The following is a 57,671-nucleotide window of genomic DNA, read 5'->3' as shown; positions in this document are numbered from 1 at the left end:
GCAGGCGCCCATTGCCAAAATATCGAAAACAACCCCATGCAAAGTAGCCGGAGGCTGCCCGGACGTCGCAAGGAAAGACGCGTGGCCGGTAGCCAGATGCAGTCGCCCTGCGGTAAGGACGGGAGGACGGTGTAGCGGAGGTCTCAATTACCTTTCTTCGCGTTCGCGCTCTGCTCATTCACCGTGCAGGTGATCAGCAGCGTGTAGCCGCGCGCATTCTTGGCAATCTCGGCGGTTTCCTTCTTCATCTCCTCGCGCCACTCGGCGGTCCGGTACGCCACCGCGCTGTTGTCGAGAAAGTCGCGCAGCGCGCCGGTCTTGATCGCGAAATTGATGTTCTCCGGGATGGTCCCCGTCGCCCGCGCCATCCTGACCGCGTCGAGCTTGGCAGCCACCACGCCGACCACCGCGCCGGTAAGATCGAACAGTGGACCGCCGCTGTTGCCGGGCTGCACCGCGGCGCTGATCTGCAGATGACGGGTATCGTTGAGGATGCCGCTCAACGAAGAGACAATGCCCGTGGTGACCGTGAAATCGGACGTCAGCAATCCGTGATAGGGATAGCCGATCGCCACCACGCCGTTGCCGACCAGGATGGGGTTTTGCCTGAGGCTGACGACATCCTTGAACGGGGTCGGCGCCTGCAGCAACGCGAGATCATTGGTCTCGTCATCGGACACCAGGCGCAGCTTGACCGGCGCCTCACCGCTCAGGTTGCCCGTAATCTCGCTGCAGCCCCCGACGACATGGTGATTGGTGACGACGTGGCCGCTGCTGCTGACCACAAAGCCCGTTCCCGTCCCCGATCTCGCCTGTTTCTGCGTGGGTCCCGGAGCCGCCTGCTGCGGCGGCGCAGCCGCGGGCTTTGTCGCGACGGCGAACTCACCGGCATTGGCAACGCCGTTCTTCTTCACCGAGACGACGCAGTTGAGCAGTGCCGGCAGCAGCTGCGCGGTCTGATTGAGGTTGAACTGAAACAACTGGCCCTGCGCGAAGGCCGTCATCTGGCGCGCCTTGCGGAACTGGCTGATCAGCGCCGAGTTCACCGGCATCTCGACATTCACGAGCTGCGTGCCGAGCGGCATGCCGTAGACGTTGAAGGCCGGCTGACCATCGAAGGTCAGCGCAAGCGGAAAGGCCTCGCCCGCCGTCAAGCGCCAGCTCTCATGGGCAAAACCAAGGCGCCAGCTGCCATTCTCGGCGATCGACACCATGAAGAAGATGCCGCTTTGATACGTGGTGCCCGCCGAGCAATGGGTGAAGGCGCCATTCTTGTCGTTGGTGAAGGCGCCACCCTTCCAGTTGCCGACGCTGATCGAACCGTAGGGACCGCGGGCGCTCGACGGAGTTGCAGACGCAAACAGCCATGCGGCCGCAACGACCGCCCAGATCGCAACTCTCATGACGCACACTCCCCCAGCCACAACCCCATCATAGGAGGCGGAGAAATTCATCCGCAAGTGGAGCGCGGCTTGGTCTTTGGTCCTGCAGCCACGCAAGCCCGCCGCGGATGAGGCAATCGCCACACCCTCAGGTTACAGAGCATATGTTCTTATTTTGTTCATGTGTCAATCGAGGTGCTGTCCGTATTTAAGCCCCCGTGTCCTGGAGTTGGATTTCGGAGTGTCCTAATTCGGATTAAGCAGAACAGAGGCGGCATCCGGGGTTCTCCGTGGGTGAACGGAGTTCCAGCCAGCCTGGGCGCCGCTATCGTCTCCCGTAGCATTCCACACGGAATACCCCGCCATCGCAGGGGTTGGAAGCTGAGGGAGGTCGAGCAAGCCATGGAAAGCGAAAGCACGCCTTCAAGGCCGGGTGAAGCCGCATGGGAAGCGTTGACATTCGATGAGCCGGTCAACGTCGCGCTAGCCATCTGGGCGGCGCTATTGGTGGCCCACGTCATCGCGGCGTCGGTGTATTATTGGCGGGAGCAGCGCAGCCCGGAATGGTTGGCCGCTCTTGCGGTTTTGGCATACTTGCCGATCTTGGTGCCGATCGTCTGTCTTGGCCTTGTCTTTAAATATCTGATCCGGCCGCTGATCGGAAAAATAAGACTGTTTCGGCGAAGGTCCGATATCAAAGGCGTCGTTGAGTAAGGCCGCCTCAGTCATGGCGTCCTATCTCCAGACAAATCGCTACAAAGGCGCTCGGGATCGCCACTTCCGCAGAAACACGGCCCCAGTGCCGGGGGACACTGAGGCTATGGCAAGGTCCCGCGTTTACGCGAACAGAAGCCACGCTATGCTGGCAAGAAGCCCGATGAACGACATTGCCAAAACGCTGGCGAAGGCAATCTCCACACCGTCTATCCGCTCAGAATGCAATCGCATCAAACCGCCCCTCCGGCGAAAAGGGATTGAAATTCTGTAACGGATTGCAGGCGTCCTGGTTCCTTGCAGCGAGTGTCCTAGCCAGGACAGCACCTCAACCCGGACACTTCCCGTTCGCCGCGAAGACGGGGGTACTGCGGCTCCTCAACCGAGGAGCGCCCAGCGAGGGAATGCCTACGGCGCCAGGCCGCGCTGAGCGCCCTCAGCCCATTTGGCCCTGTTGGCGATCACTGCGAGCCGCCTATTAATTCCGGCTTCGGTCCGGCGCATATGATCCGCTATCAGCCGATGATCCAGCCCAGCTTCATGCAACGCGACCAACAAGCGCTCCTCGATCTCAGTCCAACTCTTGAACCGGTTCGCACGCATTCGACAAGGCCCGCCTTGGAGCTCAAACAAACGGCCCCAGCACTCGGCAAGGAGGCTGAGGCCGAGGAGCGCCCGTGGGGTAGGGAAAGATTCTGGACACCCCCGCGTGAGCTAGAACCTCGATGGCACGGAAGGGCATTTGCATATGTGAATGAGTGTCCTGATTTCCCCAGGCAAGTGTCCTAACTAGAACAGCACCTCAACCCGGACATTTCCCGTTCGCCGCGAGGGCGGACGCTATTGTTGTTCCCCAACCGAGGAGCGCGCCGGCGGATTTGGTTCGCTGAACCAGTACCAGGATGCGAGGGCATGGACGCCGACGCCGATCAGGAAAATGCCTGCATAGAGCTCGACTGCATGATTCATCGCCAGCAGGCGGGCATGCGGCGCGGCACCCTGGCCCTGGTAGACCCAGCACCAGTGCCCCACGGCGACGATGCCAACGCCGAGCGCGGCGGCGGCTCGGCCGAATGCATTCATCCTCACGCGATGGTCTCCCAACTCGCCCGGCCCGGCAAAAATACCGGGCGAAGCTGACGCGGACCTGACGTGCGACGGGAGGCGTGTAGCCCGGATGCAGCGCAGCGAAATCCGGGATGATCCCCGAGCGGCACGAACCCCGGATTGCGCTTCGCTCCATCCGGGCTACGGTTCTTCTCCTTCCCCCTGAAAGGGGGAAGGTCGGGATGGGGGTCGGCCGCAGGCGACGCTGCAAGCGGAGAAAGCAGATCCCCACCCGCTTTGCTCTGGCGAGCAAAGCGACCTCCCCTTTTCAAGGGGAGGTGAGAATGCGTCGCCCGGATGGAGCGCGACGAAATCCGGGATAATCCCCGAACAGCACGGGCCCCGGATTACGCTTCGCTCCATCCGGGCTGCGGCTCTTCTCCTTCCCCCTGAAAGGGGGAAGGTCGGGATGGGGGTCGGCCGCAGGCGACGCTGCAAGGGGAGAAAGCAGATCCCCACCCGCTTTGCTCTGCGCGCAAAGCGACCTCCCCTTTTCAAGGGGAGGTGAGAATGCGTGGCCCGCCTCAGCCGTTCCTGAACGCGTAGGCGTAGCCGTTGAGCGCCGGCGCGCCGCCGAGATGGGCGTAGAGCACCTTCGATCCGGCCGGGAAATAGCCCTTCTGCACCAGGTCGATCATGCCCTGCATCGACTTCCCCTCATAGACGGGGTCGGTGATCATGCCTTCGAGCCGCGCGCTGAGGCGGATCGCCTCCTTGGTCTCCTCCGACGGCACGCCGTAAGCCGGATAGGCATAGTCCTCGATCAGCACGACATCGTCCTCGACGATGTCGCGGCCGAGCTCGACCAGCTTTGCGGTGTTCTGCGCGATCGACAGCACCTGTGCCTTGGTCTGCGCAGGCGTGAACGAACCGTCGACGCCGATCACGTTGCGCGCGCGCCCGTCGGCGGCGAAGCCGACCAGCATGCCGGCATGGGTCGAGCCGGTCACAGTGCAGACGACGATGTAGTCGAACTTGACGCCGAGCTGGCGCTCCTGCGCGCGCACCTCTTCGGCGAAGCCGACATAGCCGAGCCCGCCATATTTGTGCACGGAGGCGCCGGCCGGAATCGCGTAGGGCTTGCCGCCCGCCGCCTTCACTTCCTCGATCGCCTGCTCCCAGCTCTTGCGGATGCCGATGTCGAAGCCTTCGTCGACCAGCCGCACATCGGCGCCCATCACGCGCGAGAGCAGGATGTTGCCGACGCGATCATAGACCGCGTCCTCATGCGGCACCCAGCTTTCCTGCACCAGCCGGCACTTCATGCCGATCTTGGCCGCGACGGCCGCGACCATGCGGGTGTGGTTCGACTGCACGCCGCCGATCGAGACCAGCGTGTCGGCATTGGAGGCGATCGCGTCGGGGATGATGTATTCGAGCTTGCGCAGCTTGTTGCCGCCATAGGCGAGCCCGGAATTGCAATCCTCGCGCTTGGCATAGAGCTCGACCTTGCCGCCGAGATGCTTTGACAGCCGATCGAGCTTCTCGATGGCGGTCGGCCCGAATGTGAGCGGATAGCGCGCGAACTTCTCCAGCATGCTGGCATCCTCATTGGTGGTCTGGAACGGCGGCCACAGCTATCACCCCTGGCGCGAAAGGTGCTCTCTAACTCGGCTTGAGGAGTTACCGGAAATTGCTGGATTTGCCCCAGATGATATGTTTTCTCTCACAAAACTGCTCAACCGTGAGAGATTCTTCCATGCCCGCGCGACTCGACCGCATCGACCTCAAGATGTTGAGATTGCTGCAGAAGAACGGCCGGCTCAGCAATGCCGAGCTGGCCGATCAGGTCGGCGTCAGCCCCGCCACCTGCCATCGCCGGACGCAGGCGCTGTTCGACGAGGGGTATCTCAGCGGCGTCCGCGCCATGGTGGCGCCGCGCAAGCTCGGCAAGGGCACGCTGGTCATGGTCGGCGTCGTGCTCGACCGCTCGACGCCGGAAAGCTTTGCGAGCTTCGAGCAGGCGGTGGCGAAGCTCAAATGCGTGCTCGACTGCCACCTCGTCGCCGGCGATTTCGACTACTTCCTCAAGATCCGCGCCGGCGACGTCGACGACTTCAAGCGCATCCATGGCGATCAGCTGATCGCGCTGCCTGGCGTGCGGCAGACCCGCACCTTCTTCGTCATGAAGGAGGTGGTGGACAATGCGGCGCTGGAGTTCTGAACCTGACGTGATCCCGGCGCGGGCGAGCGCCGTGAGCCGCCAGGTCGGCGGGCCTGCCCGAGAGAAGTAATCCCTTCATCCGACTTGATGGCCGACGCAAACCGGCGCAGTCTGTTCTGGAATCCCCGCGGGGTGCGGGATCGCGCGCGCGGACGCGCGGGGGCATTGATCCGCGGATGACAATCATGAGCGCCACGGCGATTCGACTGGTCATTCCGTTGCTGGCACTTGCCGCCGGCGGCACGGCGGCGCTCGTCTTCGGCATCCGCCAGACCCAGCAAATCCTGGGCGGGAACACGCCTTTGACGGCGACGGCACCATCCGCACCGGCCGCTCCCGCGCGAAACCAAGACGCGCGAAACCAGGACAAGACTGCGCTGGCAAAGGCGCAAAGCGAGACCGCTGCCTTGGCCGAGGCGCTGGCGGGACCGCCGCCAGCACCAGGCGGCGACGCGGTGCCGGAGTTCGACGTCGTCAACATCGAGCCGACCGGCGAGACCGTTGTCGCCGGCCGGGCGCTCCCGGGCACGACGGTGGAACTGTTGCGCAATGGCGAGGTGCACGATCGCGCCGTGGCGGACAAGTCCGGCCAGTTCGTCATGGTCCCGCGCCCGCTTCCGCCGGGAAACTATGACCTGACCCTGCGCATGACGCGCGACGGCAAGCAGGTGACCTCCACGCAGAGCGTGGCGGTGGCGCTCGAGGCTGCGACAAGGGAGCGGCCGATGGTGGCGCTGATGGCGCCGGACAAACCGGTCCGCGTGCTGTCGCAACCTGCGGCCACGGCGCCGGCGGCCGGGAAAGTGGCCATCGAGGCCGTCGAGACCGAACCGGACGGCAAGCTCCATGTGAGCGGTCAGGCAGCTCCCGGCGCGACCGTCAGGCTCTATCTCAACGGCAGTTTGATCACGTCCGCGACAGCCGACGAGAAGGGGCACCTCTCGGTCACGATCAACAAGGGCGTGACCGCCGGCAACTATCAGGTGCGGCTTGACGACGTCGACCCCACCTCCGGCAAGGTCCGCGCACGTGCCGAGGTGCCGTTCAACGTTCCGGACACGATGACGACCGCATCGATCCCGGCATCGCCAACCTCGTCCGGCCGTGCGGATATGGCCAAACCGCAGCTCGCCGCGGCGGCAACCGCCACCGCATCTGATGTGAAGTCCCCCTCCGCCGTGATCGTGCCGAAGATCACGACGACCACCGTCGCCCGCGGCGACAGCCTGTGGCGGATCAGCCAGCGTGCATTCGGCGCCGGACAGCGCTACGCCGTGATCTATCGGGCCAACTCGCAGCAGATCCGCAATCCCAATTTGATCTATCCCGGCCAGGTCTTCGTCGTGCCGGCAAGGTGAGACCGGCCTTCCGCCAACGGTCACTTGCCGGGGGATTTCAGGAACGCCACGATCCTGGCGCGATCCTCCGCCGAGCGCACGCCGGTATACGGCTTCATACCGTTGCCCGACACCACGGCCTCGGGATCCTCGATAAAGCGCAGCAGCGTGCTCTCATCCCAGACGATGTCGGATGATTTCATCGCCTCCGAATAAGGAAAGCTCGCAACCGATCCGGCCTTGCGGCCGACGACATTGTGCAGGTTCGGGCCGGCGCGGTTGTCGCCGTCCTTGACCGTGTGGCAGGTGCGGCAGGAATTGTTGAACGCCTGCTCGCCGGACACGCCGGCATCCTGACCATGGGACGGCGACAGCGCCACCGACATCAACCCGCAAACGACGACGATGAATCCCGGCCGCATCGATCACTCCGTCGGCAATTGCGCCAGGCAAACAGGCGCGCGCAGCACCACGTCTCGGGTGCCATGCGGTCAACGCAGAGGCCGCGTGAAAGGTCCGCTCGCGGCAGGCCCCACATCTGGCGCAGGCGCGCGCACCGCACTAGATGTGCTGCCATGCAACACCCCGCCCTGCAGGATTTCGTCGCCGGCCACCAGCGCTTGTTTGTCCTGACCGGGGCCGGCTGCAGCACCAATTCCGGCATTCCCGATTACCGCGACAGCGACGGCAACTGGAAGCGGACCCGCCCGGTCACCATCCAGGCGTTTTTGGGCGAGGCGGCGACGCGGCAGCGCTATTGGGCGCGCAGCATGGTGGGCTGGCGACGGTTCGGCCGCGCCGCGCCGAACGGCGCGCATCGCGCACTGGCCAAGCTCGAACGGCAAGGGCGCTGCGAGCTGCTGCTGACCCAGAATGTCGACCGCCTGCACCAGGCCGCCGGCAGCCAGCGCGTGATCGACCTGCACGGCCGATTAGACGTGGTGCGCTGCCTCGGCTGCGGCGCGACGATGCCGCGCGAACAATTCCAGGACGAGCTCGCGCGGCTGAACCCCGCCTGGCTCACGCTCGATGCCGCCGACGCACCGGACGGCGATGCCGATCTCGAGCAGGATTTTTCGTCGTTCGTGGTGCCGGCCTGCGAGGCCTGCGGCGGCGTGCTGAAGCCCGATGTGGTGTTCTTCGGCGACAACGTGCCGCGCGATACGGTCGCGTCAGCGCAGGCGCATCTCGAGCAGGCCGACGCCGTGCTGGTGGTCGGCTCCTCGCTGATGGTCTATTCCGGCTTTCGCTTCGTCCGGATGGCGGAGCAGCGCGGCCTGCCGATTGCCGCCGTCAATCTCGGCCGCACCCGCGCCGACGAGTTGCTCACCCTCAAGATCGAGGATAGTTGCGAGACGGCGCTGGCGTTTTTGTTGTAAGCCGCTGCTCTCTCCACGTCATTGCGAGGAGCGATAGCGACGAAGCAATCCATCGTTCTGCGGAGGGATGGATTGCTTCGCGGAGCCTGTCATCCGGCGGCGCTTCGCGCCGACCGGGTGGCTCGCAATGACGACGGGAGAATTATCGCACTACGCGCGATGGCGCGGCGCCTTGGCCATCGGCATGTTGGCGTTCCAGTGCGTCCAGCTGACGCTGGCGAGGCTGCCGAGGTCCGTCGCCAACGGACGACGGGTGCGGCGCTCGTACTCCGCGATGCAGCGGCCCGACTCGCCGATCTTGCGCTGCAATTCGTCGATCGTCATCTGCGTCGCGCGGCCGCAATTGGCCTTCCCGAGCTGATCGGCCTCGATCGCCTTCAACGCCGCCCGCAGCTTCTTGAGCTGCGCGCGCTGCCAGGCAATGTGACTATCGCTGTCTGCCGTCATGTGGCCGCCACCATCTTTGATCGTTGCACGCCATTGGGAACCTCGATGTCGACCTCGAGCATCGAGACAAACTTGCCACGGTCCATCCGGACCACGACCTTGTCGGGGTCGACGTCGATATGCTTGGAAACCACGCTCAGGATTTCCGAGCGAAGTGTCTCCAGGAGATCGGGCGCGCCGGTCCGGCCACGCTCATGCGAAAGCAGGATCTGCAACCGCTCCCGCGCGACGGGCGCCGATGCGGCGCGGCCGCCGAACAGCCGCATTACGTTCATCATGCCGCCCTCCGTCGCAGTAGCCGATCCATCAGCCCCTTGCGTTGAACCGGCACGGTCATCTCCACCGCCTCGCCCATCAGGCGGCGTACCGCGTCGGTATAGGCCCGCGCCGGCGCGCTGCTTGCTGCGTTCAGCGTGACCGGGCAACCGACATTGGAGGCGCGCAGCACGTCCTGGCTTTCCGGGACGATGCCGAGCAAGGGGGTCGCAAGGATTTCCAGGATATCGTCGATCGAGAGCATCTCGCCGCGCGCCGCGCGGCCGGCATCATAGCGGGTGACCAGAAGATGCTTCTCGACGCGCTCGCCGCGCTCGGCGCGGACCGTCTTGGAATCGAGCATGCCGATGATGCGGTCGGAGTCGCGCACCGACGACACTTCCGGATTGGTGACGATGACGGCTTCGTCGGCGTAGCGCATCGCGAGCGTCGCGCCGCGCTCGATGCCGGCCGGGCTGTCGCACAGGATCCAGTCGAACTTGGTCTTGAGGTCGGCGATCACGCGCTTGACGCCCTCTTCGCTCAGCGCGTCCTTGTCGCGGGTCTGCGACGCCGGCAGCAGCCAGAGATTCTCCAGCCGCTTGTCGCGGATCAGCGCCTGCGGCAGCTTGGCGACGCCCTGCACCACGTTGATGAGGTCGAACACCACCCGACGCTCCGCGCCCATCACCAGATCGAGGTTGCGCAGGCCGACGTCGAAATCGATGACGACGACGTTCTGACCCATTTGCGCGAGCGCCGCGCCGAGCGCGGCGGTTGAGGTCGTTTTGCCGACCCCGCCCTTCCCAGACGTCACGACCAAAACCTTGGCCATTCTCTCTCTCCTTGTGGTCGGTCAGTTCAAAGGTGTGATGCGCAGCATTTCGCCCTCGAGCCACGCCTGGGCGGGCCGGTTGCGCAAGCTGTCGGCGATTTCGTCCGCGGTCTGGTAGTAGCCGTCGATCGCGAGCAGCTCAGCCTCGATCCTCTGGCAGAAGATGCGGGCCGCCGAATTGCCGTTGATGCCGGCCATCGCGCGGCCGCGCAGCGTGCCGTAGACATGGATCGAGCCGCCGGCGACGATCTCGGCGCCGGAGCCGACCGAGCCGAGCACCGTGACGTCGCCCTCGGCAAACACGATCGACTGGCCGGAACGGACCGGGCTCTCCAGCAGCAGCGATGGCAACTTGGTCTTGTCCTTGTCCTTGTTTTTTTCCTGCGCCTGCGGCTTCTGCGGCTCGACATGGGTGATCGCGCAGGCCCGGCCGCCGGTCAGAAGCGGCGGCATGTTGGCGCCGAGCTTCGCTTCGTCGACCCCCTCGATGCCGAGGATGCGGATGTTGCGTTCAGCGAGGCTGCCGATCAGATGCGCGATCGCGGTCTGGCTGAGATCGACCGCCGAAAGGTCGAGCACGATCGGCTTGCCGGTGAAGAAGCCCGGCGACTTCGCCAGCGTCGCGTCGATCTCGGCCAGCCAGGACACGACAGGCACGACCGGCGAGAAAACGAACGCGACGTAGGAACGGCCGCGCATGCGGACCTGCTGACGTGCGACCTGTTGAGTTGCGTCCATCGCCCCTGACTCAGTTGTCTTGTCGAATGGTTAACAATCGGACCGCATGGTTAATCAAAGGTTAACGCGGTCAGGGTTTTCACCGATTTGGACAGCACTCGCCCCGGGACCTCGAAACGCGCTTCGGCGTTTGAACAGGTGGGATTGGGGGAGATACGGCCGCGTTTTTGAGCTGGATCAATTTTCTTCGCGCCAGACGGGGCTATCATTCCGGCAAGCGCTTACAGACCACGTCATGACCCACTCCAGCTGGATTGAGATCCTGCGGTGCCCGAAATGCCGACGCACGGGCCACGCTGAGCTGTCCGAGGTCGCCCCGCTTCGCAACCGAATTGTCCGGGTCTCGGAGGAATTCGAAGTTCGCCCCGACGAGCGCGGCGACGATTTCCAGTGCCGGACTTGCAAGCTGCCAGCCCTGCCATGACAGATGCCTTGGCTCGCAGCTGCCCGTCACGTCAGAAAACGTCATCGAATCAAATAATTGCAGCTATTCCGCCTTGATATTCGCCGATTTAACGATCGGCCACCACTTCTCGACCTCGGCAGCCTGATGGCCGCGCAGCGCGTCGGGGCCCTGTCGGTCGGGCGGCGGGATCTCCTGGCCGAGCTCGGCGAAGCGTTGCCGGACGGCAGGCTCGGCAAGCGCCGATATCACCGCATTCGACAGGATCGACACGACGTCAGCGGGCGTGCCTTTCGGCGCCCAGATGCCGTGCCAATAGGCGATATAGAGACCCGGCAATCCGGCTTCATCGACCGTCGGAATCTCCGCTGCCGATGCAAGCCGCGACGACTGGGTCACCGCAAAAGCCTTCACGGTCCCGCTCTTCACCTGCGGCAGCGAGTTCGAGGCCTGATCGAACATGATGTCGATATGCCCGGCCATCAGATCGTTCAGCGCCGGACCGGCGCCGCGATACGGCACGAAGGAGAAGTTCGCGCCGGTCAACTGCTGGAAGAACACGCCGGCGACATGCGCCCCGGATCCCGGGCCCGCGGTGCCCGCCGTCGCCTTGCCGCCATTGGCCTTGAGCCAGCCGATCAGCTCCTTCAGATTCTGCGCCGGCAGGTCGGGCCGGCCGATGATGAGCTGCGGCCCGCTTGCGATCAGCGCAATCGGCGCGAATTCGCGCACGTCATATTGCAGCTGGTAGATCGCGCCGTTCAGGCAATGCGTGCCCCAATGACCGATCGTAATCGTGGTGCCGTCCGGTGTCGCGCGCGACGCCCGCAGCCCCGCAACGGTGCCGGAGGCGCCGGTGACATTCTCGATGATGACGGGATGGCCGAGCGTGCCGCGCATATATTCGGCGAGGATCCGCGCCAGCACATCGGTCGGCCCGCCCGCGGCGAACGGCACGATCATGGTGACCGGGCGCGCGATGGTTTCCGCGCCGACACCGATCGACGCAAGCGGCAGCGTCGCCGCGCCGAGTGCAAGCTGCAGGAATGGCCGGCGGGATATGTTGGGCATCTGCGTTCCCCCTCATCTGTCATAGAGCCGGCATCGTCGGGCGGTCCAGCCTGAAGACGCGACGTCCGCCATTCGCTCGCTAGAAGCTCCAGCCCTTCGACGTGGCCCAGTCCAGCATGAATTGCTCGGTCTCGCGCCCGGCATCGGCGAGCCATGCGGTGAAGTCGGCGATGGCCCCGGCGCTTTCATTGTCGGCGAGATAAAACGAGCGGTATTCGCGCTTGCGCAGGCCGAGGTCGCCGAACGGCAGGCAGAGCTGGCCGGCCATCAGCTCGTCGATCACGAGAAACAGCGGAAACAGCCCGATGCCGATGCGCTCGATTGTCGCCTGCAGCGCGAAGAACATCTGCTCGAACCGCAGCGTCTCCTGATCCGCGCTCATCTCGCCGCCGGCCTGGGCGAGCCAGCGCGGCCAGTCATAGGGCTCGGTCAAATAGGTGATGAGGGTGTGATGCCGCAGATCATCGGGGGTGGCGAGCCGCCCGCGGCTCAAGAGATCGACATGGCAGACCGGCGCGATCAGCTCGGTCATGAAGTGCTGCGACATCCACCCGACCGGCTCGCCGACATTGCCGCGGATCGCGACGTCGAACGAACGATCGTTGACGTTAAGCGGCCCGATCGAGGTCAATAGCCGCAATTCGACATCGGCGCGCATCCGCTGGAACGACGCGATACGGCGGATCAGCCAGCGCATCGCGAAGGTCGGCGGCGCGCTGACGCGCAGCACCGACGGCGAGCCGTACGCCTTCATGTCCATCGAGGCGAGCGCCAGCCGATCGAGAATGGCCGTGACCTCGCGATAGTAGATCTGCCCGGCGGCGGTCAGCGTCAGTTGCGAGGGGGCTCGGCGAAACAGCTTGACGCCGAACCAGTCCTCGAGAAGCGCGACCTGGCGGCTGACGGCGCCGTGGGTGACGAGCAGCTCTTCAGCGGCCTTGGTGAAGCTGACGTGGCGCGCGGCCGCCTCGAATGTTCGCACCGCATTGAGCGGTGGCAACTTTCTCATGGTCGTGTCGCGTCTCCGGATGCATCAGGAAGATAGCGTGGCGGCGTCCGGATTGTCGAGGGCGCGGACGAATTGGGTGCGGTCGAGGTCGCCTTCCCAGCGCGCCACCACCACGGTCGCCACCGCGGTGCCGATGAAGTTGGTCAGCGCACGCGCCTCCGACATGAAGCGATCGATGCCGAGCAGCAGCGCGATGCTTGCCACGGGAACATGGCCGATCGAGCCCAGCGTCGCGGCCAGCACGATGAAGCCGCTGCCCGGCACGGCAGCCGCGCCCTTCGACGTCAACAGGCAGACCACCACGAGGCCGATCTGCTGGACCAGCGACATCGGCGTGTCGGTGGCCTGGGCGAGGAACACGGCGGCCATGGTCAAATAGATGCAGGTGCCGTCGAGATTGAAGGTGTAGCCGGTCGGGATCACGAGGCCGACGGTCGATTCCGCGCAGCCGGCGGCCTTCATCTTGTCGATGAAGCGCGGCATCACCGATTCCGATCCGGACAGGCCGAGCACCAGCAGCAGCTCCTCGCGGAGATAGCGGATCAGCTTGAAGATGCTGAAGCCGGCAAGGCGCGACACGACGCCGAGCCCGACGATCACGAACAGCACGCAGGTGAGATAGAACACCAGCATGAAGTGCGACAGCGCGACGATCGAGCCGACGCCGTATTTGCCGATGGTGAAGGCCATGGCGCCGAATGCACCGATCGGCGCGATCCGCATGATCATGCCGATCAGGATGAAGAGGATCTTCGACAGCCTCTCGATCGCCTCCAGCACCGGCTTGCCGCCCTCGCCATAGCGTTGCAGGGCGATGCCGAACAGCACGGCGAAGAACAGCACCTGCAGCGTGTCGCCGCTGGTGAATGCGCCGCCCACGGTCGACGGGATCACGTTCATCAGGAAGCCGACGACGGACTGGTCGTGCGACTGCGTCACGTAGGAGGCGACCAGGCGGGAATCCAGCGTATCAGGCGAGACATGCATGCCGACGCCGGGGCGCGCCAGGTTGATGACAACAAGGCCGAGGATCAGCGCCGCGGTCGTGGCGATCTCGAAATAGACAAGGGTTTTGACGCCGATCCGTCCGGCCTTGCGCATGTCGCCGAGGCTCGCAATGCCGTGCACCACGGTGAGGAAGACGATCGGCGCGATCGCCATCTTGATCATCTTGATCAAGGCGTCGCCGAGCGGCTTCAGCGCCGCGCCGATATCGGGCCAGAGATAGCCGACGAGCACGCCGAGCGCGATGCCGATCAGCACCTGGACATAAAGACGCGCATGCCAGGGCGCAGCGACGGCGTCGAGACGGGCGGCACCGTCATTGGTGATCGTGGACATGGGCGTCGATCCTCGGGAGTCTCTGGTGTTGGCCGCGCGGGAGAGATCATCGGCAGACGCCGATGCGGCAGCACTGGAACGTTGGCGGGCGATTGGCCGAAGCGCAAACGAGTTAAGCTCAGGCAGCGTGACCTCAGCTCACAGGCCGACGGGCGTCTCGATCGGCGATGGCGGCGCGAGGCGCGCATGAACCCACCCCGCGTGAGCCCACCTCACGCTCCGTCAGCATTACTCGTTTGCGGGCGCCGCCGGCTTTGGCCGACAAAAGCGGAGAGGCCGGTCGTCAGCCGGCGCAAGCTGTGAGGAGCGACAATGAGCAGACTTTCGGTGGCGGTGATCGGCGCCGGCATGGGCGGGCTTGCCTCCGCCGCGGCGCTGACCCGCGCAGGGATTGATGTGACGGTGTACGAGCAGGCCCAGCGCTTCACCCGGCTCGGCGCCGGCATCCAGATCGGCTGCAACGCCATGAAGGTGATGCGGGCGTGGGACCTCGAGCCGCTGCTGCGCCGCGAGGCGTTCTATCCGCGGTCCTGGAACAACAAGGAGCACGACACCGGCGAGGTTCGCTTCGACATGGTGTTCGGCCCGGCCGCCGAGGAGCGCTATGGCGCACCTTATCTGCTCGGGCATCGCGGCGATCTGCACGCGGCACTCGCCAGCGCCGTGCCTGAGAAGCTGGTTCGTCTCGACCACAAGCTGACCGCGATCGAACAGCGCGCGGACCGCGCGGTGGCGCTGACCTTCGCCAACGGCCACAGCACGACGGTCGACGCCGTGGTGGCGGCGGATGGCGTGCATTCCCTGGTCAAGGAACGGCTGTTCGGCCGTGATGAACCGAACTTCACCGGCCGCATCGCCTATCGCACGGTGTTCCCGGCATCGCTGCTCAACGGTTATCCGATCGACGACTGCACCAAATGGTGGGGACCCGATCGCCACATCGTCATCTACTACGTCAAGCCCGATCGCAGCGAGGTCTACTTCGTGACCAGCCAGCCGGAGCCTGGATTTACCGTGGAATCCTGGTCGGCCACTGGTGACGTCAACGAATTGCGCAGGGCGTTCGAGGGCTTCCATCCGCAGGTCCGCAAGGTGCTGGAGGCCTGCCCGTCGGTGCACAAATGGGCGCTGGTCGACCGCGATCCGCTGCCGCGCTGGAGCGAGGGCAACATCACGCTGCTCGGCGACGCCTGCCATCCGATGACGCCGTATATGGCGCAGGGTGCGGCGATGGCGATCGAGGACGCCGCGGTGCTGTCGCGCTGCCTCAAGGGCGTGGATCGCGACGGCGTTGCCGACGCCTTCCGCCGCTTCGAGGCAACGCGCAAGCCGAGAACCTCGCGCGTGCAGGCGAGTTCGCGCACCAACACCTGGCTCAAGAACCCGACCGATCCGGACTGGGTCTACGGCCATGACGCCTGGACCACGCCGCTCGCCGAGCCGGCGCTGGCCTGATCACAATCAACAGGAGACAATAATGACCGACGCAAATCCCCGCGGCGAGAAGTTCGAGCGCGGGCTGCAAACCCGCCGCACCGTGCTCGGCGACGCCTATGTCGAGCGATCGCTGAAGGCGGCCGACGATTTCAACTGGCCGATCCAGAAGCTCGCGACCGAATATTGCTGGGACGAGATCTGGAATCGCCCCGACCTCGACAAGCGCAGCCGCAGCCTGCTCAACCTCGGCATGATCGCGGCGCTGAACCGGCCGCATGAGCTCAAGGTGCATATCCGCGGCGCGCTCAACAACGGACTGAGCAAGGCCGAGTTGCGCGAGGTGTTCCTGCAGATCGCGGTCTATTGCGGCATGCCCGCCGGGCTCGACAGCTTCCGCATTGCCAAGGACGTGTTCGCGGAGATGGGCCTTGTCGACTGAACCGGCCCCGATCGAGATTGCTGCGTGGCAGGGCTTTGTCCGGCACGAGGTGCAGGGCAAGGCCGGGCGGAGCAGCGTCCGCAGCGGCGGCCCCGAACGCGGGACGCCTGTGCTGCTCTGCCATTCGATCCTGACCAGCAGCGCGATCTGGCATCGCCAGGCACTCGCGCTGGCCGCCCGCGGCCATCGCGTGCTCGCACTCGACAGCAGGGGTCACGGACAATCGCAGGCGCCGCGCGGTCCCTACGCCATGGACGATCTGGTGGCGGATGCGATCGCGGTGCTCGATCACTTCGGTATCGTGCGGGCGCACGTGATCGGCGTCTCCCAGGGCGGCATGACGGCGTTCGGTCTCGGCGTGCGCCATCCCGACCGCCTCCTCAGCCTCTGCGTGATCGCCGCATGGGCCGATGCACCGCCACCATTCGCCGCCGCGTGGGACGATCGGATCGCGCTGGTGCAAGCGCAAGGCATCGCGGCGCTGGCGGCGCCTACCGCCGAGCGCTGGTTCGGACCCGCCTTTCTCACGGCACATCCGGCGATCGCCGCGACGCTGCTCGACTGCATCAACCAGACCGATCCCGAAGGCTTCATCGGCTGCGCGCGCGCAATCCAGTCCCTCGCTTATCTCGACGGCGTCAGGCAGCTGCAAGTGCCGCTGACAATGATCGTGGGCGCAAACGACCAGCTGCTGGTGCAGCCGATGACGGAGCTTGCGACGCTGCTGGGTTGCCGGCTCGTGATCATTCCCGGCGCCGGGCATCTGCCTCAGGTCGATCACCCGGACGAGGTCGACGCCGCAATCAAACTGCACCTGCGCGAGTTTGGGCGTGTGGCGTGAGGCGTGTCATCCGACCGCGAACGCCGCTCCAATAATTATTGGAGGTGTAAGGTGCTTCACATGCAACTCACAAGCGATGAGGTTGAATCGTGCGGACTACTTGTGCAGGAGGAGAACTCTATGTCCACGTATGTGACAGGCTTCACAAGAGACGCCAAATCCCAGAACGTCGTCGAGTTCGCGTCTGACCTGGCCCCGGACACCTGGATATCGATACCGCGGGGCCTGATCGAGAATATCAAGGAATTGCCCGGCAAGTCGGCACAAGGCGCTTACGTCAGGGCGGGCATCAAGCTCGCGGAGCCGGCCTCGCCTGAGGGAAAAGTCTTTGCAGCACTGACCGACGGGCTCAACACCGCAATTGTCTCGCTTTCGCGGAAGGTCGCCCCCGCCCTGGACAGCACCGGCAAGGCAACGCACGCGAGCGACTCATGCATCCGTTGTCTCGAGGCCTGCAAGCTGATCGTCCTTTCGCCGGACGACCCATTTGCTCAGATTACTTGCATGTTGGGGTGCGCGGCTTGCCCATGAGCTCCTGAAAGAGAGGCTGGGCTACCCGATCGGCATCTGCGCGGGTTCAACCAATCGACATGGCGCTTGCCGTCCGCCGCAAGGCACCACTTGGCGGCGGCGAACGGCACGAGCTTGCGTCGGACGCAACCGGGCACACGATGTATTTGCTTTACGCCCGAGGAAGACCCGCGACTTCGTCGCGGGTCTCCGGGGAATTGGCTATGCCAATCAGTGGACCGAACGGTCGGTGCGGGCAGCGGCCCGCGCGGTCGTCATCTTGTTGCGGGGCGTCAGAACGCTGAGTTGATGCGGCGTCGCCGACGTCGTCGCCACGGGCGCTTGTTCGCGGGCGTTGGCGGCGCCAATGACGCCGGCCTGCACCGCCGAGATCGGCAGGCCCGCGGCCTCGTAGGTCGGAAGCTCCGCGGCGGACACGGCGGTTGCGCTCGCGATCGCGAGAGCGGCGGCAATGGTGGAGAGGGAAATCTTGATCACGGAAGGCTCCTCAATGGCACGTGAGAAGCAGAGTTAGTCAGCTATTATTGCAATGCAATATCAATGTTGCCGCACTGCACAAATAATTGATCGCCTGCGCGCCAGGCGGGCACCAGCGGCCGTCGTGAACCGCTGCTCGTTAGCTTCGGGTGTCAGGGATTGCCGCATGCTTCCTTGACCGTCCGAGAGAGATCTCGGCGCGCCCAGGCTTGTCCCGGCCATGACGGCGCGGAAGAATCGGTTCATTCCAAATGCGATTGCCCTGCTATCGACCCGATGCGTCGTTCGACCTTCCGAACTGATGATGATGCAGGTCCACGTCGGGGTACTCAACAATGATGATCCGCCCTCCTAGAATAGCGGCTTGCCGTCCGCCTCCCCATGGTGCGATGACACCATCCTGATGCGTAGAGCTCGGCGCAGTCGTCGGAATGTTCGCCTCATCCGGAGACACCAATGCCGCGGTATTTTTTTCATCTCCACGGCGGCCATTCAGTGCTCGATGATGTCGGTTTGGATCTTCCCGACATTTTCGCCGCACGGACGACGGCGATTGAACTGAGCGGCGAGATACTCAAGCACGACGTGACGGAGCCATTCTTGCGTCATCTTCGCTGGCATGTCGAAATCAGCGACAGCCCCGAACCGGGCGGCCAGTCACTGTTCGTCCTTCGGTTTTCCATTGCGGCATGAATAGCAGCGAACGCAGCGCTCGCCTGGGGCGCCTCGTGGCCATTTCAAAACTTCGCGATCGAGCGAAGCGTGCAAGCTTGATGTCCGGGAGGAGTACTCAGAACGCACCGGAGACACGCTGAGCGAAAGCTGCAATTCCAGTCCATTGTGGCCGGACCAGCCGCCGGCTTGCCTTGGCTCGCAGAAACCAATCACCACTACATCATGGAGAAGAAGCTTTCTGCCGATCCGCTTTCAAACATCACCGCCTGGTGTCTCGAATTTGTTTTCGCGCCTAGACCTGACCTCGGAGGTCCCGCATGACAGCAAGACACGTCTGGTACGTCTCCTTCGTTGATCAACGCGATGCTCCGCCCGACAGGCACGCACGAAGGACTGCGACATTCGTATCCGAACAGGATGCGAAGCAGTTCACAAGGAAACTGGCGGAGGACCGGCGCATCGAGAGACTCTCGGCTGGAACGATCAACCCGTACCGACCAAAACGGGTCATCGGATCCAGGGAAATTGGCCAGTGGCTTGGCAAGACTTAGGCCACCATGGTGATCCGCAGTTGAGCTTGCCCCCACCGTGGAACGACGATCCATCTCTTAAAACGGCCGCGCCTGGAGAGTAGTTGCGAATGCGAATGATGAAACCAAGCTACTCCGTTCTTGCTGACCCACAAGGGATGACGCAAACCGTATTCCGATGTTTGGCCTGGGGATTAATCCTGGGCCTCTTCATCGTCACCGATACACCGCTGGCATTCCGTCCGCACACGTTGGTATCGGCGAACATTGATCGTTTTGCAGCTCTGTTCATTATCGGGGTCGCCTTTTCGCTCGCCTATCCGAAGCGCGTGCTGCCAATACTGCTCGTCCTGCTAGCCATAGTCGTCGGCTTCGAACTCATCCAAAGACTGCTCCCCGACAGACATGGATACGTGAGGGACATGCTCGTCAAGGGCGCCGGCTGCTGTGCAGGCGTTTTCATCGCAACTGCCTTGAGACGCTCGTTCTCTGTATTCTCCAAGCGTACAGGCAGCCCGTTGATCTAGCGGGAATGATCATCTCGCGCGAAGCTCGACGAAAAAATGCCGTCGCCGCTATTCGGCGGATGGAACGCCGGCCGGCCCGGAATATGAGACGGCAAGCGTCGCAAGGACGGTCCTGTTGCTGATCTCGAGCTTGCGGAAGATGTGGTGCAGATGAACCTTGATGGTACCGTCGGCCACCTTCAGACGGCGGCCAATCTCCTTGTTCGACAGGCCCTCCGACACCAAACGCATGATCTGACGCTCGCGGTCCGTCAGCACCGCAAGATATTTCTCCGGGATCGTCGCTTGCGCATAAGGGATGGCTTCTTCGTACGAGGGCGAAGGCAACGTCTTCTGGCCGTCGGCGACTTGCCGCAACGTCTGCAAGAGCGTTTCAGGCTCCTCCTCGCTCAGAAGAACGCCGCAAGCTCCCGCTGCTGCGAGCACGGCGAGATCGCGATCCTCAACTGAGGCGGCAAGAAACACGAGCCGCACACCGAGCGCCCCGGAATTTGCGACCTCGAGCATGGCCTGCCCAAAAATGTCGGGCATCGACATGTCCAGAATGGCGATGTCCGGCGCAAGGCTCTGCATTGCCTTGAAGCAGCTCGCAATGTCATTGCAGCGAGCAACAACTTTGAAATCGCGCTCTGCTTCGAGCAGGCAGTTCAGACCCAATAAAACGACTGGATATCTACTGGCAATTACAACACGACTGAAATGCATTTCCGATCAACCCTTAGTCCCCCTCCAGTTCAGATCGGCGCCCATGTCATTAATAAGTTACTCTAATATGAGACATGCTAGTAAGGTTTTGTTGTCGCTTGGTCCCGTGAATTTACTGCCTGGAGCGCGACAACCAACATGGTTTCACAACGTATAATCGCGGCGGCGACCTGGCGCACCCCAGGCGAGCGTCCGTCGACCAGGACCGGGAGATCGCCCTCGTCAGGTTGGCGGCCCCAAATGCCCTATAACCAACGGTATATAGGGATATTGGGGATTAGCATCTAACATTCTTAAATATTTTGAGAGTGGGTTAAGCGCTTTTCGTCCCGGGTTTGTTCCATCGACCAAATCTGAGGAAGCTTGTTTTTACGTCGTTCTTTTTAGCTGGGCGGGCCACCGAAAGTGAACCGGGTTCAACCGTTCAACCGCTTGTATCATTGTAGCGTCCGGGAGAGTTTCCATGAGACGACGATATCCTTTTGCCATTGCGCTGGTTGGTGAAAATAGTCTTCGCAAAGAAGGCCTTGCAAGAATTCTAAATTCGGAGAATTTTGTCCTAGCCTCAATAGACGATGCCGATGATTGGCCGAGCGACGAGGCGCTTCAGAACGTCCCCGCCAGTCAGGCATTGTTCCTCATTGTTCATAGCGGCGATGATTTTCGCTCGACAGTCGAGCAGATCGAATCGTTCAAGCACCGCTGCACGGATGCGCGTGTGGCAGTTGTCGCGGATCACTTTCACCTGAGTGATCTGGTTGCCGCATTCCGGGCCGGCGCCACCGGATATTTCATCGACGTGATGAACTGCGACGCGTTCATCAAATCTATCGAACTCGTCATGATGGGTGGGACGGTATTCCCGCCGGCATTCCTGACGTCCGCCCTCGATACCGAGAAACGCGAGGTGGACGATGCTCCCGTAGCCAACGATGACGATCGCGCCGTCGCAACGGCAGATGACACGCTGGCTCAGCAACTTTCGCCGCGGGAAGTTTCAATCGTGCAGTGCCTGATTGAAGGCGATTCCAACAAGTGCATTGCGCGCAAGATCAAGATTGCCGAAGCCACGGTGAAGGTTCACATCAAGGCGATCCTTCGCAAGATCCGGGTTCAAAACAGAACACAGGCAGCAATCTGGGGATTGAACCATCGATCTGCGGCTTGGTCGAGAAACAGCAGTTCGGCGCATCAGGTCGTCGACGTAACCGAGCGGCTGCTCCCGCCTGGCCGGGAAATTTCCAAGATCGCGAGAGCGGGCCGGCCGGCGCCACTTGGCGCGATCGACCATGCGGAGAACTACTTTGAAGTCTCCCTCGCCAACGGCCATACCCGCAAGGACATGAGCTCAAAAGCCGACGGGGCGATCCGACTGCGAAAATAGCCGAGACTCGTCCGGTCTGGCGCATCGGCATCACCGCGCGGGATGATTTCCCGCGCGCGGCGAGCAATGACCACGCAGACGCGAAACGGAAGCGGAAATGATCTTGTTGACCGGCGGTGCCGGCTATATCGGGTCCCATATCGCTGTCGCGCTACTCGACGCCGGGCTCGATGTCGTCGCGGTCGACAATCTTTCCAACAGCAACAGCGCCTCCCTCGAACGGATACGAGCCATCTGCGGACGATCGGTCATTTTCCGGCATGCCGATATCCGCAATGAAGAGGCGATCTACCAGATCCTGCGCGCCCACGACGTGACCGCGGTCATTCATCTCGCCGGCCTCAAGGCGGTGGGCGAGTCCAGCGCGCAACCCATGACCTATTACGACAACAACGTTGTGGGAACGATGCGGCTCGTGTCGGCCATGACGCGAGCATCCGTCAAGACGCTAGTCTTTAGTTCATCCGCAACCGTATACGGGACACCCGCGTACCTGCCGCTGGACGAGAAGCATCCTGTCGCGCCGATAAATCCATACGGCCGCACCAAATACTTCATCGAAGAAATCCTGAAGGATCTTCATGGGTCCGACAAGGATTGGCGGATTGCCATCTTGCGCTACTTCAATCCGGTTGGCGCCCACGAAAGCGGACTGATCGGAGAAGATCCTCTGGATGTGCCGAACAATCTGCTGCCGATTGTCGCACAAGTGGCGATCGGACGGCGTCCGAAGGTGCATATTTGGGGAAACGATTATGATACTCCGGACGGCACCGGGATCCGTGACTACATTCACGTTGTCGATCTTGCATCCGGACATCTGAGCGCCCTGAGCCAACTGAGGCAGCCCGGCCTTCTGACTGTCAATCTCGGAACAGGAAGCGGCAGCAGCGTCATGGACGTGATCCAGACATTCAAGGAAGTGAGTGGCCGGCCAGTTCCGTATGTGATCGACCAACGCAGGGTCGGTGACGTCGCAATCTGCTATGCCGATCCAACTCTCGCGAAGAACCTGTTGGGCTGGACATCAAAGCGATCCCTGACACAGATGTGTGCCGACCATTGGCATTTCCAGATGAAGAACCCGAATGGCTATCGCGGCGCGTAGTCGGCGAGAACCGTCTGCGTCTTGCGCGGTCATGACGATGACCTGGCGGCTGCCAAGACCGCCCGATACCGTCTCGCTGGCTGACGAGAATTTCTGTGTCGTTCGAGGCCCGCTCAATCCCGCGCAAGCTGCGACGACTGCTCTCATCGGCGAGCGCAAGTAGCGCGATGCCCAGTCTAGAGCATGATGAGATTAGGTTCAGCTGGAACGGCGTCGAAGGTTCACCTCTCCCTTGGGAGAGGTCGATTTGCGCAGCAAATCGGGTGAGGGGTTAGGTTCTATCGAGAGAACAAGAGCCCTCACCCGGATTGCACTGGACGATGCTTCGCCTCGCCAGGCGCAATCCGACCTCTCCCCGGTGGGGAGAGGTGAACCGAAATCGCGGCAAGCAGATTCAACCAAAACTTATCCCGCTCTAGTTAAGTCACCCACCCACCAATGCTCGCAATCGGCAGGATGGCAGGATGCCGCACTGAATATTGGCTAATCCCGAATTGCTGCCTTCACTTGCTGTACAGCAAGGCATCTTCGAAAGCGGCGCGCTATGGTTGTGCGAGCCGACTTACGTTGTTCAAGGTAGGACGGAATGCTTCTGGACGACGAGACGCCTGCCGCCACCATGTGTTCCGACAGCGTCTGCGCGCGCGACCGTGGGGAGTCGGAAGCCCGACTCACGATAGGCCAGGTCATCGGTCGAACTGCCAGTCGGTTTCCGAACCAGCCGGCGATCGTCTCGAGCGCTTTCGAGCCTCTGACATACAGCGGTCTTGAACGCCAGTTGAACGCATTCCGCCGGCGGCTGCGCTTGGCCGGTTTCGATTGCAATGCCCGGATCGGGGTCTTGATGCCGAACGGCTCGGAGGCGGTTCTCGCCATCGTGGCAGTCGCCTGCTGTACCGTCGCGGTGCCCCTCGATCCGCGCCTCTCCCAGCCTGAGATCGAGCAGCGTCTCGACATGCTGAACCTGAGCGCCCTCGTCGTGCTGCAGGGTAGTGCCCCTGAAGCTCGCCAGGCCGCAGCCCGCAGAACGCTTGCCATCATAGAAGCCGCGCCGGTCGGACAGGGGCAGCTTGGGCTCGAGATCGACGTGCAGGTTTCCGGCTCCCCGGCCGTCGACGCCGAGCCGGATCCGCGCTCTCCCACCTTCATCCTGCAGACGTCGGGCACGACCGCGCAGCCGAAGCTCATTCCGTTCAGTCATGACAATATGCTGGCGGCGGCCGAGCGCCTTCGGGCCTGGTTCGGCCTCACGTCCCGGGACCGATGCCTGAGCGTGTCGCCCCCGTACTATTCTCATGGGCTGAAAGTGACGGTCTTCACGCCGTTGCTGACGGGAGGCAGCATCGCCATCCCGGCGAACAATGCGATCGTCGCACTCGATGAGTGGTTCGATGTCCTGCGGCCGACCTGGTACTCGGCGGGCCCGACGCTTCACGCCACGGTGCTGAACAAGGCGCAGAGCCTCGAGAATGCAGGGGCTGCGCACACCCTGCGGTTCGCCATGTCAGGCGGCGCACCGCTGCCGAGGACCGTGCAGGAAGGCCTGCAACACGCTCTGGGCGTGCCGGTGCTGGAGCATTACGGCTCCAGCGAGGCGGCGCAGATCGCCGCCAACCAGCTGCCGCCGGGTCCGAACAGGCCGGGCACCTGCGGGAGACCCTGGCCCGATACCGTGGCGATCGTTGGTGAGGATGGACATCCCCTGGCGGCCGGCGAGCGCGGAGAGATCTGGATTCGTGGACCGACCGTGACGTCGGGCTATCTCGATGCGCCGGAACTCAATCAAGCCGCTTTCACGAAGGGTTGGTTTCACACCGGCGATATCGGCAGCCTCGACGAAGACGGCTTCCTTTCGCTGCACGGCCGCCTGAGCGAGCTGATCAATCGCGGCGGTGAGAAGATTTCTCCCGCCGAGATCGAAGCCGCGCTATTGCGACATTCGGCCGTCGCCGAAGCTGCGGCCTTCGCGATCTCACATCCGCGCCTGGGCGAGGACGTCGCAGTCGCCATCGTCCCTCATCGCGGCGCGCAGCCGACCGCTGCGGAGCTTCGCCAGTTCCTGCAACGCGAGTTGGCCTCGTTCAAGATTCCGAGACGCATTCTGACGCTCGACCATCTGCCGAAGGGGGTGACGGGAAAGGTTCAGCGGCGACGTCTGCGCGAGCTGGTCGACCGGCCACGGGGGCATCTGGCGCCGATGCCGGCGCCTGTCGCGAACGGGCCGTTGAATCTGGAAGCCGAGTTGCTGACGCTCTGGCGCAGGCTGCTCAAGAACCAGGCCGTGACCGTCGACAGCGATTTTTTTGCCAGCGGCGGAGACTCCCTTCTCGCGATGGAGATGCTGATCGAGGTCGAGCGGCTCGTCGGCTATCCCGTGCCGGAAACCATCATGTTCGGGGCAGAAACCATCCGGCAATTTTCCGCAAGGGTTTCCGCACCAACGGACACGTGGGCGACGCCGTTCTTCCAGCCCCATGCGTGTGGCACGCGGTCTCCGCTGTACTTTTTTAACGGCGACCTTGTCAGCGGCCACGCGAGCGTGCGGCGGCTGGTAGAGCTCCTGGGGCCGGATTATCCGATCATCTCGATCAATCCCCACGGTCTTCATGGGGAGCCGATTCCGGCCTCGATCGAGGCGATGGCCGCCGACCGCCTGCCGTTCATCCTGGCAAGGCAAGCGAGCGGTCCCTTTCTTCTGGGCGGCAAGTGCAATGGCGCCATGGTGGCGTTCGAAGTGGCCCGCCAGCTGATGGCAGCCGGCCACACGGTTGATTTGGTCACGATGGTGGACCCGCCGACTGTCAGTGCCCGTCCAATGCCACGGGCGATCCTCAGGCTGCTGAAGCCGCTGGTTTCCCCTTATCTTTTGCGTTGGACCTTCGAGCAAATGGTGAGACTGGAGCGATACATGAAGCTCCCCGCGAACGGACAAACCGCGAGCGCCAAGGTCGCAATTCCGACGGCGTTGTGGGACGCTCATTCAATCGCAATGGCGCAGTATTGTCCGGCACCGCTCGAGATCCCTGTGGCCTTTTACGCGGCCGACCACGATGGCCGAGCATGGCGGCATCTCAGCTCTCAACTGGAATTGATACAGGTGCCTGGCGGACATCCAGGCTGCCTGTTGATCGGTGCGGAACTGCTCGTGGATCACCTGCGGCGGAGATTTGAAAAACTCACCTCGGGATCGAGCGCCACGTGAGAAATCGGACGTCAGCCATGGCAGGCCCTGGTGAGCGGGCAGGGGATCAAGGCCGTCGGACGCCCAAGGCTGGAGCGCGCTGCACCAGCCTTGAGCCCGGTCGATCACAGCTTCACCTCGGCACAGTTGCTCGGCCGGCACAAGAGGCTAGCGTGGGTACTCAGGAAGGGTCCGCACCTCGATCAAATTCCGGATATAGTTCGCGTTATCGGCCTCCGCCGAGGCAACGGTCGGAGACGCCCAATCACGACGTGTCCGTCAGAGGGATGCCTGTGTGTGACCAGCCACCCGTCATCGGATCTTGCATCGGATCTTGCGCGAGCGCTGCAGCCTGGTGCTTCGGTCTTTCCGTCGCGGCGCGCGTTCGGTCCTCTGGCGTTGGAACGGGAAAGCATGCCTGAGACGGTTACCGATGTCAGCCTGGATGCCCTGGAGAGCATTGCGTGGCTTGAAACCTCATGGAAGGAGCTCGAAGCGCGAGTGACTCACTCGTTCTTCCTGTCCTGGCTCTGGATCGGCACCTGGCTACGGCACATCCCCAAGGGCGCGCAACCACACGTCCTCGTGGCCCGGTCATCAGGCAAGATCGTTGGCCTGGCGGTTATTTGCCGGCGGAGAACGTGGAGTCTCGGGCCGCATGCACGGACGCGCTGGCTGCTCAATGAAACGGGAGATACCCGCTTCGACCGATTGTTCATCGAGTACAACGGCATTCTTGCAGAGCAATCCGATGCCATCATGTCGGCGGGTCTCAATGCGTTGACGTCCCGCCTGCGCCGCTCGGATCAGTTGGTGCTCTCCGGAATTGATCCGGACCTTGAGGCGACTGCCAGTCGCGCCGCAGGCCGGGCCGGGCTCGTGACCGAGGTGAAACAGGCTGATGCGGCGTTGTGGGTTGATTTTGTCCCGGTCCGCCAGCGAGGGGGCGATTATCGCGCCACATTGGGCCGCAGCACGCGCCAGGCCGTGAGCCGTGCCATGCGGTTATATGCCGAACGCGGCCCCGTTGAACTCCGCATCATGGAAACGACGACGGAGGCCCTCGCCGCGTTCGATTTGCTGAGCGACTTTCATCGGTCGCGATGGGGACGCAGGGGAGCCTTCGCCAATCCCGGCTTCCGTCCGTTTCACGAGGACCTCATTGCGCGCGGCGTCCCCACGGGGGCCGTTCGCATCTCGCGGACGATGGTGGGGAACGAGACAATTGGGGTCGTGTACAATTTCGTGCACGACGGCCGTGTCCTGAACTACCAGAGCGGCTTTCTCTATGAGAGCGACAGCCGGCTCAAGCCCGGGCTCGTCAGCCATGTGCTGGCCATTGAGGACAGCATTGCACGCGGGGAAAGCGGCTACGACTTCCTGGCTGGTGGCGGCGGGCACAAGTCCCATCTGGCCAATCGGGAGCAGGCCATGACGTGGATCGCTGTAGGCAAAGACAGTCCGGAGCGCCACATCGAGGCCAAGCTCCGCAGCGCCAAGCGGATGCTGCGAACCATTGCGACAAATCTTCCGAAAAAGACCGCGGCTCTGTATTCCGTATTCGGGACTAGTTCCTAGTCGATCGGTTTGGGCTCTTTGGCGAGAACCAACGTCTGGGTTGGCGATGTGGCCATTGTCGGTGCTGCGCCTTTTTTGGCTGCCGGTCCCGGGGCCGGCGCTTACGGCTGGACTGCATCCATTGACAGCTTAGCGGCCCAATTCCCCTAGGAATATTCCCCGCTACCGCTTTGGCGGAATGACGCGCCGCTCTGCCGCCGGGTCACTCAACTCAAGCCGTCCGATCCGGGGCGCGCCGGATGGGAACTGGCAAAAAATGGGTAATTACGATGGTCCATTGAGCCATGGCGGTGCGCGACTAAAATTTCGATCAGCAGTCCGTTCGAATGCCCATCGCAAGACCCGTTCGGAATCTACCGGCGGCAATCCGGATCGAGGCCAATAGAAAGCAAGTTGTGATGGCTTTTCGCATAGGTGCCTGTGAACAGAGCGCGTGGGAAAGTAGTCGTTCCTTTGACGGGCAAGGCTATCGCAAACTTGAAAGCGGGGCTCGCGGAGCCGGCACCGCCCCCTCGAGCTTTTTGGGCAAAGCCGTTGAGCTGAGACGAGGGATCATAACGCCGGTTCTCGAGAATGATGGTTTGGAGGTCCTGGCATTCATGCTCCATATGGAGCAGGACGACATCCGGGAGCTAAGCGTTTGCCTCAACGAAGAGGAACATCGGCGCGCCGAGGGATTGAGATTGGAGCGAGACCGCCGCCGCTTTATCGTCAGCCGCGGGCAGCTGCGCCACGTCCTCGCTTCCAAACTGGGAATTTCGCCTGCGGAGATCGAGCTGGAATATGGACGGCTGGGCAAACCCCACCTCTCCCGCCGCATGCCCGCCCGTGACTTGCGCTTCAGCGTCTCACGATCCGGAGAAGTCGCGGCTATCGCCCTCTCGATCAGGCAGGAGGTCGGGGTGGACATCGAGGCAGTTCTTCCTGTGCCCGAAGCGGACGAGATCGCAGCGCTCTGCCTTTCCACCTTCGAGTACGAGTCCTACGCCGCCCTCGATCCGGAAGACCGGCTGGAAGGCTTCCTCGAGCGCTGGACCCGGCTGGAGGCTGTCTCCAAGGCGCTGGGGTGCGGCCTGGGACAGCCCATTTGCTGGGATGAAAAGGATTGGGCTGTCCGAAGCTTCGTACCGCAACCTGGATATGTTGGGAGCGTGGTCGTCCGGAAATGAACTGTCATCCGGGGTCGAAGATACCGCGATGGCGCACGGAACAGGAAATGTCAGCTTCATCCATGAAAAGCCCGATGTCAGCGCCGGTGATGCAGTTTTCTGAGCTGCTCGCAGACCTCGCGGTCAAGGACATCAAGGTCTGGGTCGAGGGCGACCGGCTGCGCTGCAACGCCCCGGCCGGCGCGCTGACGGCGGAGCTTCGCGATCAGTTGCAGGGTCGCAAGGGCGAGATCATCGCGTTTCTGAACATGGCCACGGCCGCCGCCACGCAATCGCCTGCAATCGTTCCGTTGCAGTCCGGCGGAACACGCTCGCCCATTTACGCCGTACCCGGTCATGTCGGGGCACCGTCCTCATTCCTGGACCTCGCGAAGAACCTGGGCGGCGATCAACCGTTCTACGCACTCCAACCGCCTGGCTTCGATGGGCAGAGCGAGCCGATGGACCGCGTCGAAGATATCGCCGAGTACTTCGCCCGCCAGATCGTCGAATATCAACCGACCGGTCCGTACATCATCGCCGGCTATTGCTCCGGCGCTTCAACAGCTTTCGAGCTGGCGCAAATCCTGGGACAACGGGAAGCGGAGGTCTCATGCGTTGCGCTGTTTGGCCCGCTTCACCCCACCACCTATGGGGAATGGCCGCGCCGGCTGTATTTCCTTGCCCGGGGCAAGGCGGAATCGTTCCTGCATGAGACAGCGAAGCTGCCGACATTCAGCGCCCGTCTTCGATATTTCGGCAGTCGCCTCCGCGAGCACTTCCGCGCCCTCGTCCCCCTCGTTGGCAAGAGCAAAGAGCCTGTCGCGGCAGATCCGGTATTGGCGAGCAGGGCTCTACTCAAATCCACGGCGATCGCGGCCTTTCAGCGGTACGCTCCCACTGCGTATTCGGGTCGGGTTTGCATATTCCTTCCCAACAAAGCCTGGCTGCGATCGGGCGCCGCGCCCCACCGATGGCTACGAGTAGTGCCGCATGCCGAATTTTACTTCGGGCCCGATGACTGCAACGAAGCCACGATGCTGATGGAACCTGACGCACCTGCCATCGCAGACCTCTATCGCCAGGCAACCCAAAAGCAGAACGATTGACGTGATTCTACTTTTCTAGTTTTCCCGATGGGAGCGTATTTCATGAACGAAGTCCTACCTATCGCGCCGGAGGGCGTCGCGCTTCCTCTGCTGAAGGATTCCGATCATCAGGCGCTGGTTGTCGATTACAACGCCACGGCAGCACGCTATCCGTCGGACAGGACGATCATCGATCTCTTCCGCGATCAGGCGACGCGCAGTCCTGACGCCGAAGCGATCCGCTTTGGCAATGCAACGCTGACCTACCGGCAGCTCGACGAACGCTCCAACCAGATGGCCGCGCATTTGAGCTCGACCGGCGTCGGCCCGGGCCGGATTGCCGTTGTTTTCATGGAGCACTCCATTGAAGTCGTCGTTGCGATCCTGGGTGTCCTGAAGTCCGGCGCAGCCTATGTGCCGGTGGATGCGGCAACGCCGAAGGGGCGTATCGCAACAATCCTGCGGGACATTTCCAACGGGACCGACGGGCGGGCGCCGGTGGCGATCACCCAGTCGCGCCTGCGTTCCGGCATTCCCCCGAACCTTGCCGACATTTTCGTGCTCGACGCCGATTTCGAGTCGATCATGAATCAGCCGGCCTCGGCCCGGCCGTCCGCTGCCAAGCCGGGCGGCACCGCCTATATCATCTTCACCTCCGGCTCGACCGGCACGCCCAAGGGCGTCGAGATCGAGCACCGGAGCCTGGTGAACTACATCTGGTGGGCCGCCCAGGTGTACAGTTCCGGCGAGAGTCTCGCATGGCCCCTTTTCTCATCCCTCGCATTTGACCTGACCGTCACAACGCTCTTTACGCCGCTCATCACCGGCGGCCGCATCGTGGTCTATCTTGGCGATCCCGGGGTGCAGAGCATGGTCGCGCTCAAGGTGATCGACGACAATGCGGTGGATATCATCAAGCTGACGCCGGCGCATCTCGCGATGATCCGCGACCGCAATCTTGAGACCACAAGACTGCGCAAGTTCATTGTGGGCGGTGAGGACTTCAAGGCCGCGCTGGCTCGCGACATCACCAACGCTATTCCCCATCCTATCGAAATCTACAACGAGTATGGACCAACCGAAGCCACGGTGGGCTGCATGATTCACCGTTTCGACACCGAGCGGGATCAATCCGCATCGGTGCCGATCGGCGTTCCGGCTGCGAATGCGGGAATCTACGTCCTCAGCAAGGAATATCAGCCCACCGGCCCCGGGATCATCGGTGAGATGTTCATTGCCGGCGACGGTCTTGCGAGAGGTTATTTCAATCGCCCTGACCTGACCGACGAGCGTTTCCGCACGGTCGCCGATCCCCGAGATGGGCGCTCGAAGCTGCGGCTCTACAAGACGGGCGATCTCGCCCGCTGGAACTCGGAAGGACGCCTGGAATTTCTCGGCCGCGCCGATCATCAGGTGAAGGTCGGTGGCACCCGTATCGAGCTGGGCGAGATCGAGGCTCGGCTGCTCAAGCACCCGGAAGTTCAGGAATGCGCCGTCGTCGCCATCATCACCTCGATGACGAAAGCGGCGACACAGACAAATCCCCAAAACGGCCATGTCGAACCGTCGACGACCGAAGACGGCATCGCACGACTTGTGGCCTACTACGTCTCGTCGAAAGCTCCGACCGTGGCGGATCTGCGCGCGCACCTCGCCGAAGAACTCTTGGAGTCGATGATTCCGACGCACTACGTTCGCCTCGAGCGGATGCCGCTCACGTCCAACGGCAAGGTCGACCGCTCGTCGCTTCCCGAGCCGACGGCGGAAAACATCCAGCCGGCGCAAGTCTTCGCCGCTCCCTCGACCGAAACCGAGAAGACCCTGGCCGCGCTATGGTGCCAACTCCTGAAACTCGAGTCGATCGGACGCCACGACAACTTCTTCGACCTGGGCGGGGAGTCGCTCCTGGTGGTGCGTGCGGTGTCGCGTATGCGAAAGATCTTCGGCGTCGACGTACAGCTTCGCAACCTCTTTGAGCGCCCGACACTGGCCGAACTGGCGGAAGTCATCGACGGCATGCGCTGGGTGGCCGGTTCCAATAACCCTTCCCTCTCGGAGGGACCGAGAGAGGAGGTCGAACTCTAGCCGGAAGGCCTCCGTCCGGTCCTGGGCGTCGGGACGGGAGCCTTTGAGTCAGCTCGTAGCAGATCGGATGAAGACGATGGACAAAGCTTGGATGTCGGCGCGAGAGCCGGAGCTGCCTTGGATGGCGGCGGAGTATGAGCTCTTACGGGACCAGGTCCGCCGGTTCGTCAAGGAGGAAATCAAGCCCTGCGCGGATCAGTGGGAAGAGAACGGGTTCATTCCCCGTTCGATCCTGCGCCGCATGGGCGAACTCGGTTTCTTCGGCATCCGCTACCCGGCTGAGTATGGCGGCGCCGAAATGGACTCCGTCGCGTCAACGGTCTTCGCCGAGGAGCTCGGGCGCTCGACCTATGGCGGCGTCGCCGACGCGATGCTCGTCCATGCCGACATGGCTTCCTTGTATGTCTTTCACGATGGGACCAAAGCCCAGCGGGCCCGCTGGATGCCGGGCATTGTCAGCGGCGAGGTGATCACCGCGGTCGCCATCACGGAGCCGGATGCGGGCTCGGACGTGAAAGCCATCCGCACGCGCGCGGTTCGAGACGGCGACTCCTACGTGCTCGACGGCACGAAGCTCTACATCACGAACGGCGTCCACGCGGATCTCTACTGCGTCGCGGCCAAGACGGATCCCGCGGCAGGAACCAACGGGATCACGATGTTCCTCGTCGAGAAGGGGACGCCAGGTTTCAGCGTCGCGCGCGAACTGGACAAGCTCGGCTGGCGCTCCTCCGACACGGCGGAACTTGTCTTCGACGGTTGCCGCGTCTCCGCCGAGAACGTGCTCGGCGCGGAGGGACAAGGCTTCTACTCAATCATGCGCAACTTGCAGAACGAGCGCCTTGTCCTCGCCGCCATGTCGATAGGGATGGCCGAGGCGGCGATCGATATGACCGTCACCTACGTGAAGACCCGCCGCGCATTCGGGGGCGTCCTTTGGGACATGCAGGCGATCCGTCAACGTCTCGCAATGCTCTCTGCGAAAGTGGAGGCAAGCCGTCAGTTTCTCTATGCTACCGCTTGGCGCATGGCGGCCGACGACGATTGCCTGCGCGAAACCTCGATGTTGAAGGCCATCTGCGGCGAACTCGTCAACGAGGTCGCGTATGCGTGCGTGCAGTTCCACGGCGCCATGGGCGTCATGCGCGAGAGCGCGATCGAGCGCGTAGCGCGTGACGCGCGCGTCCTCTCCATCGCCGGCGGCGCGACGGAGGTGATGCTTGAGGTGGTCGCGTCGATGTCATGATCCCGATGCGGCGCCGACGACGTCGCTCTGGCATTGGCGGCTGGCCGGGCTTGAATGGTCTCGGCATCCGGGTCGGTCGCGGCGACCGACGCAGCAAACGGCGCGCCGGATTCACCCACAACGGTAGGCGATCCGCTTGAAGGATTTCACTCCGCCGCTGCAACCCGTTCGCTCGATGAGGCCTTCGAACTGCCGAGGCTCCCAACTGATTGAACATGATCAATGGCTTGAACGTGGATCCCTTTCACTGCCCTTCCAGATGGGTCATTCATGCTCGCAAATTGCTGAGACCAGAGAAACGCGGTCGGCGTGGAGCATGCGATCGAAGGACCGACGGGCACAGTTAGGCAGGCTGTCGGGTTGTTGAAAATGCCATCAAAGATGGTCCTGTAGAAGTATCCTTCCTTGGACGTCGGCGTTTGCCGCGGAAAGCGCTTGCTCGCCTCTGCGAGCATCTGATCCGAGACTTTATTCTCGGCTTGATGTTTCAAGCTCTCAATCCAGCTATACCCGACCCCGTCGGAAAACTGCTCCTTCTGACGCCACAAGATCGCTTGCGGCAACAGATCGGTAAATGCTTCCCGCAATATGCCCTTCTCGATTTTCTCGCCAGGGCACATTTTCTCGGCGGGGTTTATCGACATTGCGTAGTCCAGGAATTCCTTGTCCAGGAAGGGCACACGAGCTTCGACCCCCCAGGCCGCCATTGCCTTGTTCGCGCGACAGCAATCATACTTGCTGAGTGCAAAGATCTTTCGGACAGTCTCCTCATGGAATTCTTCTGCTGATGGTGCCATGTGGAAGTAGAGATAGCCGCCAAATACCTCGTCAGCGCCTTCTCCGGACAACACCATCTTGATGCCCATTGATTTGATTTTACGCGCCATGAGGTACATCGGCGTGCCGGCACGAATGGTGGTGACATCAAAGGTCTCCAGGTGCCGGATCACGTCCGGCAATGCGTCCAACCCTTCCTGCACGGTAAAGACAATCTCATGATGGACCGTGCCGATGTGAGCCGCCACGTCTCGCGCATGCTTCATGTCAGGTGAGTTTTCGAGGCCGACGGAGAACGAGTGCAGCCTCGGCCACCATGCTTCTTCGGTTTCTCCCGACTCGATCCGCTTGAAGCGGTGGCGCGCCGCGAGCGCCGCTATAAGCGAAGAGTCGAGCCCCCCGGAAATAAGCACCCCGTAAGGCACATCGCACATCATTTGCTGCTTGACCGCAGCTTCGAGCGACGTTCGGAGCTCCGGCAGGGACACCTTCCTCGTTGGAAGAGCATGCGCCCACTGTGGATCATACCACTTGACGAACTGTCCGACTTTGCCGCTGTAATGATGTCCCGGAGGGAACTCCCGGATCGTCTCGCATACGCTATCGAGAGCTTTCATTTCGCTCGCGACGTAAGTCGTGCCGTCGCTTCCCCATCCGATGTAAAGCGGAACGATGCCGATGTGGTCTCGGGCGACGAAGAAATCGCCACTGCGCTCGTCGAAGAGGGCAAATGCAAAAATTCCACTCAGCATATTGCACACGGCAGGGCCGTATTCGTCGTAGAGATACAGGATAATTTCGCAGTCCGACTTCGTTTTCCATGCGTGCGGCAGCTTCAGTGCCTCGCGCAAAGCAACATGATTGTAGATCTCTCCGTTCACGGCCAAGGCCCGACCAGCGGTGACATCGAGAAGGGGTTGAGCGCCGTGCTCCACGTCGACAATGGAAAGGCGCTCGTGCGCGAGCACTGCGCCGTCGCTGGAGTAGATGCCGCTCCAGTCTGGCCCGCGGTGCCTGACCGTCTTGGCCATCTCGAGCGCCCGGCTGCGCACCGTCTCGATCGAATCCTTAAATCCAAAGATGCCAACGAAGCCGCACAAGGAGGTCATCCTTCTGTGAGTTCTAGATCGCAGAGAAGCGGAAGAGCGGATCGAGAACGGTCAAGGTCACAAAATATTCAAGGTTCAGATCAAGCAGAATTACCCTATGCCTAAGCGGCGCCACCGTCGGATAGGCCATAAAATATGCGGATGAGCGTAATCAAACTCCATGGCTGCTCGTGTCTTCCAGTTCCAGGTAGCCCCTGATGCGGGCTGACCGGCCGCTTCATGCGATCGACGGGAGCGCAAATTCCCGGCCTCGCGTGATGGGCCGATCGCTTCCGGCTTTGTCACCTGCTGTCGCGCCGCGAGTCTGCCGCGGTCACCTCAGACCGGCCTATCACGACCGGGGCATTTGAACTGCTCAGCTTTCGGGGCGGCGCGTCGGGTCCATCCTGGTATCGCAGCGAGACCTCGATGGTGTCGCCCGGCTGCAACTCAGCGTCCTCGTTCACGACAATCCGTTCCGGTCCTTTCTCGCTCTTTCTAATGATAGCAATATCCGGCTTGCTGCCGGCTCCCCGTGCGAGCTGCGATCGAACCATCGAAGTGTACTGAAGCTTCTCGCCGACGCTCTGCAGCTTCTCGCGAATCTGATTGAGCTTTAAACTGGTCTCTTGCAGCTCACGAAACAAATCAAGCTTCCGCTGATCGTCGAGCTTTGCCAACCGTCTGGCGTACTCGTCCTGCAATTTCTTGACCTGGAGCAATTGCGCGGAGGTCTGCAGCCTCCGGGTCGCCGACAGCAGAACCGCGCGACGGGCATCCGTCACGCGAGGGCTGATCAACGATCCCTTGCCGAACAGGTCGGTCGCTTTCTGAAGGTCCTCGACGTCGGACTGAAGTCCCTCTTCATCTTTCTTTTGCTGCTCCGATAGTACGCGGACCTCGTCGTCGCCCTGCCGAACGCTGCGCTGCAAGTACGCCTTTTCCTGCTGATAGTCACTCTGCTTCGTCTTCAGATATTCGGCTTCCGCATTGACGATTTCCGAAACCGCCGACCGAGCTATCGGGACGTCGGCAAGAGAAGCGCTTGGGTTGATCTGCGTCCCTTCCCCGAGTTCGCTCTTGATGCGCCACATACGCGCCTGTTCCTTGGCGAGTTCTGTCCAGAGCGATCCATACTCGCTTCTCAAGTCAGCTGACTCGAGATACGGGTTATTCATCCTGATATGCATGATGTCGTAGCCACCCGCCATGGCGATGAGCTGGCGCGCGGTGCTCGCCGGACGATAAGGGTACTCGCCCGGCTTCGACACGTCCCCGTTGACGTAAACAGGCCTGTACTCCGCCACGATCGCCGTGACCTGATCTGCATCTATCACGACCACGACCTCGCGGCCGTCCACGGTCCTCTGTCGAAAGACCTTGCTCGTCAGTGCGGCCCCGACCTTGGCCCGAATCTCTTGCAACGGCAGGCCGGCGACCGGGACCATCCCAACCAGCGGCAACGAGATATTGCCATCGACCTGGACCGGAGCACGCTGCCGCAGCTCCGGCACGCCGGCTACCGCGACCTCCAGAACATCTCCGACGTTCACTCGATATTCGGCTTTCGCCTGAGCGGAAATCGTCAGGCCAACAGCCACCAGGCCCCATCTGACACAACGGCCGGATTGACCGCCACGGTTGTCAAGATGAAAGAAATTACGCAGCTTGGCGTTCGGCATGGCGTGCTCGACGGCTCGGTCTCACTGATTGATCGACAATCTAAACCCGCAGCGCCTCGGCTCAACTGACCATCGTAGTTACTCCCGGCTACCTATTTATTGCCAGTCCGCCTCCTGACCCGAATGCTATTGTTTTTGTCAGGGGGACGGACTGCTTGACGGACTGCTTGGGAGTAACCGGTGAGTTATGCGTCTTTCACCAATTCGCCGGCTCCTACCGAGCGTTCGGCGCATTCGGTCACTGGCCGCAAGGCAATTCCGGCTGACATTGGCAAGAATCGATTGGCCGCCTTGCTGGTATTGGCGGCAGGCGCCGAGTTCGTCCTCGTAGCCGTTGGGGCTTTTGCCGCCGCCGTCCTCTATTACCGACTGGTCCTTCAGCTCGACTATCCGGACACTCCCAAATATATCCTGGAATCCATTCTGATTGCCACGTTGCAGCTGCTCGTATCCGTTGGGCTGCGGCAGTATTCGCGGATCCAGACGCAACCCCGGCACATCTTCATGTGGAGCGGCGTCAGCGCCGTCTTCTTCGTATTCTCCTTCTTCATCTCGACGATATTTCTTCTCAAGATCTCGGACGGCTACTCGCGCGCGACCGTGATGGCCCAGGCAGCAAGCGTCATCGTCATGGTGCTCTGCGCGCGGGCAATATGCTTCTCGTTGCTGCAACCTGCCATCGCATCCGGACTGATCGACGCCAGGCGCGTCATCCTCATAGGTGAACCGAGCCACTGCTTGAATTTTTCCGGACGAGTGAGCGCCACCGGAATCCGGACCATTCGCTCGTTCGAGTTGCCGACCTTTCGCACCGGCGCTTCGGCACCGGAGGTGCGATCCCATGTCCGAGAACTGATCGCGGAGTGCCGGCCGCTGCGAGCGGATGACATTGTCATTCTGACTTCGGAGCCGGATGTTCCGGCTGCCCTCGCGCTCGCCGGTGCCCTGTCGGAGCTCCCGGTTGACGTTCACGTCGTCCCGGTCGGTGCAATCGACCTCATGGCCGTGTCGCGCATCACGCAGTTCGGCAACATGGTGACGATGCGGATCTTCCAGTCTCCGCTGACGCCGTTCCACCGGGCAATCAAACGAGCCTTCGACATCACGGCTGCAATTGTCGGACTTATCATCATCAGTCCCCTCTTCGTCATCCTTCCACTCGCAATCAAGCTCGATTCCCCGGGGCCGGTGCTGTTTCGTCAGACGCGGCACGGCTACAACAACGAGACTATTCGCGTGCTGAAATTCAGATCGATGACCGTGATGGAGGACGGCGACAATTTCAAGCAGGTGACCAGGCACGATCCACGCGTGACCCGGTTGGGACGCTTCATGCGCCACAGCAATATCGATGAGCTTCCACAGCTCTTCAACGTGCTGGTCGGCGATATGTCACTCGTCGGGCCGCGTCCGCACGCAACCTCGCAGAACGAGAGCTTCGCCCGGCTGATTTCGTCGTTCTCCCGCCGCCACAACGTCAAGCCCGGCATTACCGGTTGGGCACAGGTCAACGGCTATCGCGGCGAAACCGACACCTTGGAGAAGATGCAGCGTCGTGTCGAGCACGACCTGTATTACATCGACAATTGGTCATTCCTTCTCGATCTCAAGATCATCGTCATGACCCTCTTCTCCAGAAAGGTCTATTGGAATGCCTGTTAGCGCGATGTTGGTTGCTGCGTGCACTCCGTACAGCAAGACCGCAAGGGCATTGCAATCGATCCCGTTCCCGTTTGATCGGCGGAGGCTTCGGTAGGCCACCAGTAACTGCAGGTTCGAGACAAATGCTGCAAACTCACAGAACAGACAATTCGGCACCTCAGGACCCGATGCCGCCTGAATTTGGTTCGCCGGCCGAATTCGTGGCGGAGGGCTTCGCCTTTTTGCGCCGCCGCCTCTCGATCATACTGCTGACGTGTTTTCTGATGTTTGGCGCCGGCTTGCTCTATCTCGTTGTCACCGTTCCGACGTTTACGGCCACCGCGCAACTCATCGTCGACGCCAAGGCGGCTTCTTCCAACGACACGGCGTCGGCAACGACGGCCGTCGAAAGTCAGGTCGCAATCCTGAAGTCCGAGAGCGTCGCTCGCGCGGCGATCGCGAAGCTCGGTTTGGCGGGGGATCGGGAATTCTCCAGCGGCGCCCTGCACCGTTTCAGCCGGTCGATATCAGGGATGCTCGGCTGGAGCAGACCGGACACGGATGTCGTCACGCGTGATGCGATGGAAGCATTCGCGCGCAAGCTTTCAGTGAAGCGCGCCGGCCTCACCTACATTGTCGATCTCGCCTTCAACTCCGCCGACCCCGATCGGGCAGCGCAGGTCCTGGACACCATCGTAGAGACCTACATTACGACGCAGATGGACGCGAAATACAAATGGGGTCTGCAAAACGAGAAATGGGTCAAGGATCGTGTCAACGAATTGAGCAGCCAGGCGTCGACTGCCAAAAAGGCCGTAGCGGATTACAAGACTGGCATGGCGGCTCCCGCGAACACCGCCGCGGCAGGTCCGCCCTCGGCGCAATCGACCGGAACGACGCAAGACGAACTCCGCGAACTGGAAGCCACGGCGGACGCCGCCGCCAAAACGTATGACAGTTTCCTCCGCATGTTGCGTTACATGGACGCCATGCAGCAGCAATCCGCGCCGGTGTTCGAGGCTCGTCTGCTCACCGGGGTGTCTCATCCCTACACGGCCAGCTCGCCAAACGCCCGATTGATACTTGGATCGGCGATCCTCGGCGGCATGCTTCTGGGGATTGGAATTGGATTGCTACGCGACAGGTCTGACCGGGAACGCGCCCCCGCGCGCAGGTCTGCAGGCACCGCACCCGGAGGAACTGCAGTGGTCCAGGGGCTCAAGGCGAGCGGCGTCAAGCCCCATTTCGATGGTTCGTTCAAGGTCGAGAAACAACACACGTACAAGGAGGCCAATCCTGACTTATAGGCGCATGAATTGGCTCCCGATCGCGATACGCAAGCTCGATTGAAATGCCCCCGTACATCACCGTCGAACACTGCGCGTCGGCGAACCGCCTTCATCGCGATGAAGGCAGCATGCTTCCCGCTGCGGCCACCGGAGTGGGTAATCCAGAAGGGCCGAACGCTCTCCGCAGCCGTGGGGTTATATTCGACCCTGCGACAATGTGTCGATTTGACAATGAGTCGCCTTTGAACGCTCAGCCTCCGCGCAGTCCGCTCCTCCGCCCACGAGGTGCGCCGAACCGGGAATTTCGGGCAAGAGCTCGATCACAATTACTGGGCGCCGCGTGGCGTCCACCAACGTTGGCTTGAGCAATGACGAGCTTTACCCGAGCGCCCGGCGGACCGGCGACCATGTTCAGCAATGTCTTCCGGCAGTCATGGCTGGCTTTGGCATACCGATGCTCGGGCGCCGTCGTCTCCTTCCTCTTCGGCGTAAGCTTTGCGCGGATGATGAACATAGAGGAATACGGCGCGCTCATGTCGTTGCTGACGTTCGCGCTCGTCGCCTCCACGGTCGGCCTCGTCGGTCAGCAATTTCGCGTGTTGCGGGAAATACCAAGCATCGCCGCCCGGAAAGACTACCCGGAGATCGGCTCGATCGTCGCGAAGCGGGTTCGTGTGGCATGTCTGGGCAGCGTTGCTGTGACAGTACTCGCCCTCCTTCCGTTCGTCGCCGCTCACGGCCGCGACGGAATATTCGGAAGCTGGCAATATGCCACGAGCGTGCTTCTGATATTGCCGTTGTCCTTGATCGAAATGCAGAGCTCGCTGGGGCGCACGCTCGGCTCCGTCAATCTCGCACTCGTGTCGAAAGATGTGTTGTGGCGATTTCTCATCATATTGCTGGGCGCCGTTCTCTTCGCGACGTATGGCCATCCGCTGCCGGCGCAAGACGTTCTGCTGATTGCGACTGGAATCCTGGTCGTGCTGATCGCCGCTCAGAACATTTACCTGCGGCATCTCGCGGAGGGATGTAAGGTTTTCACCATGGCGGTGAGGCGGTCCAACGACCGGCTTGGCGACGTCCTTTCCAGTTCGGGACCGTTCTGGGTAACCAGCGTCACCAGTATCATGGGCGGCACGATCGACCTCGTCGTCATCTCGGTCATGGTCGGCCCGGAAGCCGCTGGATATTACTACGCTGCCAGCCGGATCGCGCTCCTTCTTGATTTCTTCCTGGCGACCTTCTGTATTCCCGCAGCGCCCCTCATCGCACGTCTGTTCGATGAGAATCGCCATGCGGAAATCACGCGCGTCACGTCGGGAGCGTCATTAGGCGCGTTTGTCGCCGTCCTCGGCTGCGTTGCGACGTTGGCGCTTGGCGGCGACCTCGCGCTGATGGCGTTCGGAGAGACTTTCACCCGCGCCTACAGCGTCCTGATGGTCCTGGCAATCGGCATGCTGGTGTCGACATACTTCGGGATCGGCCCCATCGCCTTGAACATGACGGGGCATCAGCGCGCCGCGATGCACATCGTGGTGATCACCTGGGCGGTGGGGATCCTGGCCATGATCGGCGCGACCTTGGCCTTCGGGACAACAGGAGCGGCGGTTGCCGGCGCCTGCGCGGGCATCGCAACCAGGGCGTGGACGGCGGCCTACATTTATTCGGCGGAAGGGATCGATATCACGGCCACCACGGCGCTCCTCGCGTTGGTCAGGCGCGCAACGGGGAGAGGCGCATCCGAACCGCGTACCGAGGCAATACGGCCGGAAGCCAGCGCCACCATTCTTGACCTGCAGCCTGTTCGCGGCAGTCGGGACACGCGTACATGAATTGGGGAGGTAGTTGAATGCGTTCGCTGTCATCCGAGGACGCGGCTGCTGCAATCGGATTTACGCACGGGAGGCGGTACCTGATGGACCGGGGTACATTCGAATACGAGGTGTCAGGAAGCCGGCTTTCCATGGGCCTGGTGAGGCTTCTGCACACGGTTGTTGCGCGGAGTACCGGGCGCGGTATGGGACTTGCCATGCGGGCGGTCAAGCCGCTTCTGCATTCCCAGCTGTCTTGCGTGCATTTCGCCGACGGCAGCCGCTTGTACTTTGAGCTGAACGACGTCTACTGGAATGCATTCTTCATCGGCCAGCCCGGCATGACCTACGAGCCGGACATAGCGACGCTTCTGCTGCGGCTGAAGGATACCGACTATACGTTCTTCGATTGCGGTGCGAACATCGGATACTGGTCCGTTCTCGTCACGTCGGAAATGCTGGGTCGCAAGCGCGCGATTGCCGTCGAGGCTTCACGGGAGACGCTTGCAATTCTCGAGCAGAACCGCGACGCGAATGATCAGCGCTTCGAGATCTGCCGAAGGGCGTTGTTCGAGTACGACGGGCGCAGCCTGTTCTTCTCCGACGACGGACCTCATTCGGCCCGACACATCGTAACGTCGCAGAGCAGCCGTCCGTCACACACCGAGCCCGTCATGTCGATAACGATCGATGCGCTGGCAAGGGACCAGCAGCTGACCGACAGCGATCGGCTCGTCATCAAGCTCGACGTCGAGGGCCAGGAGGTTGCGGCCCTGAAGGGCGCCCGGCAAGTTCTGAAGCGCGACACGCTGATCATCTACGAAGATCATGGCCAGGATCGCAGCCACGCGACCACGAGGTATGTGTTCGAGGCACTCGGACTTCCAGTGTTTTCTCTTGCTGCAGACGGGTCAGTCACGAGAGTCAGTGACCTCGGCACACTGGATCGCCTGAAGGTGAACCCCAAGATCGGCTACAATTTCGCGACCTGCCCGCCCGGCTCCGGCTTCCATCGCTGGATTTCAGGAATCGCCAGTCACGCATGATCGTGTGGAGCGCTGTCGGCGGCCGATCCTGGCGCACGAGATCGCCGGCCGCTTCTCGTGCCCGAGCCAGAATTCGCGTGCACTCGGCCCTTCGACGCGATCGGAATGCACGATATCAATTGCTGCGACCGAACAGCATCTCGACCGCCGACTGGACGCCATTCATTCGCCCTTCGAACGGAATTCTGCCGTCGGATGGACCTCCGACCGCGATGCGAGGAAGCCCAAAAGGATTCGGCTTGCGATCAGGTATCTGTCCATGCCGAGTTGTGACTGCAGTCGAAAAACCGACTTCCACCGCGAGATCTTGTTCTCGAGGACCGCATGCCCTGGAGTTGCCGTAGGGAAAAGCGACATGCCGGACCGGGCGCTGAAGCAATGCCTCCAGATAGGTGCGATTACCCGCCATTTCGGCGCGCGCTGAAGCTGCACTTAGGCACGCGAGTGCTGGATGCGATTCCGTGTGTCCGCCAATCGAAGCCAGGGGGTGTCGCGCCAGGGCCTGAAGCTCGCGCTCATTGATGAAATAGGTGTCGTTCAAGGCCTCCAGCGATAGATCGGCCTTGCTGAACGTAGGGGCGAGCATTTCGACTCGTTGGTAATCCTCATGGACCCAGTTGCTCACCTTCTCCAGGGCCGATGCTTTCTCGTCAAAATCGCGACAGCTGAATCGCATGTTCATTGCGTCGATCGCAAGACTGTCTCTCGAGCGGAATAGGTCGCGCAAGCCCAGCCACCACGGTTGCATCGTTCGCGTCACCGCACCCGTTGGAACATAGACGGTGAAGGGCGCGTTATTTCGCTCAAGGATTGGCAATGCAGTCGTGACGTTGTCCTTGTAGCCGTCGTCGAAGGTAAGCACCGCATAGCGGCGGGGTTGCGGATCCACCGCCAGCTGCTCGAGACATGCATCGAGACTGACGATCTCCCATCCTTGCTGGCGCAGCCACTTCAGAGTGTATTCAAGGAAATCAGGCGATGCACCGGTCTTCAGCTCCGAGTGCCAGTCCTGCTGAATCTCATGGAACATCAGGATAGCGGCCCTGCCGGCAAATGCCTTGCGCAAAGCAGGCGCAAACCCCGCCCAACTAGCCGCATGGAATATGGTTCGGCTGAGAAGTCGCTTCACGCGAAGCCACCACCGGACAGGCTGATTGCGTGCAAGCCGACCAAGCGGCTTCGGTGCTCATTTGATTGCGTGTGCGATCTCCCCATGCTCATCCTCAAATAGCCGTCGTGAATGCAGCAATGTTTCCGATGAGAAACAGCCCTCCATTTATCAACAAACCGCGCCGCTCTGGCAACCACAGCGCTGGTACTCACTACTGGGTACCCCAGATTTCATCGCCGGCACTCTGAATGCGCCGCCTGCATCGGACTGCTTTCACGGTAGCTTTTCGCCGGACACAGAGTGCACCGGCCACTGGTGATGCCGGCCTTCGTGATGTGTGTGTCGAGGGCCTTAATGAAAGTACTGCTCGCCAATAAGTTTCTGTTCAACAACGGTGGCGCAGAGGCAGTGCTGCTTCAGGAACGAATGTTCCTGACGAGCAGCGGGGCAGACGTCATTGACTTCGCGATGCAGCACGAGCGGAACATCGAATCCCGCTATGCAAATCACTTCGTGTCTCGCCAGGAATACCGGACCGGCGGCCATCTCGCCAAGATCAAGAGCGCGCTCTCATTGATTCACTCGCGCGAGGCCGTGAGCAAACTCGCATCCCTGATCGAGGAGACTCGGCCGGACTTGATGCATTGTCACAACATCTATCACCAGCTGACCCCGTCGATTGTCGGCGTCGCCAAGTCGCGCGGGATTCCGGTCGTGCTGACACTGCACGATTCGAAGCCGGTGTGCCCGGTGCACACCCGCATGCGAGAGGACCAGCTATGTTCGTCGTGTCTCGCCGGAGATTTCCATCACGTGCTGATGCACCGCTGCGCTGACGGCTCGATCGCACAGAGCGCCACGCTTTACATGGAGGCGGTCATTCAGCGCTGGTTTGGCAGCTACGAGAAGGTGGATCGCTTCCTCGCGCCGAGCCAGTTCATGCGGGAGTCGGTGTTGCCTCGGTTCGCAGCGGACCGGGTCCAGGTGCTCTACAATGGCGTGGATGTCACCGGCATTTCGGCGAGCGATCGGGACAAGGGATACGTGCTCTATTGCGGCCGGCTCGCGCCGGGAAAAGGTGCCGAGACGCTGTTGCGCGCCCACGAAGCAGCGGACTGCCGGTGGCCTCTCGTCATCGCAGGCTCCGGCCCGCTGGCGGATAATTTGAAGGCGCAATTCACCCGAAATGTGCGTTTCGCGGGCCAGCTGTCCGGCGAAACTCTAAACGAGACGATCGCCGAGGCTTCCGTGGTGGTTGTGCCTTCGGAGTGGTGCGAGAACTGCCCGATGTCGGTGCTGGAGGCGATGGCCTATGGCAAGGCGGTCATAGCGACCCGCGTCGGCGGCATTCCGGAGCTCGTGGACGATCGCGTGACGGGGCTTTTGTTTGAGCCCGGCAATGCGGACGAGCTTCGACGTCACCTCGATTGCCTGATGAGCGACGCCGCACGCCGTGCAGGCATGGGAGCAGCAGGAAGAAGCCGCGTCGAAGCGGACTTCTCTCTCGAGAAGCATAACACCGAACTGATGGCCGTCTACCGATCACTGGTGAGCGAGCGGCATTCATCGCATTGAGGATTGCAAATGGACCTCACCGTCATCTCCACGTTTCGTTGCAACTCGAGATGCCAGATGTGTTACATCTGGAAGAATCCGACCGATCCAAAGGAAGAGGTCACGCTCGAGACCCTGGCGAAGCTGCCTGGGGGGTTCGATAATCTCAATATCTCCGGCGGAGAACCGACTCTGCGGAAGGATCTGGCCGAGATGGTGGACCTGCTCCACCCCAAGGCCCGAATCATAGAGATCAGCTCGAACGGCCTGCATCCCGAGCGTCTCCTCCCCATCATCAAGAAGCACCCGAAGATCAAGGTTCGTTTCAGCCTCGAGGGTGACGCGACCACCAGCGACTGCATCCGCGGCGAGAAGGACGGCTATGCCACGAAGGTAGCCGGACTTCGCATGCTGCAGGAGGCAGGCGGGCAAGACCTGGGATTCGCCTTCGTCATCCAGGACGAGAATGTGGCTCAGCTCGTTCGAACCTATGAACTGGCGCGTTCGATGGGGTTCGAACTTGCGACCTCGACGCTGCACAACGCGTGGCAGTTCTACAAGAACGACAATTATTTCTACGAGCGCGTCGCGGTGGCCCGGCAAGTCGAAGGGCTTATCACTGCGATGCTCAAGAGCAACAAGCCGAAGAACTGGTTCCGCGCCTATCTGAATTTGGGCTTGATCGAAAAGATCCTCGGCCACCCGCGGTTGATACGCTGCAGCGCAGGCACTGATTTCGCATTCATCGACCCCTGGTCCGATGTGTGGGCCTGCAATGTGCGGTCGGATCTGCCGCTGGGCAATTTGGCGCGCCAGTCCTGGAGCGAAATCATGGCCAGCGACACGGCCAAGAACTCCGTCGCCAAGGTTCACGCTTGCCAACAGAACTGTTGGATGGTGACGACCGCGCGCACGGCAATGCGCTCAACACTGATTCCGCAGGCACCGAAGATGGGGCCGCTCATCTGGGTGCTGAAGAACAAGCTGAAGGTCGAGCTCGGCCGGCCGATCTGTTTCGATCAATACATCGATTATTCCAACGTCGCGCCTACCCCGCGTGTCCAACGAACGTCATTCCTCAACGAAAAGCAAAAGGCACGATTGGTCCGCGGGAGAGAGACGGTCGACGCCCGATATCCGCTCAAGGAATTCATGAATAACTAATTTGACAGGAGGGTGCAGTGAGTGCGGATCATCTGGTACTGCGGGTGATCATGCTTGGCCTGCGTGGATTTCCCAATGTGCAGGGAGGAGTGGAAGTTCACGCAGAGCACCTCTGCCCTCATCTCAAGGAACTGGGCTGCGATGTCGAGGTGATCGTTCGATCCTCGTATATGCCGCCTGACCGCGGCAACGAGTGGCAGGGTGTACGTTACCAGCGGGTATGGTGCCCGAAGACCTCGGGTCTCGAGACAATCGTCCATTCGTTCCTCGGAGTGCTTGTCGCCGCATGGCAGCGGCCGGACGTGTTGCACATCCAGGCCATCGGACCGGCCTTGATGGCGCCACTCGCGCGCTTGCTGGGACTGCATGTTGTCGTGACGCACCACGGCCCGGATTACGAACGGGAGAAGTGGGGCCGATTGGCCAGGATGGCCCTGCGCGCCGGCGAGGCCTGGGGAATGCGATTTTCCGACGGCCGCATCGTCATCTCCCAGACCATCCGAAAGCTGGTGCGGGATAAGTACGGCCTGAATTCGGACCTCATTCCAAACGGCGTCACCTTGCCTGACGTGCCGAAAAGCACCTCGGTGCTGGAGAAGCTCGGGCTTACGCCGGGACGATATGTGCTGATGGTGGGCCGGCTGGTACCAGAGAAGCGGCACACCGACCTGATTCAGGCCTTTGCCGATGCCAGACTCGCTGGATGGAAGCTCGTGTTCGTCGGCGCCTCCGAGCATCCAGACGCGTATACCGAAATGCTTGCGGCGCGCGCCGGGGCAACCGCTGGGGTGATCATGGCGGGCTTCCAGTGCGGCCTCGCACTGCGGGAATTATACGCCCACGCAGGCATATTCGTTCTGCCATCCTCGCACGAAGGCTTGCCGATCGCGCTACTGGAAGCTCTGAGCTTCGGTTTGCCCGTGGTGGCCAGTGACATTCCTGCTCACCTGGAGATCGGATTGAATGACGCGCATTATTTTCATGTGGGAGATGTATCAGGGCTCGCGGATCGCCTGGCATCGTTTGCACACAGTCCGTGGCCGTTGGAGCTGCGCGAGAAGACACGCAACTGGTTGGCTGAGCGGGAGGACTGGCGCTCTATCGCGGAGCGCACTCTCGGATGCTATCGCAGGGCAATCGAGCCTCGTCGAGGCGGTCCTCATGCGCGGTCCCGGACAGCGCCGCCCAGCACCGCCTAGCGAGCTGCGCACGCGGCGTGCCGGCCAACGCGCCATGCCTGTCCCACGGTTGGGGTATGGCCCCAAACCGATCGAACCAAAGCGACGTTCAAGATGAATACGCTCCTGCTGTATTTTCTTATCTATACGTTCTTTCGATCGATCTCCAACGGCCTCGACCGTCTGTCCGGGACGAGCTTCTCCATGATCCTGTCGCTCACCGTCATCGGGATCGGTGTTGTGGCCGCCTGGCACGCGCGACATGTCAGGATACACAAAAGACTGTTCGTACTCTTGATAGCCATGTCCGTCTTTGTTGCCGCTTGCATCCTGTCTTTTGTCACCAATGGCTTCGGAGCCGGCAAGATCATCAACCAGTATACCGCCTTGTACGAGATGTTCAGGTACGTGCACCTGATCATGTTCGTCGCACTACTTGCTGCCCTTTATCGTCATCCGGATTTTTGCCCGCGCCTCCATCGTGTTTACATGTGGCTGTTGTTCGTCATTTCCGCGGTGGGGCTCGGCCAATACCTGACCGGTCATGCAGAGCTCGTCACGCAATACGACAAGTTTGAACGGGTGGCGGGTCTTTCCTCGCACCCCGTACCCTACAGCCTGGAGATCGTGCTGACCTTTTTCGTTTGCGAGCTGTCGCGCCGGAAAATGCGGCTTCCCATTCAGCACTTTCACCTCGCGGTGTACTCGCTGTTTGTTGTTGCCCTGGTCCTTTCCGCTTCAAGGACCGGAGTCGCGCTGCTCGGGGTGGCCCTCAGCGTATACCTTTTTGTCCAGAGGCCTGCCCTGCTTCCCGCGTTCGCGGCAGCATTCGCGATCCTGATGTGGGCATCTCCATTTGGAGAGTTGTTCTCAGACCTGAAAACCGTTCCGGACTACATCATGAACGGGGAATATGTGGTGTGGGACTGGCAAACCGCAGTGACCTCGGTCCATTGGCGCATTCACCACTGGTACTATCTGTCCACACTTGGGTTGGAACGAGCTTGGATCGGATATGGCCCCGGTCAAACCCCACTCTACAGTCCGTTCCTTCTGCAGGCACACAATCAATTCGTGGAGATATTCTTCGATACGGGCATGGTAGGCCTGATCTCCTTTGCCGCGTTTTGGTTCAGCCTTCCGGTGGCTGCAATGTCCGACCGGCGACGGCTCATCAACACATTCGGGAAAAAATCAGTGGAAGCCGGAATTCTGCACTTCTGGGTCGCCATCTTTGTCGGCGTGACGCTGGTTGCATTGCTCGATCAAAGCTTTAACCGGGAAACAGTGGCGTTCTCGCATTTGATCGTCACCGTTTTCATAGTCCTGTCCCAGCCGGAAGCGGTCGCCGCACGAAGCCCCGGATGGTCCTTCCGCCACCTTTTGATGACCGCCGGTTCGCCGGCCGATGTAGCATTTGGAGAACGTAACCTTGCAGTCGCGGAAGAACGGCGCTCCACCTAGATCTCAACCTGGATTGAGCCGGCGTCACGCACTTCAGGCCGTCGCCGGCGCGGCTGCGTACGGCGTGACGCGATCGCCGGTCTTCGGACAGCCAACCGCCGAGCCGTCCATTGCTCGCCAGTCGGACGTCGCGTTCGCGTCGTCGCACGACCGCCTGCGCGGCATCAACATCCAGCAGCCATTCGCGCATTGGCAGACGGGTGAGCCCTGGAACACCCGTAGGGGCTGGGACAGTTGGATGCCGAAACAGCGGCTTGAAAGAATTGCCGCCAGCGGAGTCGACTTCCTGCGCATCTGTGTCGATCCAGCGCCGTTGCTCGCCGTCGAGACCAAGGCTGATTTGACCTCAGGCATCGAAACTGTCCTCCGATCGGTCGACGCCGTCCTTCAGGCCGGCATGAAGGTGCTATTCGACGTTCACGTCAGTACGGAGCACACGGACTGGAACATTCAGACGTTGACCGATGGAATCGCAGGCCCGCATTTTCTGCGTCTTGTCGAAGTGGAGACGAGCATCGCAGCGGCATTGCAGGCGAGATATAATCCCCAGTCGGTCGCGCTGGAGCTGTTCAATGAACCGCCGCCGCCGTCGGATTTCAGCTCCAAGACGGCTTGGGCGGAGCAGCTCAAACATCTTTACGACGCGGTACGATCAGCCGCTCCGAAACACACGCTGATCCTTTCAGGAATGAACTACGCGAGCATCGATGGTCTGCTCTCGATCGACGTAAGCGCCTTCGACGCGAATACAATATTCGTGTTTCACTACTACGAGCCGTTCATCTTCACGCTTCAGGGCGTGAATGTGTCCTACAATAAGTATGTGCATCGCCTCCAATTTCCCCCACAACCCGACGACCGCGTTCGGGTGATCGAGCGAGCGACGGGTCTGGCGAAATCGGACGAGGAAACCTCCGTGTTGCGAAGGACGTACCTTGTCGAGCAGTTGAGCAACAACGCAGGTCAGTATTTCGATGTCCCTCAGGGTATCGAGTTCATCCGTCGCAGGGTCGGCGAGGTCGCCGCTTGGTCCGACAAGAACAAGGTCGATCGCAAGCGCGTCATGTGCGGTGAGTTCGGATGTTTTGGCGACTTCGCCGGTCGCACCGGTGCCGCGTTATCGGATCGGGCGACGTGGTTGCAGTCGGTGCGTCAGGCCGTCGAGGAAAACGGATTTGGCTGGTGCGTTCACGACCTCGATGAGTCGTTTCGCATCACCAGCGACAACGGCGCATTTGTCCCGGAGCTCCTGACAGCGCTCGGTCTGCGCAATCCATGAGACCGTAGGCTGAGCCAGGCGAGCCGACGCGACCTTGCAGAAATCAAATGTGGCGCGAAACCGACCAACGCTGCGAATTTCAGCGGAAAATCGCCCGTGTGGAGTAAATGTCGGTCAGGTTATACGTGTGTATAAATCACACTTTGAAAGTTTTTTTGCCATCTTTGATTATTAACCCACCGACTCAGCAGTCGGGGGGGCAACTTCCAAAAATCCCACTGCTTGAAATCTCCTCGCGGTTCGAGGCTGCAATTCTTTGGAATCGGAATCTGTTCGCGGCTGAAGTCGCGAGCATGCAATCTGTCGCACATCTCTGATGCGCGGCAGCGGAATTCCTCGTCCTTAAATTTGGTCTGCAATGGAGAACTAAAGTGGCGCTGACCGATGTCATCTATCAAAACACGCCTGGCAACAGCGAAGGGTTTCCGCTTGGGGTCCCCTCAAGCTATTCCTGGTACGGCGGGAGCACCGGCCATACAGGCAGCACCCCGCCATCCAATTTCACCTCCGTCACGGGGTGGGGACAGGTCTATCCCAAATCCGGGGCAACCAACGATTCCAATCCGGCCAACGTTCAGATCGCCGACTTCCAGACGTGGGTGCATCTGAAAACTGGCGGCTGGGTTCTCGTGCAAGATCAGGCGACGGACCCGATCGCCGGATCTCAGTTTCTCGCCGACTTTTCCGGAAACACGAACTCTGCCTGGAGCGTGACAAGGCAGGCGGACGGCAGCGCGATGGGCGCTGCGCCCCTCAGTGGATACAACGACCATTTCTGGCCGGGCTCACGCGGCAGCTATTCGGCCGGAACGGTCGATGGGGTCTACGTCCAGGCCAATATGAGGACCACTGATCCGAACGAGCATCTCGTTGCCGATCTGGGAGCTGATTGGTGGTCGACCCCAACAGCCGCATACGTCGACGGGTTCTCCAACAATCCCGGTGCCGGGATGAGCGATTGGGTCGAACTGACGACGAGCTACAAGACCCTTTACTTCACCTCGATGACGTCTGCGCAGTTGCAGGCCGATCTGCCGCCTCCGCTGAAGGGCACCTCTTCGCCGACGACGCCCACGACACCGACGACGCCTACGACGCCGACCGACCCGACGATACCGTCGCAGCCGACGACGCCGACCGACCCCACGACGCCGACAACCCCCACGACTCCGAGCGTGACTGCGCCGGTGCTCGACGTCGCGGACAAGTCTCTCTGGGTGGCCGGCAGAGGCGGTCAGGTCGACTTGGGGACGACTCTTACGACGACCGACCCCAACGATAACCTCACCCTGAATATCATGGGACTGCCGCGATACGAGACGATCACGACCGGCGATGGCACGACGCTCAGGGGCAACAACATCACCCTGACGTCCGCGCAGGTCGACAGCGGACTGACGCTGACGTCGAACTACAAGGGCAATGCTCATCCGGTCGCGAACCTCACGCTGACCGCGAGCGCTATGGATCCGACCACCGGTGCTGTGATGTCGTCGGACCCGCAGACGATCCGCGTGACGGATCCCCGGCCGTCCAGCTCGACTGGCGGAAACACCGGCAACTGGGCAAACCACGGCTTTGCGCAGTGGCAGCAGCAGATGGGCGTGGACTCCAGCACCCTGGCGAACACGGCATCGCAGATGACCGGTTGGGGCGATCAAGGCACGCGAGCGTCCCAGGCAAGCCAGGGCTTTGCGCTGCTGAACCAGTATCTGGCCGGTAGCTCCGGTCGGGTCGACGGTGGTCAGATCGCAGCGGCCATGTCGAATGGGACCGGCTGGACGCACAACTCGTTCCTGAGCAAACCTCAGGGTTGATCCGGCTACTGCACCCGGGGGCTCTGCGCCCGGGTGCAGTACCCATCAACGTGTTGGGAATTGGAAACGGACAGTCGATCGCGGACGGTAACGGCGAAGGGACTGTCACGCGCGGGTCTCGATCTCGGTTGGCTTCATCGCCCGCATCTGTTTCCGAGCGATCAAAACGCGTGCTGGCGCAACAGCTTCGGGTATGCGGCAAATTTGCGCGCAATTTACCGGTGCAAAAATCAAGATTTGAAACTTTTTTCGCCATTTTTGCGCATTAACGAACCGGTTCAGCAGTCGGGGGGCAGGTCTAAAATCCCACTGCTTTGAAATCCCTCGCGGTTCGAGGCCCTAGTGCTTTGATGTTGCTTGCGCCTTTTGGCTGCGAGCAAGCGGTATGTCGCATGCTCTGTCGATGCGCGGCATTGGAATTCCCAGTCTTTGGAAATGCACGAGAAGGAACACAACCGCGGCCGGGTAGCCGCGAAGGGTTGAGTAAGAATGGCGATCCAGAACGGAAATGCCCCCGCTGCAGATCTAGGGCTTCGCGCGCTAGCTCTGTTCCTGCGCCTCCATGGCGTGAATACTGTGCCGGACCAGCTCCGCGATCGTTGCGGGAGCGACGAGATCGGCATTCGCGCGATGCTTCGCTGCGCGCGCGAATTCGGAGTCAAAGTCCGTTCGCGGACAATGGATTGGACCCGCCTTGCGGGTATCCAGCTGCCCGGAATCGCCTCGCTGCGTGACGGCGGATTTCTGCTGCTGGGCAAGATCGACGACCAGGTGGCGCTTGTGCTGCACCCGACCTCGCCGCATCCGAGCCGGATGACGCGCGCGGAATTCGAAGCGATCTGGGATGGCGGTTTGATCTGTGCTGGATCACAGAGCCTCGCACAGCGCGCACGTCATGCATTTTCCGACATCCGCACGCGCTCGTTTGACCTGGGCACCGGCCTGATGCACCGCGCCGGCGAGGGCCTGATGCGTGCCCGTGACGGACTCACGAAGGGCTTCTCGGCGATGAGACCTGGCATCCTGATGCGCGGGCCTCGCGACGAAGCCGCAATCCATCCGGCAAACACAAACACCGAATCCCCGGCCGCCGGCGTCGAATCCGAGCATGACGATGAATCCGGGCTCATTGCGCTGGCGATCTTGCTGCGTTGCCATGGAATCGCTGCCGACCCCGGTCAAATTCGCCACCGCATCGGCTCAGCGCGCCTCGGCGTTACTGAAATCCTGCGCTGCGCCAAGGATTTCGGGCTCAAGGCAAAGGTGCAGAGGACGAGCTGGAACAGGCTTGCGGTCACCCCGCTGCCGGGAATTGCGGTGCTGCGCGACGGCAGCTTCCTGATCCTCGGCAAGGTTATCGACGACAAGCTTCTCGTTCAGCGCCCGCTGTCTCCGCGCCCCGAAGCAATCACCCAGGCCCAACTCGAGGCCATCTGGGACGGCGGCATCATCCTGATGGCCCGGCGCGCCAGCCTGACCGATCTCGCGCGGCGCTTCGATATCTCCTGGTTCGTCGGCGCCATGCAAAAGTATCGTCGCCTGCTCGGCGAGGTGCTGGCGGCGTCGTTCTTCCTTCAGATCTTCGCCATTGTCTCACCGCTGTTCTTCCAGGTGGTGATCGACAAGGTGCTCGTGCATCGAAGCATGAGCACGCTCGACGTGCTGGTCGTCGGGCTTGTCGTGCTGACCGTGTTCGAGGCCGTTCTCGAGACGCTGCGCGTCTATCAGTTCGCGCATACGACAAACCGTATCGACGTCGAGCTCGGCGCCAGGCTGTTCCGTCACCTGTTGGCGCTGCCGATCGCCTATTTCCAGACCCGCCGCGTCGGCGATTCGGTGGCGCGCGTCCGTGAGCTCGAGAACATCCGCCAGTTCCTGACCAGCTCGGCGCTCACGCTGGTGATCGATCTGCTGTTCACCGTCGTCTTCCTTGCGGTGATGTTCTATTACTCGACGACGTTGACGTGGATCGTGCTGGCGTCCTTTCCGCTCTACATCGGCATCTCCGCGGGAGCCGCGCCGCTGTTCCGTCGGCGCCTCGACGAGAAATTCAATCGCGGCTCCGAGAACCAGGCCTTCCTGGTCGAGAGCGTCACCGGTATCGAGACGCTGAAGGCCATGGCGGTCGAGCCGCAGATGCAACGCCGCTGGGAGGAGCAGCTCGCCGGCTATGTGTCCGCAAGCTTCCGCGTGCTCAGCCTGAACAACACGGCGAGCCAGGCGGTCCAGATGATCAACAAGCTGGTCATCGCCGCGACCCTTTACTTCGGCGCCCGCCTGGTGGTCAGCGGGGACCTGACTGTCGGCGAGCTCGTCGCGTTCAACATGCTGGCCGCGCGCGTCAGCGCGCCGGTTCTGCGGCTCGCACAGATCTGGCAGGACTTCCATCAAGCCCGCCTGTCGATTGATCGTCTCGGCGACATCCTCAACACCATTCCCGAGCCGAGCTTCACGCCGGCCCGCGCGGCGCTGCCGCCGATCCGCGGCCAGGTCACATTCGAGCACGCGACCTTCCGCTACCGCATCGACGGTCCCGAGGTGCTGCACGACGTGTCGTTCAGCGTCGAGCCAGGCCAGGTCATCGGCATCGTGGGTTCATCGGGCTCGGGCAAGAGCACCATCACCAAGCTGATCCAGCGTCTCTATGTCCCGGAGAGCGGACGCGTGCTGGTCGACGGCGTCGATCTCGCGATGGTCGATCTGAGCTGGCTGCGGCGCCAGATCGGTGTCGTGTTGCAGGAGAACGTACTGTTCAACTGCACGGTCCGCGACAACATCGCGCTGGCCGATCCGGCGATGCCGATGGAGCGCGTCATCGAAGCGGCGGAGCTAGCCGGCGCCCACGACTTCATCCTCGAACTGCCAGAGGGTTACGACACCGTCGTGGGCGAGCGCGGCAGCAGCCTGTCCGGCGGGCAGCGCCAGCGAATCGCAATCGCGCGTGCACTCATCACCGATCCGCGCATTCTGATCCTGGACGAGGCGACCAGCGCGCTGGACTACGAAAGCGAGCGCGCGATCCAACAGAACATGAGGCGGATTTCCGCCGGACGGACCGTGTTCGTCATCGCGCACCGGCTGTCGACGGTGCGCAATGCAAACCGGATCATCACCCTCGAGCATGGCCGCATCGTCGAGGACGGCAGCCATGACGAGCTGATCCGCACCAACGGCCGTTACGCCAACCTCCATTATCTGCAGGCCGGTATCCATGACGTCCGCTAGCCGCAATGTCGTCGCGTTCCCGAGACGCGAACCCCGCCGCCGCGAGCACGAAATCGCCTTTCTGCCGGCGGCGCTCGAGATCGCCGAATCGCCGCCATCGCCGATCGGGCGCGCGATCGGGGCCTGCATCATCGCCGCGTTCTGCATCGCGCTGTTGTGGGCGACGCTCGGCAGCGTCGATATCGTCGCCAGCGCGACCGGCAAGATCGTGCCGGGCGGGCGCACCAAGCTGATCCAGCCGTTCGAGACGGGCGTGGTCCGCGCCATCCGCGTCCGCGACGGCCAGAGCGTCAAGGCCGGCGACGTCCTGATCGAGCTGGACCCGACAATGACGGAAGCCGACCAGGAGCGCCAGAAGAGCGATCTGCTTGCAGCCGAGCTGGACGTCGCGCGGCTGCGCGCCGCGCTGGCCGCAGACCCGCTCGCGGCCTTCCGGCCGCCGCAAAAGGCAAGTGCGGCCGAAATCGAGATGCATCGCCAGTTCCTGATCAGCCAGCGCGCCGAACAGAGCGCAAAGCTTTCTGAAATCGAGCGCCAGCAGGGTCAGAAGGAGGCGGAACGGGCGACCACATCGGCGAGCGTCGACAAGCTGGAGGCGACGATCCCGGTACTGAAGGAGCGCGTCGACATCCGCAAGGGTCTCGTCGAGAAGGCATTGGCGTCGAAGGTCGTCTATCTCTCCGAATATCAGGAGCTGGTCGCCATGCAGCAGGACCTCGTCCTGCAGCAGAGCCGGCTGCGCGAAGCCGATGCGGCGATCGCGCTGCTGAAGGAGACCAAGGACAAGACTGCCGCGGAGTATCGCCGCGCGACCTATGATGCCCTTGCGAAGGCCGAGCAGAAGGCCGCGAGCGCCGCCCAGGAGGTGGTCAAGGCGGATCGGCGAACGAAACTGCAGAGCTTGACCGCACCGGTCGACGGCGTCGTGCAGCAGCTTGCCGTTCATACGGTGGGCGGCGTGGTGACGCCCGCTCAGGCGCTGGCCGTCGTGGTCCCGAGCGAGAGCCAGCTCGAGATTGAGGCCATGCTCTCGAACCGCGACATCGGCTTCGTTCATCCCGGCCAGAAGGCAGAGATCAAGGTCGATACGTTCAACTTCACCCGGTACGGGCTGCTTCATGGCGATGTGCTCAGCGTGTCGACGGATGCCATCACGCGCGATAAGCAACAGGGCAGCCCCAATGACCGGACACTGGGCACGGCACAGAGCAGCAGCGAGCCTAAAGGCCAGGAGCTGGAATATGCCGCGCGCGTTTCGCTCGACCGGACGCACATGCAAATCGAGGACAAGCTCGTCAAGCTCGGGCCGGGCATGGCGGTGACGGTCGAAATCAAGACCGGCACCCGCAGGATCATCAGCTACCTGCTTTCGCCGCTGGCACGCTACCGGCAGGAGGCCCTGCGCGAACGGTAAAGCGAAGCGCGTCGCCGGGCATTGCGGCCGAGCGACGCGCCACTCGCTTCAGAGCGACGCTGATCGCGTTGGTGCCAGTCGTTCAGACGATTGCGGTGCAATTGCCGGTGGATTGGCACATGCGCTATCGGCGCAACGCCTCCAGGCGCGATTTCGCCTCCTGGACTCCCGCGGCGTTGGCCTTGGCATAAAGGTCTTGTGCCCTGCGCTCGTCACCGCGCGTGCCGTAAGTCCCCCATTTTGCAAGAATCAGGGGATCGTAGGTTTCTGCCAGCGCGAAGCTCGCCTGGGCGCTGCCCATTTCCACGGCGCGCTCGAGTACAAGCCGCGCCGCGCCTATGTCGCCCTGACGCAGCAAGGAGCTCGCCCGCGCCACCAACCCTCCCGCTTCCGCAGCCTGCTCGGGAGCAGGCTGAGCAACCGCGCGAGCGGGCGCCGCTCGTGTCTGTTCGGCGACTGGATTGGTGGCCACTTCGATGGACTTGTCGCGCGCGGTCGCACCGGTCGTCAACGCCGCGCCGTGCGCTTTGCGATCCTCGACCTCATAGGCATGGATTGCGCTCCGCGACAAAGGGAGGTGCTGCGCCTGCACGTCGACCCTGGCGCGCAATTGCCTCAATTCGGCAGCGCTGGCTTCCGCTGCCTGCTTCTGCAGCACGATTTCCTCGCCTGCCTTTGCCGCCCGCGCCGTCTGGGTCTCGCTATCGCGATGCGCTGCCGCCAGATGCTGCTCCAGCCGCGCGGACCGCTCACGCTCCTTTTGCAGGTCGGCCGCACCGCTCTTCTCCGCCGCCTTCAGCCGGGACGTTTCTTTGCCCGCTTCGGTCACGAGCACGGCCTTGCTCTCAATATCACGTCGCGCTGCCGCAAGATCCTGCTCCAGCCGGGCAGACCGCTCACGCTCCTTTTGCAGGTCGGCCGCACCGCTCTTCTCCGCCGCCTTCAGCCGGGACGTTTCTTTGCCCGCTT

At 62.0% G+C, this 57,671-nt stretch carries 47 protein-coding genes and 1 pseudogene; 30 read left to right on the top strand and 18 right to left on the bottom strand.

What is annotated here, in order from left to right:
- Positions 1-143: 143 nt before the first annotated feature.
- Entirely contained in the window at positions 144-1,403 is a 1,260-nt protein-coding gene (locus tag IF803_RS16250) for a S1C family serine protease (protein ID WP_461192771.1), read from the bottom strand.
- Between the two features lie 381 nt (positions 1,404-1,784).
- On the opposite strand from IF803_RS16250, the gene IF803_RS16245 reads away from it, so the two are divergent.
- Complete coding sequence (locus IF803_RS16245) at positions 1,785-2,096, top strand: hypothetical protein (protein ID WP_245288752.1); 312 nt, start codon at positions 1,785-1,787, stop codon at positions 2,094-2,096.
- 840 nt (positions 2,097-2,936) lie between these two features.
- Here IF803_RS16245 and IF803_RS16240 read toward each other — a convergent pair.
- Together IF803_RS16240 and IF803_RS16235 are read right to left on the bottom strand one after the other, a co-directional pair.
- On the bottom strand, positions 2,937-3,179 hold the full coding sequence (locus tag IF803_RS16240; RefSeq protein ID WP_304500454.1) for a hypothetical protein: 243 nt from the start codon (positions 3,177-3,179) through the stop codon (positions 2,937-2,939).
- A 548-nt stretch (positions 3,180-3,727) separates the two neighbouring features.
- Positions 3,728-4,741 (bottom strand): 1-aminocyclopropane-1-carboxylate deaminase, encoded by a 1,014-nt coding sequence (locus IF803_RS16235; protein WP_461192770.1) that lies wholly within the window; start codon positions 4,739-4,741, stop codon positions 3,728-3,730.
- 161 nt (positions 4,742-4,902) lie between these two features.
- On the opposite strand from IF803_RS16235, the gene IF803_RS16230 reads away from it, so the two are divergent.
- The gene (locus IF803_RS16230; RefSeq protein ID WP_028335254.1) at positions 4,903-5,367 is read left to right on the top strand and encodes an Lrp/AsnC family transcriptional regulator; all 465 of its coding nucleotides are present in this window, start codon (positions 4,903-4,905) and stop codon (positions 5,365-5,367) included.
- A gap of 185 nt (positions 5,368-5,552) precedes the next feature.
- Positions 5,553-6,725: an Ig-like domain-containing protein gene (locus tag IF803_RS16225; protein ID WP_461192769.1), complete on the top strand. Its 1,173-nt coding sequence runs from the start codon at positions 5,553-5,555 to the stop codon at positions 6,723-6,725.
- A gap of 20 nt (positions 6,726-6,745) precedes the next feature.
- Here IF803_RS16225 and IF803_RS16220 read toward each other — a convergent pair whose 3' ends face one another.
- Positions 6,746-7,126, bottom strand: a complete 381-nt coding sequence (locus IF803_RS16220; protein ID WP_411781751.1) for a c-type cytochrome — start codon at positions 7,124-7,126, stop codon at positions 6,746-6,748.
- On the opposite strand from IF803_RS16220, the gene IF803_RS16215 reads away from it, so the two are divergent.
- Positions 7,064-8,083: an NAD-dependent protein deacetylase gene (locus tag IF803_RS16215; RefSeq protein WP_461192768.1), complete on the top strand. Its 1,020-nt coding sequence runs from the start codon at positions 7,064-7,066 to the stop codon at positions 8,081-8,083. The genes IF803_RS16220 and IF803_RS16215 overlap by 63 nt on opposite strands.
- 150 nt (positions 8,084-8,233) lie before the next feature.
- Here the strand turns inward: IF803_RS16215 and IF803_RS16210 are convergent, their stop codons facing one another.
- The 8 genes from IF803_RS16210 to IF803_RS16175 all read right to left on the bottom strand — a co-directional run bounded on the left by IF803_RS16210 (position 8,234) and on the right by IF803_RS16175 (position 14,182).
- A complete protein-coding gene (locus tag IF803_RS16210) occupies positions 8,234-8,530 on the bottom strand; it encodes a hypothetical protein (protein WP_016842303.1) in 297 nt (98 codons plus the stop codon).
- Positions 8,527-8,805, bottom strand: a complete 279-nt coding sequence (gene minE / locus IF803_RS16205) for a cell division topological specificity factor MinE (protein WP_026192121.1) — start codon at positions 8,803-8,805, stop codon at positions 8,527-8,529. The genes IF803_RS16210 and minE overlap by 4 nt, the downstream gene beginning before the upstream one ends.
- On the bottom strand, positions 8,805-9,620 hold the full coding sequence (minD, locus tag IF803_RS16200) for a septum site-determining protein MinD (RefSeq protein WP_016842305.1): 816 nt from the start codon (positions 9,618-9,620) through the stop codon (positions 8,805-8,807). The genes minE and minD overlap by 1 nt, the downstream gene beginning before the upstream one ends.
- A 21-nt stretch (positions 9,621-9,641) precedes the next feature.
- Complete coding sequence (gene minC / locus IF803_RS16195; protein WP_304498249.1) at positions 9,642-10,358, bottom strand: septum site-determining protein MinC; 717 nt, start codon at positions 10,356-10,358, stop codon at positions 9,642-9,644.
- 205 nt (positions 10,359-10,563) lie between these two features.
- A complete protein-coding gene (locus IF803_RS16190) occupies positions 10,564-10,827 on the bottom strand; it encodes a hypothetical protein (RefSeq protein WP_461192767.1) in 264 nt (87 codons plus the stop codon).
- 18 nt (positions 10,828-10,845) lie between these two features.
- A complete protein-coding gene (locus IF803_RS16185) occupies positions 10,846-11,832 on the bottom strand; it encodes a tripartite tricarboxylate transporter substrate-binding protein (protein ID WP_461192766.1) in 987 nt (328 codons plus the stop codon).
- A gap of 79 nt (positions 11,833-11,911) precedes the next feature.
- A complete protein-coding gene (locus IF803_RS16180) occupies positions 11,912-12,841 on the bottom strand; it encodes a LysR substrate-binding domain-containing protein (protein ID WP_411781756.1) in 930 nt (309 codons plus the stop codon).
- Between the two features lie 24 nt (positions 12,842-12,865).
- Complete coding sequence (locus IF803_RS16175) at positions 12,866-14,182, bottom strand: dicarboxylate/amino acid:cation symporter (RefSeq protein ID WP_461192765.1); 1,317 nt, start codon at positions 14,180-14,182, stop codon at positions 12,866-12,868.
- A 312-nt stretch (positions 14,183-14,494) separates the two neighbouring features.
- On the opposite strand from IF803_RS16175, the gene IF803_RS16170 reads away from it, so the two are divergent.
- The 4 genes from IF803_RS16170 to IF803_RS16155 all read left to right on the top strand — a co-directional run bounded on the left by IF803_RS16170 (position 14,495) and on the right by IF803_RS16155 (position 17,430).
- Positions 14,495-15,637 carry an FAD-dependent monooxygenase gene (locus IF803_RS16170; protein ID WP_461192764.1) on the top strand — a complete coding sequence of 381 codons (1,143 nt, stop codon included), beginning with the start codon at positions 14,495-14,497 and terminating at the stop codon, positions 15,635-15,637.
- A 22-nt stretch (positions 15,638-15,659) separates the two neighbouring features.
- On the top strand, positions 15,660-16,058 hold the full coding sequence (locus IF803_RS16165) for a carboxymuconolactone decarboxylase family protein (RefSeq protein ID WP_028341542.1): 399 nt from the start codon (positions 15,660-15,662) through the stop codon (positions 16,056-16,058).
- Positions 16,048-16,899: an alpha/beta fold hydrolase gene (locus IF803_RS16160; RefSeq protein WP_461192763.1), complete on the top strand. Its 852-nt coding sequence runs from the start codon at positions 16,048-16,050 to the stop codon at positions 16,897-16,899. Before IF803_RS16165 ends, IF803_RS16160 begins: the two co-directional genes overlap by 11 nt.
- 120 nt (positions 16,900-17,019) lie before the next feature.
- Positions 17,020-17,430 carry a hypothetical protein gene (locus IF803_RS16155; protein ID WP_461192762.1) on the top strand — a complete coding sequence of 137 codons (411 nt, stop codon included), beginning with the start codon at positions 17,020-17,022 and terminating at the stop codon, positions 17,428-17,430.
- A 210-nt stretch (positions 17,431-17,640) separates the two neighbouring features.
- Here the strand turns inward: IF803_RS16155 and IF803_RS16150 are convergent, their stop codons facing one another.
- Entirely contained in the window at positions 17,641-17,907 is a 267-nt protein-coding gene (locus IF803_RS16150; RefSeq protein WP_028341544.1) for a hypothetical protein, read from the bottom strand.
- Between the two features lie 456 nt (positions 17,908-18,363).
- Between IF803_RS16150 and IF803_RS16145 the strand changes: the two genes are divergently transcribed.
- Both IF803_RS16145 and IF803_RS16140 read left to right on the top strand, forming a co-directional pair.
- On the top strand, positions 18,364-18,600 hold the full coding sequence (locus IF803_RS16145; protein ID WP_461192761.1) for a DUF6894 family protein: 237 nt from the start codon (positions 18,364-18,366) through the stop codon (positions 18,598-18,600).
- A gap of 622 nt (positions 18,601-19,222) precedes the next feature.
- Positions 19,223-19,639: a VanZ family protein gene (locus tag IF803_RS16140; protein ID WP_461192760.1), complete on the top strand. Its 417-nt coding sequence runs from the start codon at positions 19,223-19,225 to the stop codon at positions 19,637-19,639.
- Positions 19,640-19,687: 48 nt separating this feature from the next.
- Here the strand turns inward: IF803_RS16140 and IF803_RS16135 are convergent, their stop codons facing one another.
- Positions 19,688-20,344 carry a LuxR C-terminal-related transcriptional regulator gene (locus IF803_RS16135; protein WP_461192759.1) on the bottom strand — a complete coding sequence of 219 codons (657 nt, stop codon included), beginning with the start codon at positions 20,342-20,344 and terminating at the stop codon, positions 19,688-19,690.
- Positions 20,345-20,807: 463 nt separating this feature from the next.
- On the opposite strand from IF803_RS16135, the gene IF803_RS16130 reads away from it, so the two are divergent.
- The 8 genes from IF803_RS16130 (at position 20,808) to IF803_RS16095 (ending at position 33,162) form a co-directional block, all read left to right on the top strand.
- Entirely contained in the window at positions 20,808-21,728 is a 921-nt protein-coding gene (locus IF803_RS16130; RefSeq protein WP_461192758.1) for a LuxR C-terminal-related transcriptional regulator, read from the top strand.
- 97 nt (positions 21,729-21,825) lie between these two features.
- Entirely contained in the window at positions 21,826-22,836 is a 1,011-nt protein-coding gene (galE, locus tag IF803_RS16125; RefSeq protein ID WP_461192757.1) for a UDP-glucose 4-epimerase GalE, read from the top strand.
- 586 nt (positions 22,837-23,422) lie between these two features.
- Positions 23,423-26,038 carry an AMP-binding protein gene (locus IF803_RS16120; RefSeq protein WP_461192756.1) on the top strand — a complete coding sequence of 872 codons (2,616 nt, stop codon included), beginning with the start codon at positions 23,423-23,425 and terminating at the stop codon, positions 26,036-26,038.
- Between the two features lie 393 nt (positions 26,039-26,431).
- Positions 26,432-27,595, top strand: a complete 1,164-nt coding sequence (locus IF803_RS16115) for a GNAT family N-acetyltransferase (protein ID WP_461192755.1) — start codon at positions 26,432-26,434, stop codon at positions 27,593-27,595.
- 398 nt (positions 27,596-27,993) lie between these two features.
- On the top strand, positions 27,994-28,764 hold the full coding sequence (locus IF803_RS16110) for a 4'-phosphopantetheinyl transferase family protein (protein WP_461192754.1): 771 nt from the start codon (positions 27,994-27,996) through the stop codon (positions 28,762-28,764).
- A 47-nt stretch (positions 28,765-28,811) separates the two neighbouring features.
- Positions 28,812-29,852 carry a thioesterase domain-containing protein gene (locus IF803_RS16105; RefSeq protein ID WP_461192753.1) on the top strand — a complete coding sequence of 347 codons (1,041 nt, stop codon included), beginning with the start codon at positions 28,812-28,814 and terminating at the stop codon, positions 29,850-29,852.
- A gap of 42 nt (positions 29,853-29,894) precedes the next feature.
- Entirely contained in the window at positions 29,895-31,916 is a 2,022-nt protein-coding gene (locus IF803_RS16100; RefSeq protein WP_461192752.1) for a non-ribosomal peptide synthetase, read from the top strand.
- Between the two features lie 67 nt (positions 31,917-31,983).
- Complete coding sequence (locus IF803_RS16095; protein ID WP_461192751.1) at positions 31,984-33,162, top strand: acyl-CoA dehydrogenase family protein; 1,179 nt, start codon at positions 31,984-31,986, stop codon at positions 33,160-33,162.
- Between the two features lie 146 nt (positions 33,163-33,308).
- On the opposite strand, the gene asnB is transcribed toward IF803_RS16095, so the two are convergent.
- On the bottom strand, positions 33,309-35,048 hold the full coding sequence (gene asnB / locus IF803_RS16090; RefSeq protein WP_461192750.1) for an asparagine synthase B: 1,740 nt from the start codon (positions 35,046-35,048) through the stop codon (positions 33,309-33,311).
- Positions 35,049-35,329: 281 nt separating this feature from the next.
- A complete protein-coding gene (locus IF803_RS16085; protein ID WP_461192749.1) occupies positions 35,330-36,709 on the bottom strand; it encodes a polysaccharide biosynthesis/export family protein in 1,380 nt (459 codons plus the stop codon).
- 180 nt (positions 36,710-36,889) lie between these two features.
- Between IF803_RS16085 and IF803_RS16080 the strand changes: the two genes are divergently transcribed.
- From IF803_RS16080 to IF803_RS16065, 4 genes are all read left to right on the top strand, one after another.
- The gene (locus IF803_RS16080; RefSeq protein ID WP_461192748.1) at positions 36,890-38,371 is read left to right on the top strand and encodes an undecaprenyl-phosphate glucose phosphotransferase; all 1,482 of its coding nucleotides are present in this window, start codon (positions 36,890-36,892) and stop codon (positions 38,369-38,371) included.
- 167 nt (positions 38,372-38,538) lie between these two features.
- On the top strand, positions 38,539-39,657 hold the full coding sequence (locus IF803_RS16075) for a Wzz/FepE/Etk N-terminal domain-containing protein (RefSeq protein ID WP_028341557.1): 1,119 nt from the start codon (positions 38,539-38,541) through the stop codon (positions 39,655-39,657).
- A gap of 389 nt (positions 39,658-40,046) precedes the next feature.
- The gene (locus IF803_RS16070) at positions 40,047-41,471 is read left to right on the top strand and encodes an oligosaccharide flippase family protein (RefSeq protein ID WP_461192747.1); all 1,425 of its coding nucleotides are present in this window, start codon (positions 40,047-40,049) and stop codon (positions 41,469-41,471) included.
- Between the two features lie 17 nt (positions 41,472-41,488).
- Positions 41,489-42,496 carry an FkbM family methyltransferase gene (locus IF803_RS16065; RefSeq protein ID WP_245288757.1) on the top strand — a complete coding sequence of 336 codons (1,008 nt, stop codon included), beginning with the start codon at positions 41,489-41,491 and terminating at the stop codon, positions 42,494-42,496.
- Between the two features lie 115 nt (positions 42,497-42,611).
- Here IF803_RS16065 and IF803_RS16060 read toward each other — a convergent pair whose 3' ends face one another.
- The gene (locus IF803_RS16060; protein ID WP_245288758.1) at positions 42,612-43,625 is read right to left on the bottom strand and encodes a polysaccharide deacetylase family protein; all 1,014 of its coding nucleotides are present in this window, start codon (positions 43,623-43,625) and stop codon (positions 42,612-42,614) included.
- A 336-nt stretch (positions 43,626-43,961) separates the two neighbouring features.
- Between IF803_RS16060 and IF803_RS16055 the strand changes: the two genes are divergently transcribed.
- From IF803_RS16055 to IF803_RS16020, 8 genes are all read left to right on the top strand, one after another.
- Positions 43,962-45,182 (top strand): glycosyltransferase family 4 protein, encoded by a 1,221-nt coding sequence (locus IF803_RS16055; protein WP_461192746.1) that lies wholly within the window; start codon positions 43,962-43,964, stop codon positions 45,180-45,182.
- A 9-nt stretch (positions 45,183-45,191) separates the two neighbouring features.
- The gene (locus IF803_RS16050) at positions 45,192-46,325 is read left to right on the top strand and encodes a radical SAM protein (protein WP_038385697.1); all 1,134 of its coding nucleotides are present in this window, start codon (positions 45,192-45,194) and stop codon (positions 46,323-46,325) included.
- A gap of 17 nt (positions 46,326-46,342) precedes the next feature.
- Positions 46,343-47,524, top strand: a complete 1,182-nt coding sequence (locus tag IF803_RS16045) for a glycosyltransferase family 4 protein (RefSeq protein WP_461192745.1) — start codon at positions 46,343-46,345, stop codon at positions 47,522-47,524.
- A 93-nt stretch (positions 47,525-47,617) separates the two neighbouring features.
- On the top strand, positions 47,618-48,967 hold the full coding sequence (locus IF803_RS16040) for an O-antigen ligase family protein (RefSeq protein WP_461192744.1): 1,350 nt from the start codon (positions 47,618-47,620) through the stop codon (positions 48,965-48,967).
- The gene (locus IF803_RS16035; protein ID WP_461192743.1) at positions 48,936-50,246 is read left to right on the top strand and encodes a glycoside hydrolase family 5 protein; all 1,311 of its coding nucleotides are present in this window, start codon (positions 48,936-48,938) and stop codon (positions 50,244-50,246) included. Before IF803_RS16040 ends, IF803_RS16035 begins: the two co-directional genes overlap by 32 nt.
- A 371-nt stretch (positions 50,247-50,617) precedes the next feature.
- Positions 50,618-52,063, top strand: a complete 1,446-nt coding sequence (locus IF803_RS16030; RefSeq protein ID WP_461192742.1) for a hypothetical protein — start codon at positions 50,618-50,620, stop codon at positions 52,061-52,063.
- Between the two features lie 576 nt (positions 52,064-52,639).
- Positions 52,640-55,288: a type I secretion system permease/ATPase gene (locus IF803_RS16025; protein WP_461192741.1), complete on the top strand. Its 2,649-nt coding sequence runs from the start codon at positions 52,640-52,642 to the stop codon at positions 55,286-55,288.
- A complete protein-coding gene (locus IF803_RS16020) occupies positions 55,275-56,702 on the top strand; it encodes an HlyD family type I secretion periplasmic adaptor subunit (RefSeq protein ID WP_461192740.1) in 1,428 nt (475 codons plus the stop codon). Before IF803_RS16025 ends, IF803_RS16020 begins: the two co-directional genes overlap by 14 nt.
- Before the next feature lie 124 nt (positions 56,703-56,826).
- Here the strand turns inward: IF803_RS16020 and IF803_RS16015 are convergent.
- Positions 56,827-57,671 (bottom strand): annotated as a pseudogene (locus IF803_RS16015) (hypothetical protein); the annotation flags it as partial.

Source organism: Bradyrhizobium sp. UFLA06-06, assembly GCF_054820065.1.
This window is presented reverse-complemented; position numbering and strand designations above follow the sequence as displayed.

Bases quoted from the DNA above. Each gene is read 5' to 3' on its own strand.
- IF803_RS16250 (WP_461192771.1), bottom strand. From the start codon at position 1,403: ATGAGAGTTGCGATCTGGGCGGTCGTTGCGGCCGCATGGCTGTTTGCG.
- IF803_RS16245 (WP_245288752.1), top strand. From the start codon at position 1,785: ATGGAAAGCGAAAGCACGCCTTCAAGGCCGGGTGAAGCCGCATGGGAA.
- IF803_RS16240 (WP_304500454.1), bottom strand. From the start codon at position 3,179: ATGAATGCATTCGGCCGAGCCGCCGCCGCGCTCGGCGTTGGCATCGTC.
- IF803_RS16235 (WP_461192770.1), bottom strand. From the start codon at position 4,741: ATGCTGGAGAAGTTCGCGCGCTATCCGCTCACATTCGGGCCGACCGCC.
- IF803_RS16230 (WP_028335254.1), top strand. From the start codon at position 4,903: ATGCCCGCGCGACTCGACCGCATCGACCTCAAGATGTTGAGATTGCTG.
- IF803_RS16225 (WP_461192769.1), top strand. From the start codon at position 5,553: ATGAGCGCCACGGCGATTCGACTGGTCATTCCGTTGCTGGCACTTGCC.
- IF803_RS16215 (WP_461192768.1), top strand. From the start codon at position 7,064: ATGGGACGGCGACAGCGCCACCGACATCAACCCGCAAACGACGACGAT.
- IF803_RS16220 (WP_411781751.1), bottom strand. From the start codon at position 7,126: ATGCGGCCGGGATTCATCGTCGTCGTTTGCGGGTTGATGTCGGTGGCG.
- IF803_RS16210 (WP_016842303.1), bottom strand. From the start codon at position 8,530: ATGACGGCAGACAGCGATAGTCACATTGCCTGGCAGCGCGCGCAGCTC.
- minE (WP_026192121.1), bottom strand. From the start codon at position 8,805: ATGAACGTAATGCGGCTGTTCGGCGGCCGCGCCGCATCGGCGCCCGTC.
- minD (WP_016842305.1), bottom strand. From the start codon at position 9,620: ATGGCCAAGGTTTTGGTCGTGACGTCTGGGAAGGGCGGGGTCGGCAAA.
- minC (WP_304498249.1), bottom strand. From the start codon at position 10,358: ATGGACGCAACTCAACAGGTCGCACGTCAGCAGGTCCGCATGCGCGGC.
- IF803_RS16190 (WP_461192767.1), bottom strand. From the start codon at position 10,827: ATGACGTTTTCTGACGTGACGGGCAGCTGCGAGCCAAGGCATCTGTCA.
- IF803_RS16185 (WP_461192766.1), bottom strand. From the start codon at position 11,832: ATGCCCAACATATCCCGCCGGCCATTCCTGCAGCTTGCACTCGGCGCG.
- IF803_RS16180 (WP_411781756.1), bottom strand. From the start codon at position 12,841: ATGAGAAAGTTGCCACCGCTCAATGCGGTGCGAACATTCGAGGCGGCC.
- IF803_RS16175 (WP_461192765.1), bottom strand. From the start codon at position 14,182: ATGTCCACGATCACCAATGACGGTGCCGCCCGTCTCGACGCCGTCGCT.
- IF803_RS16170 (WP_461192764.1), top strand. From the start codon at position 14,495: ATGAGCAGACTTTCGGTGGCGGTGATCGGCGCCGGCATGGGCGGGCTT.
- IF803_RS16165 (WP_028341542.1), top strand. From the start codon at position 15,660: ATGACCGACGCAAATCCCCGCGGCGAGAAGTTCGAGCGCGGGCTGCAA.
- IF803_RS16155 (WP_461192762.1), top strand. From the start codon at position 17,020: ATGTCCACGTATGTGACAGGCTTCACAAGAGACGCCAAATCCCAGAAC.
- IF803_RS16145 (WP_461192761.1), top strand. From the start codon at position 18,364: ATGCCGCGGTATTTTTTTCATCTCCACGGCGGCCATTCAGTGCTCGAT.
- IF803_RS16140 (WP_461192760.1), top strand. From the start codon at position 19,223: ATGCGAATGATGAAACCAAGCTACTCCGTTCTTGCTGACCCACAAGGG.
- IF803_RS16135 (WP_461192759.1), bottom strand. From the start codon at position 20,344: ATGCATTTCAGTCGTGTTGTAATTGCCAGTAGATATCCAGTCGTTTTA.
- IF803_RS16130 (WP_461192758.1), top strand. From the start codon at position 20,808: ATGAGACGACGATATCCTTTTGCCATTGCGCTGGTTGGTGAAAATAGT.
- galE (WP_461192757.1), top strand. From the start codon at position 21,826: ATGATCTTGTTGACCGGCGGTGCCGGCTATATCGGGTCCCATATCGCT.
- IF803_RS16120 (WP_461192756.1), top strand. From the start codon at position 23,423: ATGCTTCTGGACGACGAGACGCCTGCCGCCACCATGTGTTCCGACAGC.
- IF803_RS16115 (WP_461192755.1), top strand. From the start codon at position 26,432: ATGCCTGAGACGGTTACCGATGTCAGCCTGGATGCCCTGGAGAGCATT.
- IF803_RS16110 (WP_461192754.1), top strand. From the start codon at position 27,994: ATGGCTTTTCGCATAGGTGCCTGTGAACAGAGCGCGTGGGAAAGTAGT.
- IF803_RS16105 (WP_461192753.1), top strand. From the start codon at position 28,812: ATGTCAGCTTCATCCATGAAAAGCCCGATGTCAGCGCCGGTGATGCAG.
- IF803_RS16100 (WP_461192752.1), top strand. From the start codon at position 29,895: ATGAACGAAGTCCTACCTATCGCGCCGGAGGGCGTCGCGCTTCCTCTG.
- IF803_RS16095 (WP_461192751.1), top strand. From the start codon at position 31,984: ATGAAGACGATGGACAAAGCTTGGATGTCGGCGCGAGAGCCGGAGCTG.
- asnB (WP_461192750.1), bottom strand. From the start codon at position 35,048: ATGACCTCCTTGTGCGGCTTCGTTGGCATCTTTGGATTTAAGGATTCG.
- IF803_RS16085 (WP_461192749.1), bottom strand. From the start codon at position 36,709: ATGCCGAACGCCAAGCTGCGTAATTTCTTTCATCTTGACAACCGTGGC.
- IF803_RS16075 (WP_028341557.1), top strand. From the start codon at position 38,539: ATGCCGCCTGAATTTGGTTCGCCGGCCGAATTCGTGGCGGAGGGCTTC.
- IF803_RS16070 (WP_461192747.1), top strand. From the start codon at position 40,047: ATGTTCAGCAATGTCTTCCGGCAGTCATGGCTGGCTTTGGCATACCGA.
- IF803_RS16065 (WP_245288757.1), top strand. From the start codon at position 41,489: ATGCGTTCGCTGTCATCCGAGGACGCGGCTGCTGCAATCGGATTTACG.
- IF803_RS16055 (WP_461192746.1), top strand. From the start codon at position 43,962: ATGAAAGTACTGCTCGCCAATAAGTTTCTGTTCAACAACGGTGGCGCA.
- IF803_RS16050 (WP_038385697.1), top strand. From the start codon at position 45,192: ATGGACCTCACCGTCATCTCCACGTTTCGTTGCAACTCGAGATGCCAG.
- IF803_RS16040 (WP_461192744.1), top strand. From the start codon at position 47,618: ATGAATACGCTCCTGCTGTATTTTCTTATCTATACGTTCTTTCGATCG.
- IF803_RS16020 (WP_461192740.1), top strand. From the start codon at position 55,275: ATGACGTCCGCTAGCCGCAATGTCGTCGCGTTCCCGAGACGCGAACCC.